Annotated in this window: 50 protein-coding genes and 1 pseudogene (1 of these 51 running past the window's edge); 26 read left to right on the top strand and 25 right to left on the bottom strand. The window is 38.7% G+C overall.

Annotated elements, in window-relative coordinates; genetic code table 11:
• Window positions 1–99: 99 nt before the first annotated feature.
• Window positions 100–633 (top strand): annotated as a pseudogene (locus FCS21_RS09515) (IS3 family transposase); the annotation flags it as partial.
• Window positions 634–636: 3 nt separating this feature from the next.
• Here the strand turns inward: FCS21_RS09515 and FCS21_RS09520 are convergent.
• From FCS21_RS09520 to FCS21_RS09530, 3 genes are all read right to left on the bottom strand, one after another.
• Window positions 637–954, bottom strand: a complete 318-nt coding sequence (locus FCS21_RS09520) for a hypothetical protein (RefSeq protein ID WP_138622774.1) — start codon at window positions 952–954, stop codon at window positions 637–639.
• A gap of 204 nt (window positions 955–1,158) precedes the next feature.
• Window positions 1,159–1,890 carry a single-stranded DNA-binding protein gene (gene ssb / locus FCS21_RS09525; protein ID WP_138622776.1) on the bottom strand — a complete coding sequence of 244 codons (732 nt, stop codon included), beginning with the start codon at window positions 1,888–1,890 and terminating at the stop codon, window positions 1,159–1,161.
• A gap of 304 nt (window positions 1,891–2,194) precedes the next feature.
• On the bottom strand, window positions 2,195–2,584 hold the full coding sequence (locus FCS21_RS09530; RefSeq protein ID WP_138622778.1) for an acyl-CoA thioesterase: 390 nt from the start codon (window positions 2,582–2,584) through the stop codon (window positions 2,195–2,197).
• Between the two features lie 305 nt (window positions 2,585–2,889).
• Here FCS21_RS09530 and FCS21_RS09535 point away from each other — a divergent pair, with 305 nt between their 5' ends.
• A complete protein-coding gene (locus FCS21_RS09535) occupies window positions 2,890–4,566 on the top strand; it encodes a hypothetical protein (protein WP_246047154.1) in 1,677 nt (558 codons plus the stop codon).
• A gap of 28 nt (window positions 4,567–4,594) precedes the next feature.
• Here the strand turns inward: FCS21_RS09535 and pssA are convergent, their stop codons facing one another.
• Complete coding sequence (gene pssA, locus FCS21_RS09540; RefSeq protein WP_138622782.1) at window positions 4,595–5,923, bottom strand: CDP-diacylglycerol--serine O-phosphatidyltransferase; 1,329 nt, start codon at window positions 5,921–5,923, stop codon at window positions 4,595–4,597.
• Between the two features lie 116 nt (window positions 5,924–6,039).
• Entirely contained in the window at window positions 6,040–8,082 is a 2,043-nt protein-coding gene (locus FCS21_RS09545; protein WP_138622784.1) for an oxidoreductase, read from the bottom strand.
• Between the two features lie 142 nt (window positions 8,083–8,224).
• Between FCS21_RS09545 and FCS21_RS09550 the strand changes: the two genes are divergently transcribed.
• Window positions 8,225–8,710, top strand: coding sequence for a GreA/GreB family elongation factor (locus FCS21_RS09550; RefSeq protein WP_138622786.1), 486 nt, complete (start codon window positions 8,225–8,227; stop codon window positions 8,708–8,710).
• 161 nt (window positions 8,711–8,871) lie between these two features.
• On the opposite strand, the gene FCS21_RS09555 is transcribed toward FCS21_RS09550, so the two are convergent.
• Complete coding sequence (locus FCS21_RS09555) at window positions 8,872–9,081, bottom strand: dodecin (RefSeq protein ID WP_138622788.1); 210 nt, start codon at window positions 9,079–9,081, stop codon at window positions 8,872–8,874.
• Window positions 9,082–9,228: 147 nt separating this feature from the next.
• Window positions 9,229–10,593 carry an MFS transporter gene (locus FCS21_RS09560; RefSeq protein WP_138622790.1) on the bottom strand — a complete coding sequence of 455 codons (1,365 nt, stop codon included), beginning with the start codon at window positions 10,591–10,593 and terminating at the stop codon, window positions 9,229–9,231.
• Between the two features lie 185 nt (window positions 10,594–10,778).
• On the opposite strand from FCS21_RS09560, the gene uvrA reads away from it, so the two are divergent.
• A complete protein-coding gene (gene uvrA, locus FCS21_RS09565; RefSeq protein WP_138622792.1) occupies window positions 10,779–13,610 on the top strand; it encodes an excinuclease ABC subunit UvrA in 2,832 nt (943 codons plus the stop codon).
• 271 nt (window positions 13,611–13,881) lie between these two features.
• Window positions 13,882–15,774: a propionyl-CoA synthetase gene (locus FCS21_RS09570; RefSeq protein ID WP_138623008.1), complete on the top strand. Its 1,893-nt coding sequence runs from the start codon at window positions 13,882–13,884 to the stop codon at window positions 15,772–15,774.
• A gap of 22 nt (window positions 15,775–15,796) precedes the next feature.
• Here FCS21_RS09570 and FCS21_RS09575 read toward each other — a convergent pair whose 3' ends face one another.
• A complete protein-coding gene (locus tag FCS21_RS09575; protein WP_246047165.1) occupies window positions 15,797–16,657 on the bottom strand; it encodes a pseudouridine synthase in 861 nt (286 codons plus the stop codon).
• Window positions 16,658–16,839: 182 nt separating this feature from the next.
• Here FCS21_RS09575 and FCS21_RS09580 point away from each other — a divergent pair, with 182 nt between their 5' ends.
• A complete protein-coding gene (locus FCS21_RS09580; RefSeq protein ID WP_138622796.1) occupies window positions 16,840–17,550 on the top strand; it encodes a glycerophosphodiester phosphodiesterase in 711 nt (236 codons plus the stop codon).
• A gap of 2 nt (window positions 17,551–17,552) precedes the next feature.
• Here the strand turns inward: FCS21_RS09580 and hutI are convergent, their stop codons facing one another.
• Window positions 17,553–18,809: an imidazolonepropionase gene (gene hutI / locus FCS21_RS09585; RefSeq protein WP_138622798.1), complete on the bottom strand. Its 1,257-nt coding sequence runs from the start codon at window positions 18,807–18,809 to the stop codon at window positions 17,553–17,555.
• 175 nt (window positions 18,810–18,984) lie between these two features.
• Between hutI and hutC the strand changes: the two genes are divergently transcribed.
• The 3 genes from hutC (at window position 18,985) to hutH (ending at window position 23,211) form a co-directional block, all read left to right on the top strand.
• The gene (hutC, locus tag FCS21_RS09590; protein ID WP_138622800.1) at window positions 18,985–19,782 is read left to right on the top strand and encodes a histidine utilization transcriptional repressor HutC; all 798 of its coding nucleotides are present in this window, start codon (window positions 18,985–18,987) and stop codon (window positions 19,780–19,782) included.
• 52 nt (window positions 19,783–19,834) lie between these two features.
• On the top strand, window positions 19,835–21,520 hold the full coding sequence (gene hutU / locus FCS21_RS09595; RefSeq protein WP_138622802.1) for a urocanate hydratase: 1,686 nt from the start codon (window positions 19,835–19,837) through the stop codon (window positions 21,518–21,520).
• Window positions 21,521–21,666: 146 nt separating this feature from the next.
• A complete protein-coding gene (gene hutH, locus FCS21_RS09600; protein WP_138622804.1) occupies window positions 21,667–23,211 on the top strand; it encodes a histidine ammonia-lyase in 1,545 nt (514 codons plus the stop codon).
• 434 nt (window positions 23,212–23,645) lie between these two features.
• Here hutH and FCS21_RS09605 read toward each other — a convergent pair whose 3' ends face one another.
• Together FCS21_RS09605 and FCS21_RS09610 are read right to left on the bottom strand one after the other, a co-directional pair.
• Window positions 23,646–24,578: a tRNA-dihydrouridine synthase gene (locus FCS21_RS09605; protein ID WP_138622805.1), complete on the bottom strand. Its 933-nt coding sequence runs from the start codon at window positions 24,576–24,578 to the stop codon at window positions 23,646–23,648.
• 471 nt (window positions 24,579–25,049) lie between these two features.
• Window positions 25,050–25,976: an NAD(P)-binding domain-containing protein gene (locus FCS21_RS09610; protein ID WP_246047156.1), complete on the bottom strand. Its 927-nt coding sequence runs from the start codon at window positions 25,974–25,976 to the stop codon at window positions 25,050–25,052.
• Window positions 25,977–26,240: 264 nt separating this feature from the next.
• Between FCS21_RS09610 and FCS21_RS09615 the strand changes: the two genes are divergently transcribed.
• Entirely contained in the window at window positions 26,241–27,032 is a 792-nt protein-coding gene (locus FCS21_RS09615) for a spermine/spermidine synthase domain-containing protein (protein ID WP_138622809.1), read from the top strand.
• A 128-nt stretch (window positions 27,033–27,160) separates the two neighbouring features.
• Here FCS21_RS09615 and fusA read toward each other — a convergent pair whose 3' ends face one another.
• On the bottom strand, window positions 27,161–29,263 hold the full coding sequence (gene fusA, locus FCS21_RS09620; protein WP_138622811.1) for an elongation factor G: 2,103 nt from the start codon (window positions 29,261–29,263) through the stop codon (window positions 27,161–27,163).
• Between the two features lie 535 nt (window positions 29,264–29,798).
• Between fusA and FCS21_RS09625 the strand changes: the two genes are divergently transcribed.
• From FCS21_RS09625 to rpsQ, 12 genes are all read left to right on the top strand, one after another.
• Window positions 29,799–31,268 carry a carbon starvation CstA family protein gene (locus FCS21_RS09625; protein WP_138622813.1) on the top strand — a complete coding sequence of 490 codons (1,470 nt, stop codon included), beginning with the start codon at window positions 29,799–29,801 and terminating at the stop codon, window positions 31,266–31,268.
• A 479-nt stretch (window positions 31,269–31,747) separates the two neighbouring features.
• A complete protein-coding gene (gene rpsJ, locus FCS21_RS09630; protein ID WP_011041723.1) occupies window positions 31,748–32,059 on the top strand; it encodes a 30S ribosomal protein S10 in 312 nt (103 codons plus the stop codon).
• Between the two features lie 13 nt (window positions 32,060–32,072).
• Complete coding sequence (rplC, locus tag FCS21_RS09635; protein ID WP_138622815.1) at window positions 32,073–32,711, top strand: 50S ribosomal protein L3; 639 nt, start codon at window positions 32,073–32,075, stop codon at window positions 32,709–32,711.
• Between the two features lie 16 nt (window positions 32,712–32,727).
• Window positions 32,728–33,333: a 50S ribosomal protein L4 gene (rplD, locus tag FCS21_RS09640; RefSeq protein ID WP_138622817.1), complete on the top strand. Its 606-nt coding sequence runs from the start codon at window positions 32,728–32,730 to the stop codon at window positions 33,331–33,333.
• Window positions 33,330–33,632 (top strand): 50S ribosomal protein L23, encoded by a 303-nt coding sequence (rplW, locus tag FCS21_RS09645; RefSeq protein WP_138622819.1) that lies wholly within the window; start codon window positions 33,330–33,332, stop codon window positions 33,630–33,632. Before rplD ends, rplW begins: the two co-directional genes overlap by 4 nt.
• 12 nt (window positions 33,633–33,644) lie before the next feature.
• Window positions 33,645–34,469, top strand: coding sequence for a 50S ribosomal protein L2 (gene rplB / locus FCS21_RS09650; protein ID WP_138622821.1), 825 nt, complete (start codon window positions 33,645–33,647; stop codon window positions 34,467–34,469).
• Window positions 34,470–34,563: 94 nt separating this feature from the next.
• Entirely contained in the window at window positions 34,564–34,839 is a 276-nt protein-coding gene (gene rpsS / locus FCS21_RS09655) for a 30S ribosomal protein S19 (RefSeq protein ID WP_011041718.1), read from the top strand.
• Window positions 34,840–34,850: 11 nt separating this feature from the next.
• Window positions 34,851–35,183 (top strand): 50S ribosomal protein L22, encoded by a 333-nt coding sequence (gene rplV / locus FCS21_RS09660; RefSeq protein WP_138622823.1) that lies wholly within the window; start codon window positions 34,851–34,853, stop codon window positions 35,181–35,183.
• A 12-nt stretch (window positions 35,184–35,195) separates the two neighbouring features.
• Window positions 35,196–35,891, top strand: a complete 696-nt coding sequence (gene rpsC / locus FCS21_RS09665; protein ID WP_138622825.1) for a 30S ribosomal protein S3 — start codon at window positions 35,196–35,198, stop codon at window positions 35,889–35,891.
• A gap of 11 nt (window positions 35,892–35,902) precedes the next feature.
• On the top strand, window positions 35,903–36,316 hold the full coding sequence (rplP, locus tag FCS21_RS09670) for a 50S ribosomal protein L16 (RefSeq protein WP_138622831.1): 414 nt from the start codon (window positions 35,903–35,905) through the stop codon (window positions 36,314–36,316).
• Window positions 36,316–36,507, top strand: coding sequence for a 50S ribosomal protein L29 (gene rpmC, locus FCS21_RS09675; RefSeq protein WP_033095427.1), 192 nt, complete (start codon window positions 36,316–36,318; stop codon window positions 36,505–36,507). The genes rplP and rpmC overlap by 1 nt, the downstream gene beginning before the upstream one ends.
• A complete protein-coding gene (gene rpsQ / locus FCS21_RS09680) occupies window positions 36,507–36,767 on the top strand; it encodes a 30S ribosomal protein S17 (protein ID WP_138622833.1) in 261 nt (86 codons plus the stop codon). Before rpmC ends, rpsQ begins: the two co-directional genes overlap by 1 nt.
• Window positions 36,768–37,433: 666 nt before the next feature.
• Here the strand turns inward: rpsQ and norR are convergent.
• Window positions 37,434–39,041 (bottom strand): nitric oxide reductase transcriptional regulator NorR, encoded by a 1,608-nt coding sequence (norR, locus tag FCS21_RS09685; protein WP_138622835.1) that lies wholly within the window; start codon window positions 39,039–39,041, stop codon window positions 37,434–37,436.
• A gap of 270 nt (window positions 39,042–39,311) precedes the next feature.
• On the opposite strand from norR, the gene hmpA reads away from it, so the two are divergent.
• Window positions 39,312–40,517: an NO-inducible flavohemoprotein gene (gene hmpA, locus FCS21_RS09690; RefSeq protein WP_138622837.1), complete on the top strand. Its 1,206-nt coding sequence runs from the start codon at window positions 39,312–39,314 to the stop codon at window positions 40,515–40,517.
• 119 nt (window positions 40,518–40,636) lie between these two features.
• Here the strand turns inward: hmpA and FCS21_RS09695 are convergent, their stop codons facing one another.
• The 3 genes from FCS21_RS09695 to FCS21_RS09705 form a co-directional block, all read right to left on the bottom strand.
• Window positions 40,637–42,286 carry a phosphoethanolamine transferase gene (locus FCS21_RS09695; protein ID WP_138622839.1) on the bottom strand — a complete coding sequence of 550 codons (1,650 nt, stop codon included), beginning with the start codon at window positions 42,284–42,286 and terminating at the stop codon, window positions 40,637–40,639.
• Between the two features lie 264 nt (window positions 42,287–42,550).
• Window positions 42,551–44,425: an LTA synthase family protein gene (locus tag FCS21_RS09700; protein ID WP_246047167.1), complete on the bottom strand. Its 1,875-nt coding sequence runs from the start codon at window positions 44,423–44,425 to the stop codon at window positions 42,551–42,553.
• Window positions 44,426–44,508: 83 nt separating this feature from the next.
• Complete coding sequence (locus FCS21_RS09705) at window positions 44,509–44,874, bottom strand: diacylglycerol kinase (RefSeq protein ID WP_138622842.1); 366 nt, start codon at window positions 44,872–44,874, stop codon at window positions 44,509–44,511.
• Window positions 44,875–45,164: 290 nt separating this feature from the next.
• Here FCS21_RS09705 and FCS21_RS09710 point away from each other — a divergent pair, with 290 nt between their 5' ends.
• Entirely contained in the window at window positions 45,165–45,839 is a 675-nt protein-coding gene (locus FCS21_RS09710; RefSeq protein WP_138622844.1) for a response regulator transcription factor, read from the top strand.
• Window positions 45,839–47,248, top strand: a complete 1,410-nt coding sequence (locus FCS21_RS09715) for a sensor histidine kinase (RefSeq protein ID WP_138622846.1) — start codon at window positions 45,839–45,841, stop codon at window positions 47,246–47,248. The genes FCS21_RS09710 and FCS21_RS09715 overlap by 1 nt, the downstream gene beginning before the upstream one ends.
• A gap of 24 nt (window positions 47,249–47,272) precedes the next feature.
• Here FCS21_RS09715 and FCS21_RS09720 read toward each other — a convergent pair whose 3' ends face one another.
• From FCS21_RS09720 to FCS21_RS09735, 4 genes are all read right to left on the bottom strand, one after another.
• On the bottom strand, window positions 47,273–48,397 hold the full coding sequence (locus FCS21_RS09720; RefSeq protein ID WP_138622848.1) for a metalloprotease: 1,125 nt from the start codon (window positions 48,395–48,397) through the stop codon (window positions 47,273–47,275).
• Between the two features lie 132 nt (window positions 48,398–48,529).
• On the bottom strand, window positions 48,530–49,573 hold the full coding sequence (gene curA, locus FCS21_RS09725; RefSeq protein ID WP_138622850.1) for an NADPH-dependent curcumin/dihydrocurcumin reductase: 1,044 nt from the start codon (window positions 49,571–49,573) through the stop codon (window positions 48,530–48,532).
• A gap of 35 nt (window positions 49,574–49,608) precedes the next feature.
• Window positions 49,609–50,796: an iron-containing alcohol dehydrogenase gene (locus tag FCS21_RS09730; RefSeq protein WP_138622852.1), complete on the bottom strand. Its 1,188-nt coding sequence runs from the start codon at window positions 50,794–50,796 to the stop codon at window positions 49,609–49,611.
• 65 nt (window positions 50,797–50,861) lie between these two features.
• Window positions 50,862–51,548 carry a type 1 glutamine amidotransferase domain-containing protein gene (locus FCS21_RS09735; RefSeq protein ID WP_138622854.1) on the bottom strand — a complete coding sequence of 229 codons (687 nt, stop codon included), beginning with the start codon at window positions 51,546–51,548 and terminating at the stop codon, window positions 50,862–50,864.
• A 162-nt stretch (window positions 51,549–51,710) separates the two neighbouring features.
• Between FCS21_RS09735 and FCS21_RS09740 the strand changes: the two genes are divergently transcribed.
• The gene (locus FCS21_RS09740) at window positions 51,711–52,619 is read left to right on the top strand and encodes a LysR family transcriptional regulator (protein WP_138622856.1); all 909 of its coding nucleotides are present in this window, start codon (window positions 51,711–51,713) and stop codon (window positions 52,617–52,619) included.
• 11 nt (window positions 52,620–52,630) lie between these two features.
• Here FCS21_RS09740 and FCS21_RS09745 read toward each other — a convergent pair whose 3' ends face one another.
• The 5 genes from FCS21_RS09745 to FCS21_RS09760 all read right to left on the bottom strand — a co-directional run.
• Window positions 52,631–53,683, bottom strand: coding sequence for a hypothetical protein (locus tag FCS21_RS09745; RefSeq protein WP_138622858.1), 1,053 nt, complete (start codon window positions 53,681–53,683; stop codon window positions 52,631–52,633).
• Between the two features lie 278 nt (window positions 53,684–53,961).
• A complete protein-coding gene (locus FCS21_RS17115) occupies window positions 53,962–54,090 on the bottom strand; it encodes a hypothetical protein (protein WP_281279963.1) in 129 nt (42 codons plus the stop codon).
• A gap of 139 nt (window positions 54,091–54,229) precedes the next feature.
• Window positions 54,230–55,546, bottom strand: a complete 1,317-nt coding sequence (locus FCS21_RS09750; RefSeq protein ID WP_138622860.1) for a sensor histidine kinase — start codon at window positions 55,544–55,546, stop codon at window positions 54,230–54,232.
• Complete coding sequence (locus FCS21_RS09755) at window positions 55,546–56,232, bottom strand: response regulator transcription factor (RefSeq protein WP_138622862.1); 687 nt, start codon at window positions 56,230–56,232, stop codon at window positions 55,546–55,548. The genes FCS21_RS09750 and FCS21_RS09755 overlap by 1 nt, the downstream gene beginning before the upstream one ends.
• A gap of 97 nt (window positions 56,233–56,329) precedes the next feature.
• Window positions 56,330–57,671 carry the 3' portion of an efflux RND transporter permease subunit gene (locus FCS21_RS09760; protein WP_187695298.1) on the bottom strand. It continues 1,775 nt past the right edge of the window, so only the last 1,342 of its 3,117 coding nucleotides appear in the window; the start codon falls outside the window, past its right edge; its stop codon occupies window positions 56,330–56,332.

Raw genomic sequence — 57,671 nt, forward strand, 5'->3', positions numbered from 1 at the left:
TGATGATCAGTTAAGTTAGTTTAAGAATGGCTCTACAAAATGGTAAATCAAGTGATCAAAGCTGATGAGAATCGGTGATCAAAGTCATGAGAATACGCACGCCAGTTTGCAGTATGTCAGCCGGATCAAGTTTGGTGCGGTGATATAACGTTTATTTGGACAGGGACTCGTTGGGCTTACCTGGCTGTTGTGATGGACTTATTTGCTCGAAAGTTAGTGGGTTGGGCAATGTCATATTCACCCGATACTAAGCTAGCAGCGAAAGCCTTATCAATGGCATTTGAGTCAAGAGGAAGACCCAAAGGCGTTATGTTCCATTCAGATCAAGGCAGTACCTATACGAGTAGAAATTATCGACAATTATTATGGCGTTATCAAATTGAACAAAGTATGAGTCGACGAGGCAATTGTTGGGATAATAGCCCGATGGAGCGATTCTTTAGAAGTTTAAAAACAGAATGGATACCAACAACGGGTTATCGCTCATTTATTGAAGCTGAAAGCTCAGTTGTTGACTACATCATTGGATATTACAGCAAAGTTAGACCTCACAGTTATAACGGAGGGTTAACACCGAATGAGTCAGAGAAAAGATACTGGCTTGAATACAAATCCGTGGCCAGTTTTACTTGACCACTACACAGCGCTTACAACAAGATTTTTAACAACTTTAGTATTTGAAAAATCTTTTCTAAGATGTGGAAGGAGACTGCCTGTCAATTCAGATTCAGTAAGGAATTTTCCTTCAGAAATCCTTTGGAAAATATCAATATTTTTATATTCCCATTCACAAACATACCCCAGAATTCTTAAATACTTATCTAAAGTCCCCCAACCTAAGCCCCTTTTTTTCATTATATATTCATTTTGGAGAATTAATGGCATGCCCATATCATCAACTAAACAAGGTAATCTTTCTCCGTCTTCATGTTTGATTATGATAGTTTTATACACTTTAGCTTTCCATTTTTAAATATTCCAAAACACAAAAGTTACTCTAATACATTGTTTGTTTTTTTTAAAGTACACGATGCGTTCTATTTTTAACTTATTTAAAGTTTACACTTTTATTTAATTAATAAAGACAAAACCCCTTGTTTTAAAACGAAAAAAGGCGAGCCTAAGCTCACCTTTCTTTACATTCTATAAATATTCCGGTCAGAACGGAATATCGTCATCAAAATCAATTGATGGTTCCTGTGGATTTACCTTAGGCGCTTGATTTTGCTGACCTTGATTTGCGAAACCACCTTGCTGTGCAGGTGATTGCTGCTGAGGAGCAAAACCGCCTTGATGTGCAGGTGCTTTTTGTTGGTGACTTTGGTTAGCAAAACCGCCTTGCTGCGCTGGTGCTTGCTGTTGACCTTGGTTAGCAAAACCGCCTTGATGTATAGGTGCTTGTTGCTGCCCTTGGTTAGCAAAACCGCCTTGCTGTGCGTGCTGCTGCCCTTGATTAGAGAAGCCACCTTGCTGCTGTCCTTGATTAGAGAAACCGCCTTGTTGCTGACCTTGGTTAGCAAAACCGCCGCCCTGCCCTTGCGATGGTTTACCATCTAGCATCTGCATGACACCGTTATAACCTTGAAGTACGATTTCAGTAGTGTATTGTTCTTGGCCTTGTTGATTGGTCCATTTACGTGTTTGTAAAGCACCTTCAAGATATACTTTTGAACCTTTTTTTAAGTATTCGCCAGCAATTTCAGCAAGTTTGCCAAACATAACAACACGATGCCATTCTGTTTTCTCTTTCTGCTCACCAGTTTGTTTATCTTTCCATGAGTCTGACGTTGCAACAGTAATGTTTGCTACTGCGCCGCCATTTGGCATAAAACGTACCTCAGGATCTTTGCCTAAGTTACCTACTATGATTACTTTATTTACACCCGCCATGAAGATATCCTATTAATTTGCGCTATTAAGACTTGCCCATTTCACCATCTAATGAAATAGAAAAAATGTCTGTCTTTGAAATTTAGTTTAAGAGACCAATTCTATAGTGAGCAGCGATCAAATTCGAGTGATATTTTGTTAAAAGTCTATTTATTTATTTTTCAAAATAGTTAAGTAAATAATATAAAAAATACAGCGTGCAACTAACAACAACCTTTTCCACTACTTAGTACGAGTACACTACTTTTTGCTTGTTACTCACTCAACTATTGTCACTCTCTCAACTTACAGACGCAACCTTTGACTAAATAAGGTGCTCTGTCAGTTTTACGCGAATATCATCAGCAATTTTTTTAGAGCGCTGTACTTTAAAATCAAAATTGACCATAGCAGTCGTGCCCGATACGCATTTTTCACCGTGTTGCCAAACTTCTTGATAGACATCAAACGAAGCACCACCAATACGACTAATAAATGTTTTTATTTCTATTTCTTCACCATAAAAAAGTTGCCCATGGTAAGACACTTCTATTTTAGCAATAATGAGTTGCCACTTTTTATGATCTAAATCAGGCGTAAAAAACTTAAAAACAGGCGTACGAGCACCTTCAAACCAAACCGGTATCTTGGTGTTATTTATGTGCCCTAATGCGTCGGTGTCACTAAAGAGCGGCATCATTTTTTCACTAAACATAGTTAACCCTTATACTTATTAAGAACTTAAATTTTATTAATATTCTTTAAAATTATCAGATAATGGTATCTTAACTGCTTTAGACATATTATAAATATAGAAATAATAAAAAATTTATCTTTAGCTTTACCGTACTTTATTTGTTGCGCTGGTTCTTATAGAGCAATACTTCAAAGTAACAGCTTAGCTTAGGAGTTATAACAATAATAAAACAATGCCGTGTTATCTCAGCCTTTTTACTAAAAATTGTACCTGTAACTTGGCGAAGTAATAGTGTCACTAAATCATTACTTGTCGCTAGCTTATTGTATATCGCTTTTTTTAGTAGTGTATCCGCGGCTGAACAAACTCAAAATACTGTAACGACAACCCACAAAGCAGTTAATAACCTTGTTGATGAAAAGTCGCACGAAGTAATGCCTGATGAGTCAACCAGTGAACAAGCACTCTGTGAGATAAAGCAGCCTACCATCACCTTCAAACCACAAACTATTTTTGATGAAAGTGAAGACGGTATTATTTTCTTGCATCGCTGGGCTAATGCCATTCATATTGATACCAAATTAATCACCTTAGAAAATGAAGCAACGTTTTTTATTAATAAGTGTACGAAAACTTTTGCCGATATGGCCGAGCTTGAGCGCCATTTACGCAGTAGAAGGTACCTAAGGGCGGCAAAGGTTACTCGTGATGATAATGAAGATATTACTGTTACCACCTGGGATAATTGGTCGCTTATGCCCACGATTAGCTTTGGTCGAAAGGGCGGGATTAATACCTACAGCTTTGGCATTAAAGAACGCAACTTACTGGGCTTAGGCATAGACACAGAAATTGAATCCTACAGTAACGCTCAGCGCTCTGGTTATAAGTTACACGCTAACATCCCTCTATTTCAAAAACAAAACACCTCGTTACAGTTAGGCTTTTCTGATAATGATGATGGTCAACAACGAAGTTTATTTTTACATAAAATGTTTGCTGGCTTTCATACCAAAACAGCATATGACATCGGCTTTAATGAAGAATCGCGTAACGATACATTGTTTCAAAATGGTAAAGACCACAGTATATTTGCACACGACATTAGTTTTAAAGAAGCCAGTTATGCTTGGTTAAATTTTAATAATGATTATAGTTTACTTAGGTACGCCGTCGGGGTAACACAAGCTAGAGATACGTTTTCCCCCCTGTCTATTGAAGAGAGTAACCAGTTAACCGGTCCGGTGTTAACCACTGTATTACCAGAAGATAGAGACATACTCTACCCATGGTTCGCTTTTGAATATTTACAAAAGGATTTTAAAGAATTAACAAACGTACACTTAATTACCCAAATAGAAGACTTTAACCATGGCTGGCACATTAATTCTAGCCTAGGTATAGCTAATGGTAGTAAAGAAGATTCGCCTTGGGCAATATGGAAGATGCGTATCAATAAAGGCTTTAATTTACATAACAATGCTTTATTGTTATTTGAATTAGCCTTGGCAAGCGACATTTATCAACAAAGAGCAAGTCGATTACTCGTTACCATGACCGGTGAATATTTTTATCAACTTAATTCAAACTGGGGCTTTTACTTAAGCAATGATAATGTTTTTAGCAAAAATCAGTATGTAGATAATCCGGTAACTATGGGGGGGAATACAGGTTTACGTGGTTTTCCTTTGCAATACCAGCATGGTCAAAATACCGTTAAAGTCACTTCAGAAATTAGATACTACCCTCATATTAATCTGTTTAAATTATTTGATTTAGCGGGTGTGGCATTTGCTGATGCCGGTAGAGCGTTAGGTCAATCGACTGTTGAGAATATAGAAGATGGCTGGTTAGGCTCTGTAGGGCTTGGCTTAAGGTTACATTCACCTCATTCAGGTGGTAACAATCCTATTATTCATATAGATTTTGCTTTTCCACAAAGTGATAATATAGAGATTAATCGCTTTGAGATAAGGGTACAGGCAAAAAAATCCTTTTAATGCCGTAGACGTTAGTGATGAAATCACTTTATAAGAAACGCTTTAACACTCTGTCTATTTGAGCTGCACGTATTTTTTTTAATAGTTTTTGTGGTTTTTCAGGGTAGTCTTCCACTGCTTCAATATCAGTAAAGTGTTTTACTTTGGTGGTATTGGCTAAAATCCCCCTTAATTCATCATCTGTTTTTGCTAAAAAATGCTTATTGGCATCATCAACAAGTAAGCCATTTTCTAAATCAAGCGCCCAAGCACGTGGGTTTAAATTGCTTCCGGTGATCAAGTGATAGCGATCATCAACGCGTAAACCTTTCAGGTGAAAACTATTGTCTTCGTCTTTCCACAGGTGGAAATTTAACAAACCTTGATCAATAAAGTTTTGGTAACGCTTAACAAAGCGCTTAAGCAACATTTCATAAACGTAAGGAATAATGCCAATAGCAGTAAAACGGTCATTGTTGCTAATAAAGAAATCATTAGCGGTTTTATCACCTACAACAATAGTGGTTTTCACGCCGCGCTTTAATGCTCTGATCACATCTCTAGCAAGCGAGTGAGGTAAATTAAAGTAAGGAGTGAACAACACAATATTATTATTTGCTTTTTGCACTAAACGACGCGTTGCTTTATTAAGCTCATTTTTACGTCGACCGAAGCCTACAAGTGGCGTAATGAAGACTTTATCACTAACAAGTTTTGACGGATTAAGACCTTGCGGTTGCGTCACGCTATAATGAGATTTTTTTAACTGCAACTTTAACGCCGCTAAGTTTTTCTTTTGCTCAAGTGCATCAGGTAATTCGGTTTGATTGAATAATGGTGCAAGCCCTGAATCAATAAAGTTGTCAATTAAGTAATCACAAAAACTGTCGGCTAAGATGGCGCTATTAATAGTGCAATAGCGATCTAAACGGTATCGCTCTGCCTGTTGTAAGTAAATATCATTAATGCTGGCACCGGTATAAAAAAGCTTGTCATCAAAGACCATACCTTTAAGGTGCAACACTCCAAAGACTTCTTTACGTTTTACCGCAACACCATAAATATTAAGTGTTTGAGGATATTCCTGCGCTAATTTCAAATACAGCGCACGGTTACCTAAGCTCGCTTTTTCTCCTATTAAACCACGTTTACCACGATTAAAGTCGACAAAAATATTAATTTCTATCTCTGGAAAATTAGCTTTCGCTTGATATAACGCGTGCAGAACTTCCCTACCCGCGTCATCATCTTGTAAATACAAGGCAGTAATAAAAATACGCTTGCGCGCACCTTTAATTAATAATAATAACTGCTGTTTATACTCTTTAGGCGTGGTAAAAAATTCAACATCACCGCCATCGACAATTATTTCGTGCACTATGTTTTATCTAAAAAAATATTAATTCACAACAGTATATCAATAGTTAACCGAATAAATATAGGTTTTTTATTCGGTTAACTGCCCTGCTTTTATCAGCTACGTACTAATTAAGCTTAAATTAACACAGCCAATTCAGCTGCTTGACGTATAGCACGTTTAGCATCTAGTTCTGAAGCAACATTAGCGCCACCGATAAGATGTACAGGTAAGCCGCCATCAATTAATGCTTGTTGCAAGTCTCGATTAGACTCTTGCCCTGCACAAATAATAATATTATCAACATCTAACGATTGCTCTTTACCATCAACCTCAATCACTAAGCCTTTATCAGTAATTGCTTTATAAGTTGCACCAGCAACCATGTTAACACCATGTTTAACTAAGTTAGCTCGATGAACCCAACCAGAGGTTTTACCCAAACCTTTACCCACTTTAGTGGTTTTACGCTGTAACAAGGTAATATTTCTTTGCGGTGTATGTTTGGGTATATCGTTTTTATTGAGTAATGCCCCATTTTGCAAATAATCTTTATCAACCCCCCAGTTTTTAAGCCACGCTTCTGGATCGTTAGTTAATGATTTTTCTGACAAGTAGGTTGCGACATCAAAGCCAATGCCACCAGCACCAATAATTGCAACATTCTTACCTACTTCAACTTTATCGCGCAGTACTTGTAAGTATGTCAGTACCTTTTTACTAGCAAAACCTTCCTCTAACCCTTCAATAGTAAGTTTTCTTGGTTTAATACCCGTCGCAAGTACCACCTCGTCAAAACCAGCCTTAATAAGTTTTTCTGCACTTTGCTCACTATTAAGGTGTACTTTAATATCATGTAAACTCAGTTGCTTGTTAAAGTAACGTAAGGTTTCAAAAAACTCCTCTTTACCTGGAATTTGTTTGGCGACATTGAACTGACCGCCTATTTCACTAATTTTATCAAATAGCTCAACCTGATGACCACGCTCTGCAGCATAAACACTAAAGGCTAACCCAGCAGGTCCTGCGCCAATTACCGCTAACTTTTTAGCTTTTTTAGCTTTTTCTAACACCAATTCCGTTTCATAACACGCCATTGGGTTAACTAAACAAGAAGCGCGTTTTTGTTCAAAAACATGGTCTAAACACGCTTGGTTACAACCAATACAGGTATTAATTTCATCAGATTTATTATCAGCGGCTTTATTAACAAAGTTAGCATCAGCAAGAAAAGGTCTTGCCATAGAAACCATATCCGCTTGTCCTGTTGCTAAGACTTGTTCAGCAACTTCAGGAGTATTAATGCGGTTAGTGGTGATTAATGGTAGAGAAACTTCTTGCTTCATTCGCTCAGTAATCCAAGTAAATGCGGCTCTTGGTACAGAGGTAACTATGGTAGGAACACGTGCTTCATGCCAACCAATGCCAGTATTAATAAGCGTAGCGCCAGCTTGCTCAACAGCTTTCGCCATCGTAACAACTTCTTGCCAAGTATTACCGCCTTCTACTAAATCCAACATAGATAACCGAAAAATGATAATAAATTTTTCGCCTACTTTAGCGCGTACTGCTTTGATAGTGTCAATGGCTAGGCGCATTCTATTTTCAATACTGCCGCCCCATTCATCGCTACGTTTGTTGGTTCTAACACAGGCGAATTGGTTAATTAAATAGCCTTCTGAGCCCATTATTTCTACGCCATCGTAACCTGCTTTAGCGGCTAACTTAGCTGAATAAGCATAATCTTTAATGGTAGATTTAATTTGTCTTACCGACATTGCTTTAGGGGTAAACGGTGAAATAGGTGATTTAACTTTACTTGGCGCGACACTAAACGGATGATAAGCATAACGACCAGTATGTAATAACTGTAAGCAAATTTTAGTAGGATATTTATGCACAGCATCGGTAACTTGTTTATGCTTTTTGGTTTGCCAAAAATGGCTTAACTCACTACCAAAAGGAGCAATTCTACCACGTAAGTTAGGACTGACACCGCCAGTAACAATCAAGCCAACACCACCTTTTGCTCTCGCTTGATAAAAAGCGGCTAGTTTAGCAAAGCCACCGCGCTCTTCTTCAAGACCGGTGTGCATTGATCCCATTAGGACACGGTTTGCTAATTGGGTAAAGCCAAGATCTAAAGGGGCTAATAAGTGTGGGTAGGCAGTTGTTGTCATAATTTTACTCTGCAATTGGTCGTACCAGTTAATGTATACTGATTAATTTACTGACATTTAGACAAAAATACAAGTTATACTCATTTGTTAAAGTTAAATGTAGTTCGTCTATTTAGACACCAATATAATAGATTAAAGATTTATGCCCAATAAAAAACAGTTAATAGCACTTATACTCGCTGAGCTTATCAAGAAACATCAACAAGCGATTGATGCGGCTAACGATGCCCATGCTGCAGCGGTTGATGATCAAAGCGTTGCTGAAACGCAATATGATACCTTAGCAATAGAAGCAAGTTATTTAGCTGAGGGGCAATCTAGGCGTGTGATTGAATTCCAGCATGCTATTGATGCTTACAAAAAGCTAAATACCGTTGAGTTTGATAGTGATGATGTTATTTCGCTAGGGGCTTTAGTGCAGTTATCGGCAGATTTAATGCGTAATAGTTGGTTTTTTATTGGTCCCGCAGCGGCTGGCTTTCGTTGTCAGTTAGGCCCAGAAAGTATTACCGTTATCACCCCTAAGTCTCCTATGGGTATGGCATTATTAGGTAAACAACAAGATGATGATATAACAGTGATGATTGGCAGTAATAAGCTCGAAGACTATATTGCTACGCTCAAATAACACCACTGCTATCTATTAAAAGGTTAAAAGCTTAGGCTAACTTCTGAGTTGTTCTAAACTGTTCTTAGCTATTCTGAACTGCTCAGTTTTATTTTGCTTGGTTTATTTGTTAGCTAAGACTTTTGTTTAATTTTTCAATGTAAGCTTTACCGAGTTAGTCCCTAAGCTACTTTAAAACCTACTTTCAACGTCACTTGGTAGTGACCAACAGCGCCGTTAACTATATGGCCTCTTGTTTCTATCACCTCAAACCAGTCCATATTCTTAACGGTTTTATTACACTCTGCTAGAGCACTTTCTATTGCTGCTTCAATACTCGTTGGCGATGAACCCACTATTTCAATTTTTTTGTAAGTATGATGTTCAGACATAATAATCTCCATTCGGTTAAGTAAAAAGTTACGTTGTACTGGCAACTTGGTATCACCATAACACTATTTACGTCGCTTTATCTAACACTAGTCTAGCTGATTTTTGATAGATTGCTTAACAAAAGCGAAGGTAATTAATGCTGATATTTAGCTTTTTAGTAAGGCTTTAATCGCCACTAAATCAACCACTTTATCATCAACTTTTAAATAAGCAACCGCTTCGGTGTGTACTAATGTTGCTTCAATAACCCCTGGCATATTAATTAACTGTTCAGCCATTTTTTCTGCTTGTGCTTCACTGGTAATATTAACGGCAAAACTAAAGCTTTTTGATTTCTTTAAAGGTTGCATACCAAAACTTAATAACAACCAAATAACCGTCACTAAGGCCATTGCTAAGAAAATAGTTTGCTCACCAAACTTACTCGCAATATAGCCGCCAACAATACCGCCAACAAAGGCCCCTAAAAATTGGCTACTTGAATAAATCCCCATCACACTACCTTTAACGCCTGCTGGTGCTATGCGCGAGAGAATTGATGGCATAGTCGCTTCTAAGTAGTTAAAAGCTGTGAAAAATAGCACTACAGATAGCACTAAACTCCAAAAGCCTAACGGTAATATCCACAGTAACGCTAGTGCCAATGCTAATAAAGTAATAGCTGCACTAAACATCGGTTTTTCTTGCTGTTTTTTAATGGCAAAAATCATAAAAGGCACCATCAAAAAGAAAGAGCCTAATAAAGCAGGTAAGTAGACTTGCCAATGATTTTCAAGCGATAAACCACTCGCGACAAACTGTTTAGGTAAGGTAACAAAACAGGCCGTAAGTGCCATATGAAGAATAAAAACGCCTCCGTTTAAACGTGATAATTGTGGATGGCGAATCAAACGGGAAATTTGATCCGGTAAAGCAACATTATCACCACGCGGCGCTTTATTGACTGAATTAGGTACCATAAATTGAATCAAGCCCATGGCGACAATAGTCAATACACCGGTGAACCAAAACAAGCCACTTAAGCCAAAAGCATCAGCAACTATTGGCCCTAAAATCATTGCAAAGGTAAATGATAAACCAATAAACATACCAATGGTCGCCATTACTTTCGGTCGCTGCTCTTCTCGACTTAAATCAGCAGCCAAAGCCAAAATAGCACTAGCAATAGCGCCCATACCTTGAATAGCTCGACCGAGGACAACCCCGTAAATAGTGTCAGACATTGCCGCGACTACGCTACCAATAAGAAAGACCACTAAACCTGCCAAAATAACCGGTTTTCGACCAAACTTATCTGACAAAATCCCCATAGGTATTTGTAACAAAGCCTGGGTAAGACCATAGGCTCCAATCGCTAAGCCTAACCAAATAGGGCTATAACCGGTAAGTTGTTCACCATAAATAGCGAATACCGGTAAGATCATAAATAAGCCTAACATGCGAACACCAAAGACACTGGCTAAGGAGAAGGCGGCTTTTTTCTCAATACGGTTTAAACCTGAAAGACTCATAACGTTGCTAAAACCTAAAATAGATAAAGAGGAGGGAGGAAAATCTTGGATAGTTTACCACGCAAATAAACACAAAAAAATCCCACAATGAAAACAAAATCTTGTCTCAGGGATCTGTTTTTATGCGCTAACTTTTATGACATACTAGACGTTTATATTTTATCGCTATTTGAGTTAAAAAACCTATGAAAAGTATTGAAATCAGAGGGGCTCGTACGCACAACCTCAAAGACTTTAATTTAACAATTCCCCGAGATAAACTGGTGGTAATTACGGGTCTTTCAGGTTCAGGAAAGTCCTCCCTCGCTTTCGATACACTTTATGCTGAAGGACAACGTCGTTATGTAGAGTCACTCTCGGCTTATGCTCGCCAATTTCTCTCGTTAATGGAAAAGCCTGATGTTGATCATATTGAAGGCTTATCGCCCGCTATTTCGATTGAACAAAAATCAACCTCACATAACCCGCGTTCAACCGTAGGCACCATTACTGAAATATATGATTATTTACGCTTATTGTACGCCCGAGTAGGTGAGCCACGTTGTCCTGAACATGGTCAAGCACTGGCTGCGCAAACTATTTCACAAATGGTTGATAAAGTTTTAGCTCTGGAAGAAGGCACTAAAGTGATGTTGCTTGCGCCTATTGTGCAAGACCGTAAAGGTGAGCATGTAAAATTACTTGATAACTTAGCCGCGCAAGGTTTTATTCGTGCCCGTATTGACGGTGAAGTGTGTGATTTATCTGATCCACCGTCGCTCGAGTTACAAAAAAAGCATACTATTGAAGTGGTGGTTGATCGCATCAAAGTACGTGACGATATTCAATTACGTTTATCAGAGTCTTTTGAAACCACTTTAGGTTTAACCTCTGGTACGGCCAAAGTCGCGTTTATGGATGAACCTGACAGAGAAGAATTAATTTTCTCAGCTAACTTTGCTTGTCCGCACTGTGGTTACAGTATGCAAGAGTTAGAGCCGCGTTTGTTTTCTTTTAATAATCCCGCAGGTGCTTGTCAAACCTGTGATGGTTTAGGTATTGAGCAATATTTTGATAGTGCTCGCGTGATTGCCAACGCAGAGTTAAGCCTTGCGGGTGGTGCTGTTCGTGGTTGGGACAAACGTAACTTTTATTACTTTCAAATGCTACAAGCCCTTGCTAGCCATTATAAATTTAATGTTGATAAACCGTTTAATAGCCTGTCAGCAAAAATACAAAAAATTGTCCTTTACGGCAGTGGCGAGCAAGACATTGAATTTAAGTATATGAACGATCGTGGTGATGTTGTGGTGCGCAAGCACCCGTTTGAAGGCATCGTAAATAATATGCAGCGTCGCTACAAAGAAACGGAATCAAACGCGGTACGAGATGAGTTAGGCAAATACCTTAATTCTCAACATTGCCCAGATTGTCATGGTAGTCGCTTACGTCTAGAGGCGCGTAATGTCTTTATTGAAGATACGCCACTGACCGTTGTTGCGGATTTTTCTATTAGTGATGCGCTTAACTTCTTCCAAGGGCTAACGCTTACTGGTCAAAGAAAGCAAGTGGCCGAAAAAATCTTAAAAGAAGTGAATGAACGCTTAGGCTTCCTAGTTAACGTCGGCCTTAATTACCTCAACTTATCACGTGGTGCAAACACACTATCTGGCGGTGAAGCGCAGCGAATTCGTCTTGCTAGTCAAATTGGTGCGGGTTTAGTCGGTGTTATGTACGTCTTAGATGAGCCTTCTATTGGTCTGCACCAACGTGATAATGAACGTTTACTGGGCACCTTGTTACACCTGCGTGATTTAGGCAATACTGTTATTGTTGTTGAGCATGATGAAGACGCTATTCGCGCCGCAGATTTTGTCGTTGATATTGGCCCTGGCGCCGGCGTACATGGTGGTGAAATTATCGCCCAAGGCACCGTTGATGACATACTCAACTGTAAAGAGTCGTTAACCGGAAAATACCTCTCTGGCGTTGAAAAAATTGAAATTCCTACGCAGCGTCACCCTTTTGATAAAAAAAGCGTCGTTACTCTCAAGGGCGCAAGTGGTAATAACTTAAAAAATGTTAATTTAGTTATTCCTACAGGCTTAATGACCTGTGTTACTGGTGTTTCAGGCTCAGGGAAATCAACCCTTATTAACGATACCTTGTATAAACTAGCACATATAGAACTTAATGGTGCCACGGTTGATGAACCCGCGCCGTATAAAAGTATAGAAGGCTTAGACTTGTTAGATAAGGTGATCGAAATTGATCAAAGCCCTATTGGTAGAACACCGCGCTCTAACCCAGCGACCTACACCGGTATATTTACCGCTATTCGCGACATATTTGCCGCCACGCAAGAGTCTCGTTCGCGTGGTTATAAATCAGGTCGCTTTAGCTTTAATGTTAAGGGGGGTCGCTGTGAAGCCTGTCAAGGCGATGGCATGATCAAGGTAGAAATGCACTTTTTGCCTGATGTTTATGTCCCTTGTGATGTTTGTAAGAGTAAGCGCTATAACCGTGAAACCTTAGAAGTGTTATACAAGGGTAAGAACATTCATCAAGTACTAGATATGACTATTGAAGATGCTTTTGACTTTTTCAAAGCGATACCGGCGATAAAGCGTAAGCTACAAACCTTAGTGGATGTCGGTTTAAGTTATATCAAGTTAGGGCAATCGGCGGTAACTCTTTCAGGTGGTGAAGCGCAGCGCGTAAAACTATCAAAAGAGTTATCAAAAAGAGATACCGGCAAGACCTTATATATTCTTGATGAACCAACCACAGGTTTGCATTTTCACGATATTAAACAGTTGCTCAACGTGATTCATCGACTGCGCGACCATGGTAATACTATTGTGGTGATTGAGCATAACTTAGATGTGGTTAAAACCGCTGATTGGGTTATTGATTTAGGCCCTGAAGGCGGTGCTGGTGGTGGTGAAATATTAGTCACGGGTACACCTGAACAAGTGGCTAAACATAAAACCTCACATACAGCTCGGTTTTTAAAACCTTTACTTGCTTTAAAGTAACACGGTTTATTTAACCCTATCCAAGCGCAATATTACTTATAAGTGATATTGCGCTTTTAAATAACAACGATTGCTTTGCTTATTCAATCATTTAGGCAACCACTTACCTCCTTCTCTCCCTTGTAGCAAGTGCGCTATCACTAACCGATATTTTACGTGATATTGTCATTCACCTATAAAAATGCTCAAATATTAGGCTAAAGTCTAATTGGTTAATTTTGTCGACAGTTCTACAGTGTGGGTATATAAAAAAACTGCTAAGGTCGATATGATGGAAAAACTAAAAGACTCAATAAAAATAGATGATTCAATTAAAAAATATTGGCAAGAACAAGCCCAGCAAGTCGCTTGGTATAAAAAGCCAGAAACTATATTGTCGACAAATAATGACTCTTGGTATGATTGGTATACTGATGGTGAGCTAAATTCTTGTTATTTAGCGTTAGATTATCATGTTGAACAAGGTCGTGGCGAACAAACCGCGCTTATCTATGATTCACCAGTAACCGGGCAAAAACAAAAATTTAGCTACAGTGAGCTCACTAGTTTAGTGGCAAAGTTTGCCGGTGTATTGCGTGATCAAGGGGTGAACAAAGGCGATCGAGTATTAATATACATGCCAATGATCCCACAAGCAGCTATTGCAATGTTAGCCTGTGCTCGCTTAGGCGCAATTCACTCGGTAGTCTTTGGTGGTTTTGCCGCCCATGAACTCGCTGTGCGTATTAATGATGCTGAGCCTACCATTATTATTGGTGCCAGTTGTGGTATTGAAATAGACAAGGTTATTCCCTATAAGCCCTTAATTGATGAAGCTATCGAAATAGCAACTCATAAACCACAACACTGTATCATTTACCAAAGAGAACAAGCGCAAGCAACCCTTATACCAAGCAGAGATCTTAACTGGCAAGCACAAATGGATATTGCGGTTGAAATACCACCGGTGTCCGTTAACAGTACCGATCCACTTTATATTTTATATACTTCAGGCACCACAGGTAAACCTAAAGGTGTGGTTAGAGATAATGGTGGTCATGCTGTTGCCATGCTTTATAGCATGAAGCATGTCTATGGTATGCACACAGGGGATGTTTTTTGGGCTGCTTCAGATGTAGGCTGGGTTGTTGGGCATTCATATATTATTTACGGCACCTTAATGGCTGGCTGTACTACGATAATGTATGAAGGAAAACCTATTAGAACACCTGATGCGGGCGCTTTTTGGCGTGTCTGCGCTGAGTATAAGGTTAATGCCTTATTTTCAGCACCAACGGCATTTCGTGCTATTGGCAAAGAAGATCCTAAAGGTGAGTTATTAAAAAATTACGATCTTTCTTCATTAAAACGTTTATATCTAGCAGGCGAACGTTTAGATCCCGCAACTTACTATTGGCTTAAAGACACCACACAATTACCAGTAATCGATCATTGGTGGCAAACAGAAACTGGTTGGCCCATTGCCAGCACCCCCTTAGATGACGGTCATGGTAATGTGGTAGCCACAAAAGCAGGCTCAGCTGGTTTTCCTATCAAAGGTTATGATGTACAGATTCTTGATGCCAGCGGTAAACAAGTTCCCGCAGGACAACAAGGTAGTGTGGCAATAAAACTACCGCTTCCTCCAGGCTGTTTAGCCACGGTTTATCGTGATCCACAGCGTTTAATATCAGGGTACTTATCAGATTTCCCTGGCTACTATACCTCAGGAGATGGTGGTTATATTGATGAAGCAGGCTATCTTTTTATCATGGGGCGTATTGACGATGTTATTAACGTTGCTGGTCATCGTTTATCAACCGGAGAAATGGAAGAAGTATTATCAAGTCACCCTGCGGTAGCAGAATGCGCCGTTGTTGGCATTGATGATTCATTAAAAGGGCAAGTCCCCTTAGGTTTAGTGGTAATAAAAAATGGTATTTCTGCCAGTGATGAAGAGCTTATTAGTGAGTTAAAACAAAGTATTCGCAATGATATTGGGGCAATAGCCTCATTAAAAAACTTAGTGATTATCGATAGATTACCCAAAACGCGATCTGGTAAAATCCTACGAAAAACATTAAGACAAATGATTGACGGAGAAGAAATTGATATTCCGTCAACCATAGAGGATATCCAAGTGATTACCGAGCTTTCAAGCCGATTGGTAAATATTAATAAATAACAATAATATTGACCAAAAATCGTTACTTTTGTGTTTTAAGACTGTTGTAAGGCCAGCAGTCTTGAGACTTCGCTGGTTTGACATCATTGGCTTTATTAACTTCCTTGACGTTCGTTAACTGAGTTAAGCGTTCACTCGTGGCTGCTTTAGTTTTAGCATTAGTGACCACTTGGGCAGTCAAATCGATAGTGTTATCAACACCTGTATTACTAACCTCTTGAGCCTGTCCCGTTTTACTTGAACCCTGCACTGCTTGATTAATTTCAGCCATTTCGCTGGTGGTTAAATTACGCCATTGCCCCGACTTTAAATTAGTTAGGTCGATGCTCATAATACGAATACGCTTTAATTGTGTTACTTCGTAATCAAGGTATTCACACATACGACGAATTTGGCGGTTAAGCCCTTGAGTCAGAATAATGCTAAACACAAAGCGACTTTTCATTTGAACAATACAAGGTTTAGTAATAGTACCTAAAATAGGTACGCCACGAGACATGCGGGTAATAAAGCGTTCGCTAATGGGTTTATCCACCGTAACAATATATTCTTTATCGTGGGCATTTTCAGCACGTAATATTTTATTAACAATATCGCCGTCACTCGTTAGAAATATCAAGCCTTCTGAAGGCTTGTCTAAACGACCAATAGGAAATATACGTTTTGTATGACCTACAGCGTCAATGATATTACCACGCACATGTTTTTCAGTAGTACAGGTAATGCCAATGGGTTTATTATAAGCAATGTAAATTCGATCAGATTTATCGCCACTAATAGGCGCTATATCATAGCCGTCTACCTTAACAATATCGCCCTCTAGCACCTTAGTACCCAGCTCTGGTATTTTATCATTGATAGTTACGCGGTTATTTTCTATCATTTTGTCAGCACTACGGCGCGAGCAAAAACCTGAATCACTAATGTATTTATTTAGACGTTTTGGAAAAGTTGATGTGGTCACTGTAATCGTTGCTCATTTTATTTTGTACATTCTCATTGAGCAGTATTATACTCAAAATCAACACTAATGTATTATACCAATACCATTAAATTTATATTGCTATGCTAATTTTTGCTCATCGTGGTGCTAGTGCCATTGCCCCAGAAAACACGCTACTTTCAATACAAACGGCTATTGACAGTAATGTCGACGGGATTGAAATTGATATTTTTGAAATTGATGGTCAATTGCTTGTTATTCATGATCGTTGGTTAGAGCGTACTACCTCGGGTTCAGGGCTACTTACTCAACATAGCTTTGCTGATTTGCGCCAGCTTGATGCCGGCAAAGGTCAGAAAATTCCAACGCTAGATGAAGTATTGGCTATTATGCCCAAGCATTGCCTACTCAATATTGAGCTCAAAGGCATTAATAATATTGAGCTACTGCTACAATGCATTGACCAGGGCGTATTAAAATACAACATAACCACTAAGCAGTTATTACTCTCTTCGTTTAATCATCATCAGTTGTATGCCATTACTCAACAACGCCCTGAATTAGCTATTGGCGCGTTAACCGCTTCGTTACCATTAACTTACGCCACCTTTGCTACTGCCCTTAATGCTTATTCAGTGCACATAAGTATTGATACTATTAGTAAGGATTTTGTCTTAGACGCCCATCAGCGTGGTTTACAAGTGTATGTCTATACTGTCGATAGACTTGAAGATATTTACCTACTGACAAGCCTCGGTGTTGATGGCATTTTCGCCAACAACCCAAAACAAGCGCGACTGTATATGGATAATATTCAAGCTGATATGACTTAATGCTATATTACTTTTTTACCTGCTTGATACAAGCTGGTTAGGGGGTTAACTCCAAATTGATAGCACAGCTCTGCCGGTTGTTCGATATTCCATAAGGCAATATCGGCATCATAACCAACTGCCAACTGCCCTTTACTGTCGTTTAATCTTAACGCTTTTGCGCCATAACAAGTAATACCTGCTAAGGCTTCACACGGCGTTAATTTAAATAAAGTACACGCCATATTAAGCATTAAATGAATATTATGAATAGGTGAGGTACCAGGGTTTGCATCGGTAGCTACCGCCATAGGCACTTTATGTTTGCGCAACAGCGCTATCGGTGGTATTTGCGTTTCACGTAAAAAATAAAAGGCGCCGGGCAAGAGTACCGCAGTCATACCAGATTTTTTCATGGCTTTAATGCCTGTTTCATCTAAAAACTCAATATGATCAGATGACAAGGCACCATAGCTAGCCGCTAACGCTGAGCCACCCAAATTTGATAACTGCTCGGCATGCACTTTAACAGGTAAGTTATGTGCTTGTGCCGCCTCAAAAACGCGCTGAGTTTGCTCAAGACTAAAGCCTATACCTTCACAAAAAACATCAACGGCATCGGCTAATTTTTCACTAACGACTTGCGGTAACATTTCATTGCAAACCACATCAAGGTAACCCTCGGCATCATCTTTATATTCTGTTGGTAAGGCATGCGCACCAAGAAAAGTACGTTTAATAGTAACCGGTAACTCTTTGGCTAATAGACCCGCCACTTTTAGCATTTTAATTTCGTTGATGGTATCTAAGCCATAGCCTGATTTAATTTCAATGGTGGTAACACCTTGTTGATGTAAAGCAGTTAACCGCGGTAAAGCACTGGCAAGTAACTCTTGCTCACTAGCTTTTCGCGTCGCCGAAACGGTTGAGACAATGCCCCCGCCTGCGCTAGCTATTTCTTCATAGCTTTTACCTTGTAAGCGCATTTCAAATTCGTTGGCGCGGTTACCACCATAAACTAAATGGGTATGGCAATCGATTAAGCCTGGGGTCAGCCATTGACCTTTACCATCGATAACCTCAAGGTTATCAAATAATAAGTCGAATGATGGGCTTGACAATGAAGCAGGTAAATCACTCTGCTTACCTAGCCAAACAATTTTACCGGCACTAATAGCTAAGGCTGCTTGCCTTATTTCACCATAGCTATGACTACCATCGGTCATCGTGGCTAGATTTACATTGATATAAAGCGTTTGCCAATGTTTATAATGTGTCATCTCGATGTCTACCTGTGAATAATTAATTATTAGTGGTTGCTTGGGAGTTGCTCGTTGGAATAAGTATAAAACTCTATCGTGAAAACAATCCATAATCAACTTGTATATACAAGGCTTGCCTTTGCGCTAAAGGTATGAGATCGTATTAGCAAGTTCAATCAAGCCAAATATCATCATGACTGCCAATTCAACTGTACCTGCTTTGGTCTGCGAAAGTAAAAGCCCTGTAAATAAAAAGCTTAGTAGCAAAGCGACTCAAACGAGTAAAAAAAACACACCTGCTAAGTATACTATTATCAAACAGTATATTTGTGAACATATCGAATCGGGTCAATGGCCGCAAAATGCAAAAGTACCTTCTGAGAACGAACTAACACAGCAGTTTTCAGTTAGTCGTATGACCGCAAGACGTGCTCTACAGGATTTAACCGAGCAAGGGATATTAGTGCGTTCACAAGGCGCTGGTACTTTTGTCGCTACCTTTAAATCCCAATCATCTTTGTTAAAAATAAGAAATATTAGTGATGAAATTAGTGAGCGTGGTCATCAACATCAGGCTGAACAATTACTATTAAGAGCCGTGGATGTTACTGAAGAGATAGCTATTTTACTGAATTTGAAAAACACTGAAAAAGTTTTTTATTCTGAAATTTTACATTATGAAAATAATGAAGCAATTCAGTTAGAGCAACGCTATGTTAATGCTAGTTTAGTGCCCGATTACTTATCACAAGACTTTACCCTTATTACCCCACACGAATATCTTTCAGCGGTAGCCCCCTTAACAGAAGCAACCCATGAAGTAGAAGCGATTTTAGCCAGCGATCACGTTTGCCAATTATTAGTTATTAACGCCAGTAAACCATGCTTACAAGTTAAGCGACGTACCTGGTCAAAGCAAGGCGTGGTTAGTGTTGCTACCTTAACATCACCCGGTGATAAATATCGTCTAGGCAGCCACCTTATATTTTAAAATTATTATTTTATAACATTCAATCTCAGTATTTCTATCATGAGGAAGCCCTATGACAACTCCCCTAGCATCACGTTTAGACACTGATCGTATTATTCGCGCTGATCGCGGCACTGAAATAACCACCAAGAGTTGGTTAACTGAAGCAGCAAAACGCATGTTGATGAATAATTTAGACCCCGATGTTGCCGAGCACCCACAGGCGTTAGTCGTTTATGGTGGCATAGGTCGCGCCGCACGTAACTGGGCATGTTACGACAAAATAATTGAGGTGCTAAACCGTCTTGAAAATGACGAAACCTTAATGGTGCAATCGGGTAAACCTGTTGGCGTATTTAAAACACACGAAAACGCACCGCGTGTATTAATTGCTAATTCGAATCTCGTGCCTAATTGGGCTAACTGGCAGCATTTTAACGAGTTAGATAAAAAAGGTTTAATGATGTACGGCCAAATGACGGCTGGTTCATGGATTTATATTGGCTCACAAGGTATTGTGCAAGGCACATACGAAACCTTTGTCGCCATGGCCAAACAACACTTTGATGGTAATGCACAAGGTAAGTGGGTACTTACCGGTGGTTTAGGTGGCATGGGAGGAGCGCAACCACTTGCAGCAACCATGGCTGGCTTTTCTGCATTAGTAGTTGAGTGTGATGAAACCCGTATCGATTTTCGAATAAAAACACGTTATGTCGATAAGAAAGCCACCTGCTTAGATGATGCATTGGCCATCATCAATCAAGCGACTGCACAAGGCCAAGCAATCTCAGTTGGCTTATTAGGTAATGCTGCTGATATTTTTCCTGAATTAGTTAAACGCGGTATTACCCCTGATGTAGTAACAGATCAAACCTCAGCACACGACCCGTTAAATGGTTACTTACCACAGGGGTGGACCATGGAACATGCTGCTACTATGCGCTTAAAAAATGAGGCGGCAGTGGTTAAGGCGGCTAAGCAATCAATGGCGATACAAGTTCAAGCGATGCTTGCATTACAAAAGATGGGCGCGGCGACCACAGATTACGGTAACAATATTCGTCAAATGGCTTTAGAAGAAGGGGTCACAAACGCTTTTGATTTTCCTGGTTTTGTCCCCGCTTATATTAGACCATTATTCTGTGAAGGTATTGGGCCATTTCGTTGGGTTGCCTTATCTGGCGATCCAGAAGATATTTATAAAACCGATGCTAAAGTTAAAGAGCTGATACCTGATAACCCACACTTACATAACTGGTTAGATATGGCGCGTGATCGTATCGCTTTTCAAGGATTACCTGCGCGTATTTGTTGGCTTGGCTTAAAAGACCGAGCACGTTTAGCCTTAGCCTTTAATGACATGGTGAAAACCGGCGAGCTTTCTGCGCCTGTAGTTATTGGTCGCGATCATTTAGATTCAGGCTCGGTCGCTTCACCAAACCGTGAAACTGAAAGCATGTTAGATGGCTCTGATGCTGTATCAGATTGGCCGTTACTCAACGCTTTATTATCAACTTCAGGTGGTGCAACTTGGGTTAGCATTCATCATGGCGGCGGCGTTGGTATGGGCTTTAGTCAACATTCTGGTGTAGTCATTGTCGCTGATGGCAGCGATGATGCAGCTAAACGTATTGGGCGAGTATTGTGGAATGATCCCGCCACAGGTGTGATGCGCCATGCCGACGCGGGGTACGATATCGCCATAAACTGTGCCAAAGAGCAGGGGCTAGATTTACCGATGATAGACGAAAAATAATACTCAATTTCAGGCTAATTTTAACCATAACGACATCGAAAGTACTCACTGACTAACGTCAGCTGCGTGCTTTCTCTTTGTTGTTGAGTAACCCCTGTTGAACTAAGCGCTATTCATTGAAAATTTATGATAGAGAGAAAATAAAAATGAACCACATCAAAGCATTAAAAATTCTTCCAGGAAAGCTAACGCTCGCGCAATTACGAGACGTAAGTCGTTATGACGGCATAAAATATAGTTTAGATGAAGCTGCATTTCCTGAAATCAACAACAGTGCTGAAGCGGTACAACAAGTCATAAAAGACAATCGTGTTGTTTACGGTATTAATACCGGTTTTGGTCTATTAGCCAGCACTCGTATTAAAACTGAAGAGTTAGAATTATTACAACGCTCTATCGTACTTTCTCATTCTGCTGGTTTTGGTGAGTACATGGAAGATGCGACCGTACGCCTAATGATGGTACTAAAAATAAACTCATTATCACGCGGTTTTTCAGGTATTCGTTTACACGTTATTCAAGCATTAATTACCTTATTGAACGCCGAAGTTTACCCCTGCGTGCCAAAAAAAGGGTCGGTCGGCGCCTCAGGTGATTTAGCACCCCTTGCTCATATGGTATTACCTTTATTGGGCGAAGGCGAAATGTCATATCAAGATAACATTATCCCTGCTACTCAAGGATTAAAAATTGCCGGACTTGAACCGGTAGTACTGGCGGCAAAAGAAGGTTTAGCTTTACTCAACGGGACACAAGCTTCCACGGCATTTGCGTTAGAAGGTTTATTTTATGCTGAGGATTTATATGCCGCAGGAACCGTCATCGGCGCTACCTCAGTAGAAGCCGCCATGGGATCACGTGCCCCCTTTGATCATAGAGTACACCTTGTTCGTGGGCAAAAAGGACAAATTGATGCCGCACGCGCATACCGTGAAATATTAACGGATAGTTCTGAAATAGCAACAGCGCACGTTAATTGTGACAAAGTACAAGACCCCTACTCACTACGTTGTCAGCCACAAGTGATGGGCGCTTGTTTAACACAAATTCGTCAAGCGGCAGAAGTATTACACGTTGAAGCTAATGGTGTAACAGACAACCCTTTAGTTTTTGCTAATGAAGGGGACTTCATCTCTGCCGGTAATTTTCATGCTGAGCCGGTGGCTATGGCGGCAGATAATTTAGCCTTAGCTATTGCTGAAATTGGCTCACTCTCTGAGCGTCGAATGGCATTATTAATTGATGCCAGTTTAAGTAAATTACCGCCATTTTTAGTGAATAATGGCGGTGTTAACTCTGGCTTTATGATTGCACAAGTTACCTCGGCTGCGTTAGCTTCAGAAAATAAAACCCTGGCTCACCCAGCCTCTGTTGATAGTTTACCGACATCAGCTAATCAAGAAGACCATGTATCAATGGCCTGTTTTGCTGGTCGTCGTTTAGCGGATATGGCCGAAAATACCAACGGCGTACTTGCTGTAGAGTATTTAGCTGCTGTACAAGGTTTAGATTTTAGAGCACCACTAAAGGGAGCAGCGCCTATTGAACAGGCGAAAGCGAAGTTACGTGAAACCGTGGCTTTTTATGATAAAGATCGCTACTTTGCGCCTGATATTGTCGAAGCGTCGGCGATCATCGCTGATGGTTATTTCAATGACTTTATGCCAGCGGGCTTATTACCTAGTTTATAAAACTACGTGCTTATGCACATGACTCAGGGGCGTAATCCCCGTAGTATTTTGTCGGCTGTGGCATGGATGCCACTTAGTAGCGAATGCAGGACGCATATTCTACTAGATCCCGCTTTTAAATCTATTCCTCTGTGAGCGCGTAGCGCCTCGGTACTCTCAGTGGTGATATCTGTGTATATCAATTGTATTTTGAGTTATTTAGCGCTTTAAAAACAAGAAAGTTTGAACCACCGAGTGCACCGAGGCTGCGCTCACAGAGAAGATATAAGACATTGAAAAATTAAAGTTTTCTAAAAAGTGATGGCTATTAGAACACAGGCTTCGAAGATAACGTATATAGCGAACACCTGAGTTAACTACATAAGTATGTGAAGCTATTTGTTCTCATTTTAGTGACTAACAACGAAAAAAAACGTAAATAAACTTACGTAAACTTACAGTAGTGCTCTAATAGCTTCAGCTGTTTTTAATCTTCTGACTTCGTCAAACAATAAGTCTGCTTGCTGGTAATAGCCCTTTAAATATTTAAGCCATTGTTTGATACGGTTACAATAATACTTACTCTTGTCACCGTCTGTTTCAAACTCTGTATAAGCGGATAATAAGGCTTGTACCTGTAACCACGGCATAACATCACTTTCTTGTTTTATCACTTGCCCTAAATTAGGGATAGTTAACGCACCGCGACCTACCATAATATCGTTACATCCGGAAACTTCGCGACACGTGATTGCATCAGCTAAATTCCACACTTCACCATTAGCAATAACAGGAATTGAGATTTCATTGTTTATTTTTGCAATCCAATGCCAATGCGCTGGTGGTTTATAGCCTTCTACCTTGGTACGAGCATGTACGGTAAGCTCGTTTGCACCTGCTGCTTCAACTGCTTGGGCATTTTCAATAGCTAGACTTTTATCTTCATAACCTAAACGAATCTTAGCACTAACAATGGTGTCATTAGGGACTGCTGCTTTTACCGCTTTGACAATTTGATAAAGATTCTCAGGATCTTTTAATAAAATAGCACCACCACGACTTTTATTGACCGTTTTAGACGGGCAACCAAAGTTTATATCAATACCATTTGAGCCAAGCTCAATCACTTTAGCGGCATTTTCAGCCATATACTCAGGGGATTGACCTAATAACTGTACACGAACCGGTGTACCCGCTTTAGTACAGCTACCGTAAGCACTGGCATCAATTAACTCTGGGCAGTATCGATAAAAAACACGATCGGGGAGTACTTGATCAATCACACGAATAAACTCGGTGACGCAAAGATCATAGCTACCTACTTGGGTAAGTAAGTCACGCATTCGGTAATCTAAAACGCCTTCCATTGGGGCCAATACAACACGCATTAGTATGAAGTGTCCTTATTAAAATGTTGTGTGGTTTTTAAGGCATTATTTTGGTGTGGCAATTGAATCACTTTACTGAAGCCAAAATATTTGCCGATACGGGTGAGAAAAACATAACAAAGCAGCGTTAAGCAAGCGACCATTACATGAATAATGAGTGTTTTAACTTGCAAACTTTGTTGCCAAAAAAATATCGGCCCCGTATATGTAACATAAAAGAGATTCAATATAGTGACGTGAGCCCATATCACTAAAAATAGTAACTTAGTTTGATGATGAGTAATAAAGTGTTGAGAGAATAAGTTCAAAAGTTAGCTCTTTAATAAATAACAGCGCTAGTATATCAAAAGCACTGATACCTGCTATAAGAATTACTTAACATAGTATTTAGAGCATTGTTTACGCAATACAGCCAAAGCGGCTCACCGAGAAGACATAGACCAAAAGACTAAGACAGGCAAATACAATAAACTAGTGACCTTGTTCAAGCCATGCCAATAAATCATCATAAACAAATGCATAATGTAATGCTTCTTGTGTTTTTTTACCTGAAACTATTTTAGAGTCAGTTTTTGATAAGCTATCTTTTTCTTCAAAACTAGGTGGGGGTAAATTCAAAGCGTTGGCTGCCGCTTGGTAATATTGCTTTTTAGTGACTTGTGTGGCGCTAACCCCATTAAAAATACCGCCATGAATATCACTTGCTAGCAACGAGAGAATAAGGCTAACAGCATCTTGTTGATGAATTAAATTAACCTGTGCTTGTGGGTTTTGTAGCATGCGACCATGTGATAAAAACTTGCCTGGATGGCGATTAGGACCAACTAAACCGGTTAATCGAAGAACAAAGCCCTTGTTACGACCTAAACCCGAGTGTCCATTAACATATAGCATATCAGCGTTACTTGCCTTAACAACCTGATCACTAGTAAAATTAAGTACTGTTTGCTCTGCTTGATTTAATACTGACACTTTATCCGCAGTTAGATCCAACACCATGCTTTCATCAACAAGCCCTGACAAGCCGTTATAAACAGCACTACTACTTAATAGAATAATTTTTTCAACTTTATTATTGTTTTTTGCTGCGGTAACTAACTGTGCGACTTTATCGGCGTAATCAACACGACCTTGCCTAAACTGTGGTGTAATAGCAATAACCAAGCATTGCTGCTTAAAGACCGGATGGTTATTTAGAGCTGTTTGCTGTGCAGGTAAAGATAATACAGCCGCATTAATACCTTGGTTAGTTAGCTGTTTGACATTATCAGTATTACTGCGTGTTGCGAGTACCGCTACACCTTGTTTTTTAAGGTGCTGCGCTAAAGGTGTGCCTAACCAACCACAACCGACAATGCCTACAGAGGTAAGCTGTTTCTTATTTTTGTTGCTTGTCATTACGTTACTCATTATTGCTTTATTAATGAAGAATTGCTTATTACTGCGTTACTTATAGCAGCACGACTTATTTTTATAATTAATGACCACATTAATGACAACTTTTATCGTCATAGTAAGGTGCTATTCTTTGTTGACGACTATGTTTCATTATAATTAATAAGGAGATAATAAACGCTACAGCTGTTTTTAATGACCTTAAGGCGCTCATTAGTTATCCTTACCTATATTTAATTTATTCGTCGTAACTTTAGGAGTTAGCTTATGCAGTTAGCAAAACATTTAGCCCAAGGGCGGTTAGTGTATTTAAGCCAACACCAAGATGCAATAACGGTGAGTGAAAACGATCATTATCGTTGGATGGCATTTAATGACGTAGTACAAAGTATTATGCGTAAACGTAAACCTTGGCAGTTAACTCTACCCCATCACATTGCGCTACTCTTACCCTTGTTGTTTTGTAAACCTAAACGCATTATTGAGTTAGGCTTAGGTGGCGGTAATCTGACCCGGTTTTTACGGCACTTATCACCGGATATTATGCTAACCACTGTCGATCATAGCCAAGAAGTTATCAACTATTTTGAGCAATATTTTAACCCTGACAAAGTCTGCTTTGATCTTATTTGCGCTGACGGTATGACATGGTTAGCACAACAACAAACCTGCAATATTGATTGGATTATTTGCGATGTTTATCACTCACAAGAGTTAGGTTTTGATTGTATTATTAAGCAACTAGAAGTGCTAACCAATAAAATAGATGCGCAGGCATGTTTATCAATCAACTTACCTGATATTAATGATCACGACATCAACTTGTGTTTAACGGTATTACAGCAGTTAACACCTAATCATCACATTACCTATTTTACTATTCCTAATTATCTGAATATTGTCATTCAACTTACCCCTAATCACTGGCAACTTCATCGATTAATAAAACGAAATAAACAATGTTATCTTCCTGGGTTGATATTACAGCGTTGGCGCGATTTTTGGCCTCATGGCATGCAACTGAATCACCTTAGAAAACCGTACAACCAGACATTATAGCTAGATAATATCTCTGTCTACTAGCACCCTAAAACCAAGACATACTTAATCTGCCCATCAACTCCAGGCAATAAAAAAGGATGCCGAGGCATCCTTTTTTTCAAAACAGTTAAGCGCTTAAAAAGTAATTACTTTCTAGCGGCATCTTTCGCTGCTTTTGCTGCTTTAACTTCAGCAATAACTTCTTCAGCCACGTTATTAGGACATGGTAAGTAGTGAGAGAATTCCATAGAGAATTGACCACGACCTGATGTCATTGTACGTAACGATCCGATGTAACCGAACATTTCTGAAAGAGGTACGTCTGCTTTAATGCGAACACCTGTAACACCTGCTTCTTGGTCTTTGATCATACCACGACGGCGGTTTAAATCACCAATAACATCACCAACGTGATCATCAGGAGTAAATACATCAACAGCCATGATAGGTTCAATTAACTGAGCACCAGCTTTTGGAATTGATTGACGGAAAGCACCACGAGCAGCAAGTTCAAATGCAACAGCAGATGAATCGACCGCATGGAAACCACCATCATATAATTCAATTTCAACATCTAATACAGGGAAGCCAGCAAGTACACCAGTCTCCATCATGCCTTTGAAACCTTTTTCAATAGCAGGGAAGAATTCTTTAGGTACGTTACCACCAACAACTACAGAGTTGAACACAAAACCTGAACCAGGTTCGCCGGGCTTGATACGGTAATCAATTTTACCGAATTGACCTGAACCACCAGATTGTTTCTTATGTGTGTAAGAATCTTCTATTTCTGAGGTAATTGTTTCACGGTAAGCAACTTGTGGTTTACCAACTTCTAAGTCAACACCGTAAGTACGCTTAAGGATATCTACTTTGATATCTAAGTGAAGCTCACCCATACCACGTAAAATTGTTTCGCCTGAGTCTTGGTCAGTTTCAACTTGGAAAGTAGGATCTTCTGCAACCATTTTACCAATAGCAACACCCATCTTTTCAGAACCACCTTTATCTTTAGGTGTTACAGAAATAGAGATTACTGGCGCAGGGAAAACCATGGCTTCTAACGTACATGGATCTTTAGGATCACATAGAGTGTGACCTGTTTGTACGTTTTTCATACCTACGATAGCTAAGATATCACCCGCTTGTGCTGAAGACAGCTCAGTACGGTCATCTGCTTGCATTTCAACCATACGGCCAACACGTTCAGTTTTGCCCGTGAATGAGTTAAGAATAGTATCACCTTTTTTCAACGTACCAGAATAGATACGGATAAAGGTAAGAGCACCAAAACGGTCATCCATGATTTTAAATGCTAACGCTTTAAATGTTGCATTAGTATCAACGATTGCAAATTTACCTGTTGGCTCACCTTCTTCATCAGTTAACGGTTGTGGGTTAACTTCAGTTGGTGAAGGTAAGTAGTCAACAACAGCATCTAGAACTAATTGCATGCCTTTGTTTTTAAATGCAGAACCACAATAAGTTGGGAAGAACATTAACTCTTTAGTACCTTTACGGATACATTCTTTAATTTGTTCTTCAGTCGGCGTAAGTTCGCCTTCTAAATATTCCATTAATAAATCTTCATCTGCTTCTAAAGCAGTTTCGATTAGTTGCTCACGGTATAACGCAGCATCATCAACCATATCCGCTGGAATATCAGTGATTTCGTAGTTTTCTGGTAAGCCAGTAGCATCCCAAACGTAAGCTTTTTGAGTTAATACATCGACAACACCAACGAAGTCATCTTCTTCACCAATTGGTAAAGTCATAATAAGTGGGTGAGCACCTAATACTTTTTTAACTTGATCAGTTACACGGAAAAAGTTAGCACCTAAACGGTCTAATTTATTTACAAAGATTAAACGAGCTACTTTAGAGTCGTTCGCGTAACGCCAGTTAGTTTCTGATTGTGGCTCAACACCACCAGAACCACAGAATACACCAACACCACCATCAAGAACTTTTAATGAACGGTAAACTTCTACTGTGAAATCAACGTGACCAGGAGTGTCAATTACGTTTAAACGATGTCCTTTCCATTCACAAGTAACCGCAGCAGACTGGATAGTAATACCGCGCTCAGCTTCTTGTTCCATGAAGTCAGTTGTAGACTCACCATCATGTGTTTCACCAGACTTATGAATTTTACCGGTTAGTTTAAGGATACGTTCAGTTGTTGTGGTTTTACCCGCATCAACGTGAGCGAAAATACCAATGTTTCTGTATTTAGCTAAATCTGCCATTAGATTACTCTACTTAGTTTGAGGTCTATCCCACTTCTTTCTTATTAGATGCCTATATAGTTAGCTATATAATCTACGTAAGTTAAAGCAGAACTTGTTGAAAATTTGCGCGCGAGTATATCATTAACCAAAGAAGAACCATAGAAAATTGAAAAAAAATATGAAATAAATTACTAAAGACGGTCACTTCCTAAAAAAATATATACCGTAAAAAAGACTCAACCATATTTTTTCTGCTTATATATAGGAGTTAATGACTTTGAATATAAAAAGCCATTAAAAGAAGCAAAAACACGATAAAAAACAATAGCACTACCTGTTCGTCAATCGAGTGACTATACTCAACCAATATGGCTAACTCCATATTGGTTAAGCAAACATTAAGACCGCTAATGACAATATAAATATATAGGATATCGAATAGCTATATTTGATGCATTTTGTTTGTTTAAAATGTGAATGAAGTGCTAAGCTAGCCGCCTAGTAAATTAATCCGTTTGGTATCATTCCACCTTATTATAGGGCACCACTTATTATGATTATCTTTTTTATATGTATTACGCTATTAATTTTGGGGTATAAATTTTATAGCCCCTTTGTTGAAAAGCAAGCTGGGATTGATCACTCAGTCAAAACACCGCAAGTGCGCTTTGATGAAGGCGTTGACTATGTCGCCATTCATCCAGTAAAAGCGTTTCTTATACAGTTTTTAAACATCGCTGGTGTTGGCCCTATTTTTGGACCAATACTCGGTGCTATATATGGCCCAATAGCCTTAGTGTGGATTGTACTGGGTAACATCCTTGGTGGTGCAGTACATGATTACTTTTCTGGCGTAATGAGTATCAAAGAAGATGGTAAAAGCTTGCCCGAAATAGCAGGTCATTACTTTAACCTTTTCTACAAGAGTATCATGCTCGTATTTACCGCCATGCTACTGTTTTTTGTTGGTGTAGTATTTATTATGAGCCCTGCCGGCTTACTCGGTAATTTAAGTTACTTTGAGGGCACCTTTCTTGAAGGCAACACTTTTTGGGTATTTTTAATCTTAGGTTACTACTTCTTAGCAACGTTATTACCTATCGATAAAATTATTACTAAGCTTTACCCTATTTTTGGTTTATTAATGATAGTAATGACGACGCTAATCGCTATATCATTATTATTTAATGCACCACATTTACCAGTAATGGGCGATTTTCTCGGTTACTTCGACCATGATCATTTCAACCATGACTTCTTAAAACCTAATCCAGATGGCGCACCTGTTTGGCCTTTACTCTTTGTTACCATTACTTGTGGTGCCATTAGTGGTTTTCACTCAACTCAGGCGCCAATCATGGCCCGTTGTTTAACTAATGAAAAATATGTACGTCCTGTTTATTATGGCGCTATGATGTCTGAAGGTATTGTCGGTTGTGTTTGGGCATTAGCGGGTATCGCTGCTTTCCCTGAAGGTTATGCTGGTCTTAAAGCCATGTTAGATTTAGGTGGTCCAGGATTAGTGGTTAATCATATTGCTACCAGTTACCTAGGTGCTTTAGGTGGTATTATGGCGATTATTGCCGTAGCAATATTCCCTATTACTTCAGGTGATACCGCGTTTAGATCATTACGATTAACGATAGTCGATGCCTTTAATATCCCACAAAGTATGCGTAACCGTATTTTATTAGCGGTACCAATTTTAGTGGTCGCATATTTCATGACAAAAATAGACTTCTCATTAATTTGGCGCTACTTTGCGTTCTCAAATATGTTGTTATCAACGAGTGTGCTGTGGTTAGCAACTAAGTACTTGTTTGATCGCGGTACCTTCCACTGGGTAGTAAGTATTCCTGCCATAATAGGCACCAGTGTTACTGTATCTTACATAATGACTGCGGGAATTGGTTTTAATCTACCTTCTCATTACAGCCAATATATTGGTATAGTCACTGCAATAGCATTATTGATACTAGTCGTTTTATTCCACGTAAAACGCAAAGTACCGGCTAAAAATTAGCAGTACCTTATATAGTAGCGTTAACGAAAACGTTGACGCTTACTTGAGCCTAAACCAAATGGATTAATTGATTAATCCATTTGGTATTAAAAAGCACTGCTATTTTATCACAATAAATAAAGCAGTGCTTTTTATTACTCCTAAGTTTGCTAGAAAAACCTCCACAAGCTATATCCCCACTACCCAGCAAAGATATTGACCGCTAAAAAGTAAATAGCCTAAAATAAACTTGCGCTAAACGGACTTTCTTGTATAATACGCGCTCACATTCAATGATGTTGAGTGTGCCTGTTACAAAACCTACCTAAGGTTATAAACCTAAAGTAAACCTGTAGCACTAAATAAATGATACATAATTCATTTATTTCACAGCAGCTCTAATTTTGAGTTGAATGTTTATTAGTTAATACACCCCCTTCCAGCACACAAGGAAGCAGAGGGATGTATTTTTTTGTTCTTTTAAAAGGGGATTTGTCTTCATGTCAAATCAAAGAATCCGCATTCGTTTGAAAGCGTTCGATCATCGTTTGATTGATCAATCTACAGCAGAAATCGTTGATACTGCTAAACGTACTGGCGCACAGGTTCGTGGTCCAATTCCACTTCCTACTCGCAAAGAACGTTACACTATCTTGACTTCTCCACACGTTAACAAAGATGCGCGTGATCAGTATGAAATTCGTACTCATAAACGCATGATTGATATCGTTGAGCCAACTGAAAAGACTGTAGACGCATTAATGCGTTTAGATCTTGCAGCTGGTGTTGATGTTCAAATCAGCTTGGGCTAAGGGGAGCTTTAACATGACTATAGGTCTAGTTGGACGTAAAGTGGGTATGACTCGTATCTTCACAGAAGATGGTGTTTCTACTCCTGTTACGGTTATTGAAGTTGAAGCAAACCGTGTTGCTCAAGTTAAAACAGTAGACAACGATGGTTATTCAGCACTACAAGTTACTACGGGCAAGCGTAAAGCAAGCCGTGTAACTAAACCAGCTGCTGGACATTTCGCAAAAGCTGGAATTGAAGCAGGCCGTGGCTTGTGGGAATTCCGTTTAAACGAAAATGAAGGTAGTGACATCGAAGCTGGCAGTGAAATCACTGTTTCATTATTCAATGACACAAAATTAGTAGACGTTACTGGTACGTCTAAAGGTAAAGGTTTCCAAGGCGGTATTAAGCGCTGGAACTTTACTATGCAAAATGCAACGCATGGTGTTTCTTTAGCACATCGTTCTAACGGTTCGTTAGGTCAATGTCAAACTCCAGGTCGTGTATTTAAAGGCAAAAAAATGTCTGGTCACATGGGTGCTGTGCGTTGTACTACACAAAACCTTGAATTGGTTCGCGTTGATGCAGAACGTAACTTGTTGCTTGTTAAAGGCGCAGTTCCGGGTGCTATCAATGGCAACGTAATCATCAAACCAGCTGTTAAAGCTTAGTCCAGGAGATTTTGTGATGGAATTATCATTAAAAGACGCATCAGGTGCTCTTGAAGTATCTGAAGCAACTTTTGGACGTGAGTTTAACGAAGCGTTAGTACATCAAGTAGTAGTTGCTTACGCAGCTGGTGCTCGTCAAGGTACTCGTGCTCAGAAAACTCGCTCAGAAGTTAGTGGCGGTGGTGCAAAACCATGGCGTCAAAAAGGTACTGGCCGTGCACGTGCTGGTACTACTCGTGGTCCAATTTGGCGTTCAGGTGGCGTAACATTCGCTGCAAAACCTCAAGACCACAGTCAAAAAGTTAACCGTAAAATGTACCGAGGTGCTATCGCTAGCATCCTATCTGAACTAGTTCGTCAAGAACGTTTAGTAGTAGTGAACGATTTTTCGGTAGAAACTCCTAAAACTAAAGACTTAGTTGCTAAGTTAAAAGGTTTAGAGCTTAAAGACGTATTGATTGTAACAAAAGAAGTTGACGAGAACTTATTCTTATCAGCACGCAACTTATACAAAGTTGACGTTCGTGACGTTGCAGCAATCGACCCAGTTAGCTTAGTTGGTTTCGAAAAAGTGTTAATCACTGCTGATGCTGTTAAAGAAATTGAGGGGATACTAGCATGATAAACGAAGAACGTTTGTTAAAAGTGCTTTTAGCACCAAATATTTCTGAAAAAGCAACTACCGCTGCTGAAGCAAACAACACTGTTGTTTTCAAAGTAGCTACAGATGCAACTAAAGCTGAAGTTAAAGCTGCTGTTGAGAAACTTTTCGAAGTATCTGTTGTAAGTGTTAATACACTTAATGTTAAGGGTAAAGAGAAACGTACAGGTGCTCGCACTGGTCGTCGTAACGACTGGAAAAAAGCATATGTAACTCTTAGCGAAGGTAGTGAAATCGACTTCGTTGGCGCGGAATCATAGGAGCAGCTAAAAATGGCTATAGTAAAATGTAAACCTACTTCTCCGGGTCGTCGTCACCTAGTTAAAGTGGTAAACAAAGAACTTCATAAAGGTAAGCCTTATGCACCACTATTAGACACTATGTCTAAATCAGGTGGTCGTAACAATAATGGTCGTATTACTGTTCGTCATATTGGCGGCGGTCATAAGCAACATTACCGTATTGTCGATTTCAAACGTCTTAAAGATGGCATTCCAGCTAAAGTTGAGCGTTTAGAATATGATCCAAACCGTAGTGCTAACATTGCGTTAGTATTATATGCCGATGGTGAACGTCGTTACATATTAGCCCCTAAAGGCTTATCAGCTGGTGATACTATCCAGTCTGGTGTAGACGCTCCAATCAAACCTGGTAATACAATGCCACTACGTAACATACCTCTTGGTAGTGTTATTCACGCAATCGAACTTAAGCCTGGCAAAGGTGCTCAAATAGCACGTGCAGCTGGTACTTACGCACAATTAGTTGCGAAAGACGGTGCTTACGTTACTTTACGTCTTCGCTCTGGCGAAATGCGTAAAATCGAAACAGATTGTCGTGCTACGTTAGGTGAAATCGGCAATTCTGAACACATGCTTCGCTCTTTGGGTAAAGCTGGTGCTTCAAGATGGCGCGGTGTTCGCCCAACGGTTCGTGGTGTTGCTATGAACCCGGTAGATCACCCACACGGTGGTGGTGAAGGTAAAACATCTGGCGGTCGTCACCCGGTATCCCCTTGGGGCGTACCAACTAAGGGTTACAAGACTCGTTCGAACAAGCGTACTGATAAGTTTATCGTACGTCGTCGTACTAAGTAATTTAGTACATTTAATTAATATTCTGATTGCTGAACTTAGTTCATTTTTACATAAACTAAGTTCACATGAAGAATTATATATATAAGGATTCACCATGCCACGTTCCCTCAAGAAAGGTCCATTTATTGACCTACACTTGTTGACGAAGGTAGAGAAAGCGGTGGAAAGCGGGAATAAAAAGCCAATTAAAACTTGGTCCCGTCGTTCAATGATCATTCCAACAATGATCGGATTGACCATCGCTGTCCATAATGGCCGTCAACACGTTCCTGTATTTGTAACCGAAGAAATGATCGGTCACAAATTAGGAGAATTTGCACCAACTCGTACTTATCGCGGTCATGTCGCTGATAAGAAAGCTAAGAAGTAAGGGGAAGTTACATGCAAGCTATTGCTATACATAAATTTGCCCGCGGTTCTGCTCAAAAGGCGCGTTTAGTTGCGGATCAAATCCGTGGCGTTAATGTAGAGAAAGCACTTGAAATTTTAACTTTCAGCAACAAATCAGCTGCTGTTTTAGTTAAAAAAGTACTTAACTCTGCTATCGCAAATGCCGAGCATAACGAAGGTGCAGATATTGATGAATTATTCGTTAAAACTATTTTAGTTGACGATGGTCCAACAATGAAACGTATTATGCCACGCGCGAAAGGCCGAGCCGATCGCATCATCAAGCGCACTAGTCACATCACTGTGATTGTGTCTGATACTTAGGAGTATATTAGTATGGGTCAAAAAGTTAATCCTACCGGTATTCGCTTAGGTATCACGAAACCTTTCGCGTCTACTTGGTTTGCAAGCAACAAAGATTTTGCTAGCAACTTAGACGGCGACCATAAGGTTCGCGAATTTTTAAAAGAAAAGCTTCAACGTGCATCACTTTCTAAAGTGGTAATTGAACGTCCAGCTAAATCTATCCGCGTAACAATTCACACGGCTCGTCCAGGTGTTGTTATCGGTAAGAAAGGCGAAGATGTTGAGAAATTACGTTTAGCTGTTTCTAAAATTGCTGGTGTTCCTGCTCAAATCAACATCGCTGAAGTACGTAAGCCAGAAATGGATGCGCAGCTTGTTGCAGACAGCATTGCTAGTCAATTAGAACGTCGTGTTATGTTCCGTCGCGCTATGAAGCGTGCCGTACAAAACACTATGCGTTTAGGCGCTAAAGGCATCAAAGTACAAGTTAGTGGTCGTTTAGGCGGCGCTGATATCGCACGTGCAGAATGGTATCGTGAAGGTCGTGTACCTTTACATACATTACGTGCTGATATTGACTACGCAATTGCGCGTGGTAACACTACTTACGGTGTTATTGGTATCAAAGTTTGGATCTTTAAAGGCGAAATTATTGGCAACATGCCATTACAAGCAGAGCAACCAGCTGCTAAGCCTAAAAGAAAGAACAACCGTAAAGCCAAGTAGAGGAATAGGTAATGTTACAACCAAAACGTACTAAATTCCGCAAGCAATTTAAACTGCGCAACCGTGGTCTTGCTCACGTAGGTAGTTCAGTTAGCTTCGGTACTTTCGGTTTGAAATCAATGGAACGTGGTCGTATGACTGCACGCCAAATTGAAGCCGGTCGTCGTGCCATGACTCGTCATGTGAAACGTCAAGGTAAAATCTGGATACGCGTATTCCCTGACAAACCTATTACTAAAAAACCTCTTGAGGTTCGTATGGGTAAAGGTAAGGGTTCAGTAGAATATTGGGTTTGCCAAATTCTTCCTGGTCGTGTTCTTTATGAAATGGAAGGTGTTTCTGAAGAAGTAGCACGTGAAGCTTTTGCTTTAGCTGCCTCTAAACTTCCATTCAAAACTTCCTTTGTAACTAGGACGGCACTGTAATGAAAGTTAGTGAACTTAAAGCAAAAAGCATTGAAGAGCTAAATGCTGAATTACTAGAACTTCTTCGCGAGCAGTTTAACTACCGCATGCAAGCAAGTACTGGTCAATTAGCACAAACTCATTTGCTAAGAACTGTACGTCGCAATATTGCACGTGTTAAGACTATCATCACTGAAAAGGCAGGTAAGTAATGAGCGAAGTTAAAATCCGCACACTACAAGGCGTTGTTGTCAGTAACAAGATGGATAAGTCTATCGTTGTAATGATCGAACGTCGTGTTAAGCACCCTATATACGGTAAGTACATGACGCGTTCAACTAAGTTGAAAGCGCATGATGAAGCTAACGTATGTAACGAAGGTGACTTAGTAACTATTACTGAAGTTGCGCCAATTTCTAAGTCTAAGAACTGGAAATTAGTTGACGTAATTACAAAAGCTAACGTTTTATAAATTTATTTTTATAACACATTAACTTAATAGTTAATAAAAACCCTTAACATTTATTTGTTAAGGGTTTTTTTTTTATGAGTCGCTAGTGGAGTAGTAATTGCCAATAATAATACTGCGCCAATTTCTAAGTCTGCTCATAAAGATAAGTGAAAATTAGTTGACGTCATTACAAAAGCTAACGTTTTATAAATTTATTTTTATAACACATTAACTTAATAGTTAATAAAAACCCTTAACATTTATTTGTTAAGGTTTTTTTTTGATGAGTCGCTAGTGGAGTAGTAATTGCCAATAATAATACTGCGCCAATTTCTAAGTCTGCTCATAAAGATAAGTGAAAATTAGTTGACGTCATTACAAAAGCTAACGTTTTATAAATTTATTTTTATAACACATTAACTTAATAGTTAATAAAAACCCTTAACATTTATTTGTTAAGGTTTTTTTTTGATGAGTCACTAGTGGAGTAGTAATTGCCAATAATAATACTGCGCCAATTTCTAAGTCTGCTCATAAAGATAAGTGAAAATTAGTTGACGTCATTACAAAAGCTAACGTTTTATAAATTTATTTTTATAACACATTAACTTAATAGTTAATTCAGTGCTGATTGAATAATACCAAGTTGCGTCAACGATTACACCTGAGCCAAGATAGCCTCTTACTTCAAATAACTGACTTGACTACTTTAATATTTAACCGCTTGGCTATACGGTTTAAATTAGCTCTATCGGTTGATAATCGTCTCGCTGCTGCCGCCCAATTACCACCCTCTTCTTTAAGCACTTGGCTAATGAGTTGCTTTTGAAAGCTTTCTATCGCAACTTTTAAAGACTGCGTTGGTTGCTGTGCTAATGCTTGTACTGAAGCTGACGATACTAGTGTAAATTTTTCATCCGTTATATTAAGTACTGACTCTGCCTCAAAACCAATAACCTTAAGGGTTCCACAATCAACTTTATCAATAGATATGATCGCTTTGTCACGTTGCCGAGCACGTGCTTTTAACGTTGCACGGCTAACAACGTGTTCTAATTCACGCACATTACCTGGCCAGTTATACTGGCTTAAATGAGCAATCGCTGACTCGGTAATTTTTAACTGGGTAATGCCTAGCTTACGTCGCGTTTGCTCCACAAAATAGCCTGCTAGCAGCTGTACATCACCCACTCTCTCATACAGTCTTGGCACCCTAATAGGATAAACACTTAAACGATGATATAAGTCGGCACGAAAACGCCCTTCACCGACCTCCTCTTTTAAGTCTCTGTTGGTCGCAGCGACAATACGCACATCAACCTCTTCAACGTCGTCTTGTCCAACTGGCTGTATCTCATTACTTTGTATAGCGCGTAAAATTTTGCTTTGTGAAGCAAGTGGCAATTCACCTATCTCATCTAAAAATAAAGTACCGCCATTAGCCAGAGAAAACTTACCAGGTCTATTTTTATCTGCACCTGTAAAAGCCCCTTTTACATGACCAAAAAGTTCACTTTCAATTAGGTTTTCAGGTAAAGCCGCACAATTAACATAAACCATAGGACCATGGTGGCGCAGTGATTTATGATGTAATGTTCGAGCAACTAGCTCTTTACCAACACCTGTTTCACCATAAATTAAAATATTAAAATCAGAGCAAGCAACAATGTCTAATTCTTGCTTGAGCTGCAACATAATAGGGCTTTCACCAATAAGCTCGCCACCGTCACGCTTCCACGCCTCCTCTGTTAACTCTGCAACTACACGTTGTGAATGATCAGCCCTATTTTCAAGTTGATCTAACAAAAAAGCGGTATTTAGCGTCGCCGCCGCAATAGCTGAAATAACTTCCAGCGTACGTGCTTCAATATTCTCAAAAACATGAGGCGTTAAACTATCAATCGTTAATAAACCTAATAACTTATCCTCATAATAAAGTGGTAACCCCATACAAGAATGCACCGATAAATCCCCGGCGTGAGCAGTGACTAAGCCATCATAGGGATCAGGTAAAGGTGAATTAGCCGCAAAACGAATGGGCGATTTTGACTGGCAAATAGCCAAAAATCTGGGGTGATCGTCAACATAAAATCGACGACCTAGGGTATCTCTACTTAGCCCTTGTAAAGCGATAGGCTTAAGGACGTCACCATGAAAAGACAATAAGACTACCGCATCACACGTAATAGTTTTTCTAATCGTATCAAGTAACCTATTTAATCTATCTTTAGTGTTTAAGCTAGTCGCTAAATCAAGCGCCAGTTCGATAACAGCCGTAGATGATATTTTGTTCATTAACAATCCAATTCAGCAGGGTAAGTAAATCGTATTTTTACGAAAAGCAAAGTAACACGCCTGTGTCTTTATGACTACACAAAAACCGAGTCTATATGACTACAACATAGATTAAAAAACGTTAAATAAAGACTAAACCTTTGAATATTAAATAATAAAAAAACATGGTACTGACTTTGCAATTTCTTACATTACTATTGATAGCAAATCATATAAATACAACTATCAAGGTGTAACACCACTTCATTTCTGTTTACTTTAGGAGTAATCATGTTAACTGATAAGCACATCGACATTATAAAAAGTACTATTCCCCTATTAGAAAATGCAGGCCCCGCGTTAACCAGTCACTTTTATCAGCGACTATTTACTCATAATCCTGAGTTACAAGACATCTTTAATATGGCTAATCAACACTCCGGCAGACAACAAGTCGCGTTATTTGAAGCCATAGCCGCCTACGCTAAAAATATCGACAACTTAGTAGTACTGACAAGTGCTGTTGAGCGTATTGCGCAAAAACATACTAGTTTCAATATTAAAGCGCCGCATTACGCTGTTGTTGGACATCATCTTATTGAAACACTGCGTGAATTAGCAAGCGATGCTTTTACCGCTGACGTTGAAGAAGCTTGGACTAATGCTTACCAGTTTTTAGCACAAATATTTATTAACCGTGAAGCTGAGCTATACCAAGAGCGCGCTAACAGCATAGGTGGGTGGAAAGACTCAAGAGCATTTACGGTAATTAATAAAAAAGCTGAATCTACACTAGTGACCAGTTTTACTTTTGCACCTGTTGATAACAAGCCGGTGATAGGCTTTAAGCCTGGCCAATATTTAGGTATTGAAGTGTCTGATCCGACAAAGGAATTTAAAGAAATTCGTCAATATTCTTTATCTGACAAAGCCAATAATAAAACCTATAGAATTTCAGTGAAGCGTGAAGCTAATAACGTTGCTGGTAAAGTGCATAATGGCATAGTATCAACTTATTTACATGACAAGGTTCAAGTAGGAGATGAAATTAACTTATATGCGCCAGCAGGTGATTTTTTCTTTGTTGACCGTCAAGCACCTGTGGTACTGCTTTCTGCTGGTGTCGGTATCACACCTATGCAGTCAATGTTAGAAACGTTGGCACAACAAGGGTATAACAATTCTGTGCATTATTTACATGCTTGTGAAAACAGCGAGCAGCATTCTTTTTCAGTAAAAACAGCCCACCTGATTAGTGAAAATAACTGGCAGCAAGATATTTGGTATCGTGATGACGTTACTGGAAACCCAGCTACAACAGGTGTTCATCAAGGTTTGATGGACTTAACTAAGATAGCGTTACCTATTGAACAAGGTAATTTTTATCTTTGTGGTCCTATTGCTTTTATGCAATTTGCTAAACAGCAATTATTGAATTTAGGCGTGATTGCTAACAATATTCACTATGAAGTTTTTGGCCCTCATACCGAGTTATAATTTTTAGGTCACACCATTTAAACAATTATTAATACAAAAAAAGAAGGCAGTTTTATTACTGACTTCTTTTTTAAAACGTTAACATATTTTAAAGCCCGGCAAGCGGATATTAACAAAATTTAGTTAGTATTATTAACCAATAAATGCTCGCTATTACATTGCTGAAATATATCAAGGTTAGGGTTATAGGCTGTTGATTGAACTTCCGTGAGTCCTAAAATACTGTGAAAAACATTATCGTGTGAGAAGTTTTGGTTCGCTAAATCATGTAAACACTGTCGATTAGCTTTATCTTCATTACTGCTCCAATATAACATCGGTATATGTGTTTGTTGACTCGGTGCAAGGGCATAAGGAAAACCGTGTAAATAAAGCCCGTTCTCACCCAGTGATTCACCATGATCAGACACGTAAAGCATCGATGTTTCTACTGCCTCTAATGACGATAGCCTGTTTATCATTTTAGCTAATACGTAATCGCTGTAAGCAATGGTATTATCGTAGGTATTAATAACCTGCTCTTGGGTACAATTTTGTATATCACTGCGTTGACAGTCAGGTAAGAATTTTGCGAACTTCTCCGGATATCGACGGTAATAAGTGGGTCCATGAGAGCCTATTAAGTGTAAAACTATCAAGGTAGTTTGATGCGTTAAATGATTTAATTTCTCGGTTAGCGGCGATAGCAGCACTTCATCAAAACAATAGTCACCATCACATAACTCATGTGTTTTCGACTTATCCATATTGATAGTGGTAACGCGTTTACAAGCGCCCTTACAACCCTCGTTATTATCTAACCAAAGTACATCAACGTTAGCTAGCTTCACTATATCCAATAAATTTTGTTGATTTGAAGCTAGTTGCTTATCATAGTCATGTCGACCTAAAGCAGAAAACATACAAGGTACAGAAACAGCAGTGGCAGTACCACAAGATGACATATTTTTAAAAGAAATAGGGTTATAAGCACGGGTAAATTGATTAGTCGCTTTATCATAACCATTAAGGGAGAAGCTTTCAGCACGCGCGGTTTCACCAACAACCATCAAGATAACTCGCTTCCCCTCATCATCCTGCGTTAATAAACTAGGTGCATTATCTAATACGGTAAACTTTACTGAAGCAGTAAAGTAATTATTACGAATAAATTTATAACTACTGACAACACTCTTCAATGGCGTGATATAGGCACTTAACTCTCTGTTATTTCGCCCCACCGACGCATAGTCACCATAAAAGAAAAAAGCGATACCCACCAATGACAATGTTGATACAGACAATAGTTTTACTCGTTGCCACGACTCAGCTTTACAGGTGTTATAAACAATATTCACTTTGTATAAATACATTAGTGGTATAACCGATAATGCGATAACAATAAAAAAAGCGTTACTATTTAGGTACGAAAAGGCTTCTGAGCTACTGGTTTCAATCGTGTTTTCGATCATGCCATAATCAAAAACAATGCCATAAGACAAAGTAGCGTAAGTCATTAATGCTGACATCATGGTAAAAAATATCAACGCCGGCTTTAATAGGTATTTAACTGAAAAAAAGGAGAAAAATATCATCAATACATTGAGTAATAGCACAGGAACACTCAATAAAAAAAACAGGTTGTAATCATCTAGCAACAACACCGCATGATAGGTTTTATATAAAAAAGATAAATTAAAAACAAGAACAAAATAGCTACTCACAATAAAAATAACTTTATTGGCCGTTACTTTATCGATAAAAGCAGTTTGCAAGGAAGAATATGACATAAATAACTCACTATAGGGCTGTTATTTATAGTGTGTTCTTTGATACTTAAGAATAGCTTAATACAAACTTAATTATCACTTAAGCAATTAATATATAATTTTTTATCTGAGTTAATAAACATTTAATTTTATTAACTCAGATAAAAAAAGCTCAATACATTTAACCTGTATTGAGCTTTTATAACAATAAATAAAATAGACTTATACTGTTATTGATAATGCTTTATTTGGAATAATATTTAATCGCCAACGTTAAAAAAACGCCTAATGGTATTGACTTGTTTCGTATAAATAACTGCCTAACAAGGCGTGTGCTTTAGCGCGCTTTGCTAGCGCATCGTTACTTAGCTCATTGTCATTGTTACGTATAATTAACGCCAGCTTGTCAGGTTGTAAAAACGTTTTATCATCTAAAGTCATAAAAACAAAATTCTTATCATATTGCATCATTGCCCGCTGCTTGGATTTAGGTATAACTTGCGTTAAATCATAACCTATCATTGGGTGATTACCACTAAGCCCAGCCAACGATAATAGCGTTGGACCCATATCAATTTGACTCGCTAATCGCGTATCTTGTTTAGCGGCGATACCTTTACCAATAATAAGTGCTGGAATATGAAAATGCTCAATTGGTACAAGCTCTGCGCCCCCAACTCTTGAATCATGATCGGCAATAATCACAAAAATAGTATTATTCCAGTAATCGGCTTGCTTAGCTTTTTTGAAAAACTGACCTAAAGCATAATCAGCATATTTAGCGGCATTATTACGCGTATTTTTAGTCTCATCATAAAGACTAATTTTATTATCAGGAAAGTCATAAGGAGAGTGATTAGAGCTGGTAAACACTAAACTAAAAAAAGGCCGCTCCTGTTGGTTTAATAAAGCAAACTCTCGGTGAGCCTGATTATATAAATCTTCATCAGATGCTCCCCACGACCCTTCAAAGTCAACCTGATCAAATTTAGGCAAATCAACAATATCAGTAAAACCATTACCTAAGAAAAAACTTTTCATATTATCAAAGTGACTTTCACCACCATAAATAAATTGAGTTTGATAATTTTTTGATTTTAAAAATTGTGCGATGGTAAAAAAATTTTGTTGAGACTTACCTAATTTAACAACAGAGCGTGAGGTTGTAGGAGGAAAACCAGTAATAACGGCTTCAATCCCTCTAACTGAACGTGTTCCTGTGGCGTACAAGTTAGTAAAATTCCACCCCTGAGCCATTAAGGTATCTAACTCGGGTGAAATAGGTAAACCCCCTAAGAAATTAACATAACGTGCTCCTAAACTTTCTTGCAGTAAAATGACAATATTTTTAGGTTTACCTTGATAACTTGCTTGATGATAAGTTTGTGTCGGTACTGCACTGTTTTTATAAAGATCTGGCGATATAATACTAGCCGACTGTATTTCACTGAAGATATTTTCTGCGGACATTTTTCCATAAAAACTCTCACTGCCCTTTTCTAATTGCATTTGTTTTAGGGCAAAAGCAGTGGAATAAAAAGAATTTAAGCTTAAGTCATTAAGTAAATGGTCGGTTGAAAAGGACATCATCGCAGGATTAATAGGTCGATGACTTAGCGTGCCTCTAGCCCCTAAAAAACACAATAATAATAACAAAAAGCAAACAACTGCTAACGTTTTTTTAGCGAGTAAAATGCTGTTAATCCAAGATTTACGAAATAATAACGTTGAGAATTTATAGCTAATGAATAATGCGAGTAAACAAGTGGCTATTTCAATTTTATAACCTGAAAATAGCATTGAAAAAACTTCTTTTGGATAAATTAAATACTCAATAAATAAACGATTAGGTCTTAAATCATATTCTAAAATAAAAGTGGGAGTGATGACTTCAAAAAAAATAACACCGAGTAATGCGACTGTCAGCCAAAAAAATAAGATGGGTTTTAAATACTTCATCCCCTTGCTCGTTAATAATGACAGAGTAACTAATAACAAAGGGAAGATCATGACATAACAAAGGGTTGATATGTCAATGCGCAGCCCATTAATCAAAATGGTTAACCAGGCATCATTCATTAAAGTTCTTTCAGACTGCCATAAGACCAATGCTAAGCGGCTAAAAGATAAAACAAATAACATAACGAGATAAAAGCTCATTAATGCCGATAATGCGCCTAAAGGTACTTTTAATGGTGTAGATAATTGCCTCGCACTACTATTTTCATAAGGCTGAGCGGCGGTTATATTGTCCATAACACAACCACCCATGTCGCTAGCGCAATCAATAAACTAAATAAAACCGCTAAAGAGCCTAAATCTTTTGCTAAACCAGACAAGGGGTGATGCTCTAACCCAATACGGTCAACCGTCGCTTCAATAGCGGTATTAACAATTTCTACAATTAATACAATACCAAGCACACTAATTAACAAAAGCTGCTCTAGTGCGCTAACATTGAGAAAAAAACTGAACATTATCAGTAATAAACTAATAATAAATTCTTGCTTAAAGGCAGCCTCATTATTGATTAACCAAATAAACCCTTTACCACTATTTAGTAAGGCAAAATAAACGCGCTTAAGTCCTTTGTGCTTTGCTATTTTCATTGAATACTCATTAACTACTTTGATATATGAGTAAATTAACAAAGCAATCTTAAGTAATACTTAGACAAAACTTAAGTTTTACTGAGCATGGGCTAAATAGACTTGATATGAAAACTAATAGGCTGCAGCAATAAGGTAAAGCGCTTAAAAACATAGTCAATATTAAGCAAATCTTAAGTGTTTAGTGGTAAATTGACTATGCGCATAGTTACACGAATAATTACGCGCACATGAAGAAAGTAACGATAAACGTTACTAAAATTTTACTGACACTTATTACGGTTAACGCTATGAATATTTTATTAGTTGAAGACTCAATTAAATTACGGCGCAGTTTGCGTATTGGCTTAACCGGCGCAGGCTTTACTGTTGATGAGACAGGTGATGGAGCAGAAGCTTTATCAATGGCAATATCTGAAGATTACGACATTATTATTCTAGATTTAATGCTACCGAGTGTCGATGGCATGGAAATATTAAAGACCCTTCGTCGCTTAAAAAAGCAAAGTAAAGTACTTATTTTATCTGCAAAAGATCAGGTTAATGACCGTATTGAGGGTTTATTAAACGGCGCAGATGACTACATGACCAAACCATTTTCATTCGATGAATTACATGCCAGGCTTATTACCTTAACTCGCCGAGGTGGCTTAACGGTTGAAGACGATTGTATTATGCTTAATGGTTACTGCATTGATTTACAATTAAAACGCTTTTTATTTAATGCTGCTGAAGTAGAGCTAACACCAACAGAATATAAAATAATTGAGTGTTTGTTTGTTAATAAAAATAGAGTGGTCAGTATAGAAAAAATAAGTGAGTTTATTGTCGGTCGCTACGATGCGATTGCTAAAAACTCACTTGAAGCGCATTTATCATCAATTCGGAAAAAAGTAAAATCGTTAAGTGAACCACTGCCCATTAAAAACAAACGTGGTTTTGGTTATATTGCAGCGGAACGCTAATGCCATCAATAAAGTCATCCTTAGTGAAACAATTAACGTTAATCATTTCACTTATTTTATTTCTCGTATTACTGTTTTTAGATCTCAGTGTTGACACTTATGTTGAAAAACAATTTCAAAACTCCTTAATACAAGAAGGTAAAACACTGGTTAATTTAATTAAGGTCGATAATGGCAAAGTGTCATTAAGTACTCACAAAGAATTAATGAAAGCGTTTCAACCACAAGATCAAGCAAAGTACTTTCAACTCTGGGCTAACAATACCATCATTGAAAAATCAGCGTCGTTATCTCCCTACCCTGATTTTAAAATACCTGAAGTTAAGCTCATCAGTAATGAATATTTAATTAAAAACATTACCTTACCCGATGGCAAATCTGGTCATATTTTTATTTATAATGTGGGTGATGCTAAAAAATATCATACTGATTATCAAGGTGATATTTATTTAAGCTTAACCAAGATCAGTGAAAGTTTAGAAAGCATCCTGATATTAATTGATGTTGTTTTTTTACTTACCGCTATTGCTACCGCGTTTTTTATCCGTTACTTGGTCAATAAAATAGTCAGTAAAGGATTAAAACCCATTGATAATCTTAATCAGCAAATTAGAGAAATTAATTTGAATGATGAAAATGAACGCTTTAACATTAGTGCGCCACCTGAAGAAATAAAAACCATTATTGATGAGTTAAACCTGTTTTTAACGGTAAATCGCTCATTATTACAATCAGAGCAACGTTTGACTTCTGATATAGCACATGAATTGAAAACGCCTATTTCAGAGCTAATAAGTGTTACCGAAATAGCCATTAAATATCCTCAAAATGAAGAAGTATTAGCCACCTTTAAAGATGATGTTATTTCAATTTCAATGCGGATGAATAATATTGTTAAGTCGCTACTCATGTTTAATAAAACCAGTAATAAAGACTTTGTTTTAGTGACGACTGAAATAGATCTTATTGCTGAAATTCAGTCGTTGATTGTAAGGCTTCCCCATACCCGTAACGATAGTAGAGCCCGTATTAGTCTACAAAGCCCTGAAATATTATTAATACAAAGTGATTCATTTTGCATTGAAGCTATTTTGACTAACTTAATAAACAATGCCCTATATTACAGCCCTAAAAGTACGGTTGTTGATATAGAAGTTAAGACGACTAAAAACATAACGACCTTATCAATTAGTAATCAATTGTCGGTAATAATGAGTGACGATGATCTCAATAGTATGTTTAAACCCTTATGGCAAAAAGATAAATCAAGAACATCAGAGCAGCACTTTGGCTTAGGTTTATCCATTGTAAAGCGCCTATGTGATCAGATGAATATTAACATTTCAGTGCAGTTAAGCTCTGCAAGTGTGATTGAATTTACCCTGACATTTATTGATAAAGGCCTCTAAAAAGGCCTTATACCAATGGGAGAATTAGCTAGCTAGTATTTTAAGAGGCAGTGACAAAGCACCGTTATCGGTTTGACCAACAAACCAAATAATAGCACTTAAGCCGCCTACGGTAATGACATACCACAAGGCGGAAACAATTTGTGCATAACGATTAAGTGGCAATAAATCACTTAAATGGCGACGCTTGTATTCAAAAAATATTTCGATACTGCCAATAGCTAATAAAAAGCCTAACAGCGCTAAACCAAAGTGATAACTGACATAAACACCTAACGCGGCGCCTAATACACAGGCAACTAACCCCACTTTAGAGTTAATTGAAAAGGCGATACTTTTCAATACATGACCACCGTCTAACGGTAATACGGGTAGCATGTTAAATAAATTAAGTAGGGCGTTAAATACCGCCAATCCTGCCAATACTTCTATATCAGTAAGCCAATACCCCACCAAACAAACGAGCGATAATATCAGGCCGAAAAAAGGTCCCATGATGGAAATAACAATATCTTGCCAACGGGTATTAATTTTATCATCGCTCAGCGCTAAACCGCCAACAAAGGGGATAAGATAAATGCCCTTTGTTTTTAAACCAAAATATTTCATCGCTTTAATATGACCATACTCATGAAAAACCAAACAAAGTATAAGCGCAATGGCAAATTCAATAGAAAATAACCAGCTATAAGCCGCTAAACTACCCGCCGCAAATAATACTTTAATCACCTTAGCACTTTTTAATAACTTTAAGCCAAGACCCGCCATACCAATGAAACTAAATTTCATTGCTTGTTTTTCGCCCGGAATTATTTGGCGTTGCTCTATATCTTTTTCATTGAGGGTATTTTCATGTAGTAGCTGTTCGTTAACGAAAAGCTTAAATTGCAGGTCAAAGGGTTGCCATTGTAATGAACCATTGAGTTCAACGTGTAACTCGCTCTGTTCACTTTGGCCTGTTTGCTCAGTTTCTTGCTCAGTTCTTAGCGAAAATTTATGGCTAAATTGTTGATAAGGAGAGTCGTCACTATTTGCATTAGCATCAATTTGTGAGACACATTGCTCACCCCAAAAAAGTTGTTGCCAACCTGCCATTGAGCCTTCTAACCGTAGTGTTTTACCTAAACATTCTATTTCTAATAATTGCACTTAACTCAACCTAACTAAAATAATATAAAAAATAAACCTTGCCCGATTATCGCTATATTTAGCGAGGCGGCAAGGTTTATTGAAGATAATTATATAGGCTGAGTTAAACTAAACGTTAAATAAAGTATTAAGTTAAGCAATATTGTCTGGTCCAACACGCACAACTAACTTACCAAAGTTTTCGCCTTGCAATAAGCCAATAAAAGCACTGACCGAGTTTTCGAGCCCTTCAACTCTGTGCTCTTTGTGTTGTATCTCGCCAGCCATTAACCATTTTACCATTTGCTCGCTAAACTCTGGATAACGATGACCATAATCATCAAAGACAATAAAACCCTGCATTTTAATGCGCTTCACTAATAACAAACCCATTAGTGAAGATAATCTATCAGGGCCACTAGGTAAGTCGGTTGCATTATACTGAGAAATTAAGCCACATAAGGGCACACGTGCGCAGCTATTAAGTAAAGGCATAACCGCGTCAAAGACCTTACCGCCAACATTTTCAAAATACACATCAATGCCTGATGAGCACACTGCTGCTAATTGCTCTGCTAAGTCATCACTTTTATGATCTAAACAATAATCAAAACCTAACGTTTCAACCGCATAGTTACACTTAGTTTCGCCGCCTGCAATACCAACGACTTTACAGCCTTTTAATTTGGCTATTTGACCAACTAAGCTACCTACAGCGCCCGTTGCCGCAGCAACAACCACGGTTTCCCCTGCTTTAGGCTGACCAATATCCAGTAAGCCCATATAAGCGGTTAAGCCTGGCATACCTAATACACCTAATGCTTGGGATGGCTTAGCCATGTTTTTATCAAGTTTAAGTAATTCACTGCCATTGATCACGCTGTAATCTTGCCAGCCACCAAAAGCAACAACCCAGTCACCTGCTACATAATCACTGTGGTTTGACTCTTCTACGCGACAAACACTCCCACCAACCATAACGCCATTGATAGCAACAGGGTCAGCATAAGATTTAGCATCACTCATGCGCCCACGCATGTATGGGTCAAGTGACAAAAAAACCGTACGCAGTAATACTTCACCGGCTTTAGGTGTCGGTTTTTCACTGGTGATAAAGTTAAAGTTTTCAGCGGTTGGAGCACCAAAAGGTCTTGATGCTAACACTACTTGACGATTGATATTGGTTGTTTGCGTCATGTTTATTCCTAATTTATCTTTTGTTTAGAGACCGCTTACAAAGCTTGCGTTAAAATTTCACGACTAATTGCTAAGCTAATATCGCCCTGCTCACCTAATGCCGTCATACCGTGTTGCTCTAAGCGTTCAACCAATAAATCAATATCTTTACTACCAAGGTCAATATCAGATAAACGGGTAGGTACTTGCATTTTTTCGAAAAACTCTTCAGTTAAACGAATAGCTTGATCGATACGCGTATCATCATCACCTTCAGTTACTTGCCAAACACGTGATGCATACTGTAATAATTTCTCACGTTTTTGCTCACGTCTTACTTTCATTAACGCAGGTAATACAATCGATAAGGTTCGCGCGTGATCGATACCAAAAGCGCCTGTCAATTCATGACCAATAATATGCGTTGACCAATCTTGTGGTACGCCTGCACCAATAAGACCATTTAACGCCATCGTTGCCGACCACATGATATTCGCTCTAACCTCTAAATCATCTTTAGTGTCAGCAGCTAAGGCTTTCGGACCTTCTTCAATCAAGGTTTGTAACAAGCCTTCACTAAAGCGGTCTTGTACTTTGCCATTAACACTGTAAGTTAAATACTGCTCGATAATATGAATAAAAGCATCAACAACACCATTACCAATTTGACGATCAGACAAGGTTAACGTCACCGTTGGATCTAGCACAGCAAATAACGGACGAACCAAATTACTAGAAAAAGATAGCTTAGTACCGTCTCGCGTTACTACTGAGTTGCCATTACTTTCAGAGCCTGTTGCTGGTAAGGTTAATACCGCGCCAATCGGTAATGCTTTTGTTACCGGTTGCTGCTTAGCAAGAATATCCCAAGGATCACTTTCTCCAGAGCCATCTTCGTTATTAGCATCACCTTGATAGAGTGCTGCCGCTGCAATAAATTTAACGCCATCAACAACAGAGCCACCGCCAACAGCAAGTAAGTAATCAATATTTTCCGCTTTAATAATATCTTGTGCTTTCATTAACGTGTCATAGCTTGGGTTTGGCTCTATACCTGAAAATTCAAACCAAGTATGCTCTTTAAGGGCATCGGTCACTTGTTGATAAACACCATTACTTTTAATTGAACCGCCACCGTAAACTAATAACACTCTGGCGTTTAATGGGATTTCTGTTGAAATAGCTTGAATTTGACCTTCACCAAAATGAATACTAGTCGGGTTTTTAAAATTAAAATTTAACATGTTGAATCCTGTATTATTCTTCAATAAATGAGTTACTTCTCTACCATTGAGCGTCTCAATGGCGTTTATGCAGCAAGATGTGCTAGCAATTTTTCAGCCGCTAATGCTGAACTTGCTGGATTTTGACCGGTAATAATAAGACCATCTTGCACAGCAAACGCATGCCAGTCTTGTGCTTTTTGATAGTCGCCACCGCGTTTAATTAACTCGTCTTCAAGTAAAAAAGGAACTACGTCGGTTAACTGTACCGCTTCTTCTTCGCTGTTAGTGAAACCTGTTACCGCTTTACCTTTAATGGCAAATTCACCCGATGCTTGTTTAACATTTAATAAAGCAGCGCTCGCGTGACAAACCGCAGCAACGGCTTTACCTGCATTAAGAAAGCTTTCAATCAAGCTAATTGAATCGCTATTATCAGTAAGATCCCATAATGGACCATGACCACCTGGATAGAATACTGCATCAAAATCTGCTTGCTTGAGCGTAGATAATTTTACTGTGCTGGCAATATTAGCTTGTGCAATCTCATCGCCGTCATAACGTTCGGTAGCCGCCGTTTGAAAGTCTTCCAAAGTACTGGTTGGATCAATCGGTGCTTGACCACCTTTTGGTGTCGCTAAAGTAACTTCAACACCAGCATCGATAAAGGCATAATAAGGTGCTGCAAATTCTTCTACCCAAAAACCCGTTTTGTTACCGGTATTACCAAGCTCATCGTGTGAAGTAAGTACCATCAATATTTTTTTAGTCATTATCATTCATCCATTTATCTATGTAGGTAAGTATAAGTGTGTTTTAATTTTCTATGCAGAGAGTATATGCCTATCAACCAAAATGAACAATGCAGATAAAACTGACAACATTGTATTAAAAATTGATACAATACTGAAAAGAAAAGTTATAGCAGGTTTACGATGGATATTTCATTTGAACAACTCAAGAGCATGGTTGTTTTTGCTCAGGTTATTGAGCAAGGCAGTTTAAGTGGCGCTGCAAAGCACTTAGGGCTTTCTCGAGCAGTCGTCAGTTACCACTTAAAAAAACTTGAAGCGCAACTTGAGGTAAAACTGCTCAACCGATCAACGCGATCTATTAACCTAACTGAAGCTGGTCAGGCTTATTATGAGCGCTGTCGGGTTATTGCTGAACAAGCCAGTGCCGCTAATCAACAAATTGAAAATTTTAAAAATGAGCCTATCGGCTTACTCAAAATCACCTGTCCGGTAAATATCGGCTTACAAACCGTAGTACCAGCCCTGAATGAGTTTAAGAAGATTTATCCTAAAATAGCGCTGGATGTCATGCTAACGGATGAGGTGGTTAACATTATGAAAGAAGGTATAGATTTAGCTATTCGTGGGGCACCATTACCTGACTCAGGCTTACAAGCCAGTAAGTTAGCTACTTTACAAACTTGTCTTTGCGGATCTCCTGAGTATTTTTTACAACACGGACGTCCTAAAAAACCAGCAGATTTAAGTCATCATCAATGGGTCATTTACAAGTTAACGTCTGGCGTAGTAAGCCTTACCAAAGGCAGTCGTTCATTTAGCGTTAACACTAAAGGTAGTATTAGCACCAACAATGCCGCCGCGCGAACAGCTTTTGTAGAAGCGGGACATGGCTTAGCACGTATTCCTGTTTATGATGCCTTACCTAAAATAAAAGCGGGTACGTTAGCCAGAGTATTAGCAGATTATACACTGAGCGATATTAATGTTTATGGGGTATTTCCACCTGGGACAGCGGATTCTAAAAAACTGCGTTTATTACTTAATTTTTTAAAGGAGTATTTCACCACTCAAACAACAATAGCTCATTAATGGTTAGCGCTTCACCGATAGTTAGGCAACATGCCTTCAATACCACTAAAAGTGTTAACTAAGCCTTTAATGCGCTCTGAAAAGACACTTTCATTTAAGTGCGGCACGCGCGTTAAGTCTACTTGATAATTTTCGTGTCGCCAGTGTTTTTCAAAATCTGATTCGGCTAACGACTTATGAAGTTTACGGGTATCAGCTGATATTTTGGCAATCGCTTTGATATCATTTTCCTGACTAAAACGTGCAACTTGTGAAAAGGTAAAATGCTCGTCAACGTGCCGGTCGCTTAAGCGAATCAATTCAGCAATGAGTTGATAACATAACTCGTTAAAGGTCAGCTTGCTTAACACTAATACTAATAATGGTTGTTGCTGCATCTCAGGTAACTGTGTCGTTTTACCCGCTAAAACATCGACTTCAAGTAACCAATATTTATCATGTCTGTTTTCTATATTGGCAATACTAAAGGTAGTATGATCATAACAAACGTTATCAAGCTCTACTTGCAATTGTTGCCACGACTTACTTGGCTCTTGCTTTTGTAGCTGCTGATAACTGTTAGTGAGCATAGCCATATCATGATGGCTGTTAAAAGGTGTGGTCACTTTATCAAAAGCGGTTAAGCGAAATAATTCTCTGACTTCATGCTCTCTGGCTTTTTTTAAAGCAAGAAAAGCCGTTTGTACAATTTCAGAACTCGGTAGCTTAGGCTCAACACGCCATTTACGACCGTAAACAATTTTCATTGTTTCCTCTTTAACCTCAGCTTCATTGACTTGTGTCTTATGCTGAATGTCATCAATATTCGCCATACCATAGCTATTATCGGCATAGTTATCCAAGCCGATAATACCAATTTGTAGGTAAATACCTTGGTTATCTTCAGAAACAAAAATAGGGTATCGATCGCAATAATCCAATTTTAGAATCAGCTCTTCGACACTCGCTAGCGTGTGTTGATATTTAAGATAATGTTGCGGTACACAAAAACGGCCATCTTCTAGACGTGCTTGTGGTGCATTTTCAACAGCATATTCGCCGTTTAATAATTGAATTTTGTTCATATCTACTATTACGTTTAACAATTAATTTTGGTTCACATTAATAAATAATTAACTGATGACAAGAAGTCGCTTTCTGGCGCTAACTATATAGTTATATTTTGAGTAACTAAATAGCGGATAATAAAATAATTTACCAGCATAAGGAATAGCTAAACGTTGACTATATACCAAGACCATTAAATTATTGTTTGTTGAGTATGTACCTAGCAAAGTGACTATTTTGGTAGGTACTTACCTTTAAAGTGAAGAGCCTTTAAAGTGAAGTGTCTGAAAAGAAATTACTTAGGCAAATGGTCAATCACACAGTTGCTACAACTAAATAACAACCATAAGCAGCAAGCGATTACACCAATAGCAAATTGCAACATGTCTAAATTATCAATCAAGGCATCAGGACGTAATGCCAAGAGCCTACCTTCAATAAAAAACACCGAGTATAGAGGCAATCATGGGGCAATAATCACCAAAGATATTAATGTGCTTGTTTTGCCTACTAACGGTTGTCCAACTGTCACAGTAAATATTCCAAGGTATTATTAACTAACGCTATGTTGTGCTTGTCTGAAAAGTAACGCTAACGTTTTTCCCACCACAAATATCTGTAGTACAATATTGCCATTGATATTGCTTAATAATCCGCTCAGTTAAACTTAAGCCTAAGCCAAAACCTAAATTATCATCAGCAAAGATATCTTCGCCGTTGTCATCTGAGTTGTTTTGATTGACGATAGTAAGCTGACAGCTCACTTGCTTTATGGTCACCTGTCCTTGCGTAGTATGCTGAAAAGCATTTCGTATTAAATTTGAAATGATAATTCGACAAACACTTTCTGGCAGGTTGACCAAATTTCGATCGGTTTCAATTGATACAGAGATAACTTTATCTACCGTTAAATACTTTAATTCATCAGCAAGTTGCTCGATAAGTACGCCTAATTGAAATTCTCGGGCAATTAACTCTTTACCTTCACTACGGTTTAACCATAATAGCGTTTCGGTTAAATCGGTCATATTTAAGGTCGCCCGTAAAACCCTCGCTAATACCAACAATTGTTTTTCGCTCGGCGCATCACTTTCTATTAATTTTTTTAACAACTCGACATTAGAGCGCGATGTGGCAATTGGCGTGCGTAACTCATGACTGGCGTAACCTAAAAACTTTTTCTCTCTGACTAAACTATCTTGAACCGAGTGTAAACTATTGCTAATGAGCGCCGCCAAGGTATTTAATTCTCGATAATGAAAATCAGGCATCGGCTTTAATAACTCTGTATTATCTAATTTTTTTGCCCACTGTTTTAATCGTATTACTGGTAAGGTCACTTGTCGCATAACAAACCATAAAATAATAGAAAATAATGTGATAACGCCTGAGGCGGTAAAAGCAATAATAGTAAAGTGATTTACGTCGGTAATCCCCTGAAAGCTAAGGTTATTTTTTGAAGCAACCAACGTAACATAATGTATCTCATCATTTTTTATGATCTTCATAATAAACGAAGCGGTTTTCGGTGGAGTAAATAACGACAGCTCAACAAAATACTTATACAGTTGATTTAACTGTAACTCATCAGCAGTAAATTGTTGTCGTAATATTGCTGGCACTTTCTGCCAGTCTTTTACCAAAGTATAAGTTACCGTCCGCGCTGTATTTTTATTGTCATCGCCTGGTGTGCTAACAAAAGTAAATGTTTTCTCACCTTGCTGCTGCTGAGCAAAAGCGAACATCCCATTGCGCGTCCCCATGTCCATGCCAGCAATAAAGTATTTACTGCTTAACACCGACAATCCCCAGATTATAGCGATACCACTAAGTAACATGGATAATAAAACAAAAAGCCTAATACTCGGCGTTATTTTCATTACTCGTGCATGTCCTTAATCGCAAAGCCAATACCCGGTATGGTATGAATAAGTTTTTTAGTGGTAGCGCCGTCAACCTGTTTACGTAAGTTAAAAATATGCACCTTCAAAGTATTACTATCGGGTTGTTCATCTCCCCAAATTCTTTGCATGATCTTTTCTCGAGATACCGGTTCAGGACTAGCACGCATTAATAGCTCTACTATTTTAAAGCCAATAGGTGATACGTTTAATAATTGATTATTACGCAATACTTGTTTTTTCTTTATATCGAGCACCAAATCCGCTACCGATAATTGTGATACTTGCCCGCTACGACGTTTTGCTAATACTTTCGCTCTAACAATTAATTCTTCCATGGCAAAGGGCTTAACTAAGTAGTCATCTGCCCCTTTAGAAAAACCAATAAGCTTATCATCAAGCGTATCGCGCGCAGTTAACATTAACACGGGAATATCTACTCCACTTTCACGTAACTGCTCACACACCTCTAAGCCACTTATTTTAGGTAGGTTTAAGTCTAAAATAATAACGTCATAAGGATTATTGTTGATTAACGCTAACCCTGACGCACCGTTAGCGCCATGGTCACATTGAATACCTTCAAGCTCAAGGTAATCAATTACCGCAGCAGCTAAATCAAGGTTATCTTCTATTAAAATAAAACATAACTTATCTGATTTCATTATTCTCTCTTTTTAACTTATCTTGGCGTAACGTAAGAACGATATTAACTAATATCGTTAGTTAATATCGTTAGTTAATATCGTAAACTAAACATCGCTAACTAAGCATGCCTTTATTGCCATCTTTTTTTTGGAAAAACTTCATTATTAATACAAAGAATAAAGGTGCGAAATAGATAACTAATATAGTGGCTGCTATCATGCCGCCCATTACTGAGGTCCCAATAGCATTACGGGCATTAGCGCCTGCACCAGTACTGATAACCAAAGGTAATACCCCTAAAGCAAACGCTAAAGAAGTCATAATAATGGGTCGTAAGCGCATTTCACACGCTTGAACACTAGCATCAATTAAACTCATGCCTTTTTCCATTAATTCTTTAGCAAATTCAACAATTAAAATAGCATTCTTAGACGCCAAACCTACGGTAGTTAATAAACCAACTTGGAAATAAACATCGTTTTCCATACCTCTAAACATAATTGCTAATACGGCACCTAACACCCCTAATGGCACGACCAAAATAATCGCCATCGGTATCGTCCAGCTGTTATATAGCGCTGCTAAACATAAGAAAACCATTAACAATGAAATAGCATATAAAATCGGTGCTTGCCCGCCAGATTCCAATTCTTGATAAGACATACCTGTCCAGCTGACTTGAATACTACTTGATAATTCAGCGGCTAGTTTGTCTACTTCAGCCATGGCGTCACCCGTACTATAACCTGGCGCTGCCTCACCTAATATTTCAACCGCTGAGTTGCCATTATAGCGCACTAATTGTGGCGAGCCTTTACCCCAGTGTGTTGAGCTAAATGCTGATAACGGCACCATTTCATTGTTATTATTTCTAACAAACCACAGGTTAAGATCTTCAGGAGTCATTCTATATTCAGCGTCAGATTGAATATATACTTTTTTAGAACGGCCTCTATCAATAAAGTCATTAACATAAGAAGAGCCCCAAGCTATTGACAATGTTTGATTAATATCGGCTATCTCAAGTCCTAATACTTTGGCTTTCTCATAATCTATATCAAGAAAAAACTGCGCGTTATCTTCTAAGCCATTGGGGCGCACTTTTTGTAGAATAGGACTTTGCGCCATTTTACCTAATAGTTGGTTACGCAGTGCAATGAGTTGATCATGACCAATATTACCGACATCTTGCAAGTAAAAATCAAACCCCGTTGCTTGACCTAACTCTCGAATAGGCGGGGTATTGAACGCAAAAACAGCGGCTTTTTTATAGCTCGAGAAGTGTGCCATCGCCCGTGCAATAATTGAGTCAACATCAGTCCCTGCTGCGGTTCGCTCTGACCAGTCTTTTAAGCCAATAAATGCCATCGCGGCATTTTGACCTCTACCGGCAAAATTAAAACCAGAGATGGTAAACGTAGTATCAACCGTGTCTGTTTCTTGTTGTTGAAAATAA

The organism is Colwellia ponticola (assembly GCF_005885605.1).
Lineage (GTDB): Bacteria > Pseudomonadota > Gammaproteobacteria > Enterobacterales > Alteromonadaceae > Colwellia > Colwellia ponticola.

Coding starts and splice junctions, on each gene's coding strand:
- ssb (WP_138622776.1), bottom strand. CDS start 1,890: ATGGCGGGTGTAAATAAAGTAATCATAGTAGGTAACTTAGGCAAAGAT.
- FCS21_RS09530 (WP_138622778.1), bottom strand. CDS start 2,584: ATGTTTAGTGAAAAAATGATGCCGCTCTTTAGTGACACCGACGCATTA.
- FCS21_RS09545 (WP_138622784.1), bottom strand. CDS start 8,082: ATGACAACAACTGCCTACCCACACTTATTAGCCCCTTTAGATCTTGGC.
- FCS21_RS09550 (WP_138622786.1), top strand. CDS start 8,225: ATGCCCAATAAAAAACAGTTAATAGCACTTATACTCGCTGAGCTTATC.
- FCS21_RS09555 (WP_138622788.1), bottom strand. CDS start 9,081: ATGTCTGAACATCATACTTACAAAAAAATTGAAATAGTGGGTTCATCG.
- FCS21_RS09560 (WP_138622790.1), bottom strand. CDS start 10,593: ATGAGTCTTTCAGGTTTAAACCGTATTGAGAAAAAAGCCGCCTTCTCC.
- uvrA (WP_138622792.1), top strand. CDS start 10,779: ATGAAAAGTATTGAAATCAGAGGGGCTCGTACGCACAACCTCAAAGAC.
- FCS21_RS09570 (WP_138623008.1), top strand. CDS start 13,882: ATGGAAAAACTAAAAGACTCAATAAAAATAGATGATTCAATTAAAAAA.
- FCS21_RS09575 (WP_246047165.1), bottom strand. CDS start 16,657: ATGATAGAAAATAACCGCGTAACTATCAATGATAAAATACCAGAGCTG.
- FCS21_RS09580 (WP_138622796.1), top strand. CDS start 16,840: ATGCTAATTTTTGCTCATCGTGGTGCTAGTGCCATTGCCCCAGAAAAC.
- hutI (WP_138622798.1), bottom strand. CDS start 18,809: ATGACACATTATAAACATTGGCAAACGCTTTATATCAATGTAAATCTA.
- hutC (WP_138622800.1), top strand. CDS start 18,985: ATGACTGCCAATTCAACTGTACCTGCTTTGGTCTGCGAAAGTAAAAGC.
- hutU (WP_138622802.1), top strand. CDS start 19,835: ATGACAACTCCCCTAGCATCACGTTTAGACACTGATCGTATTATTCGC.
- hutH (WP_138622804.1), top strand. CDS start 21,667: ATGAACCACATCAAAGCATTAAAAATTCTTCCAGGAAAGCTAACGCTC.
- FCS21_RS09605 (WP_138622805.1), bottom strand. CDS start 24,578: ATGCGTGTTGTATTGGCCCCAATGGAAGGCGTTTTAGATTACCGAATG.
- FCS21_RS09610 (WP_246047156.1), bottom strand. CDS start 25,976: ATGACAAGCAACAAAAATAAGAAACAGCTTACCTCTGTAGGCATTGTC.
- FCS21_RS09615 (WP_138622809.1), top strand. CDS start 26,241: ATGCAGTTAGCAAAACATTTAGCCCAAGGGCGGTTAGTGTATTTAAGC.
- fusA (WP_138622811.1), bottom strand. CDS start 29,263: ATGGCAGATTTAGCTAAATACAGAAACATTGGTATTTTCGCTCACGTT.
- FCS21_RS09625 (WP_138622813.1), top strand. CDS start 29,799: ATGATTATCTTTTTTATATGTATTACGCTATTAATTTTGGGGTATAAA.
- rpsJ (WP_011041723.1), top strand. CDS start 31,748: ATGTCAAATCAAAGAATCCGCATTCGTTTGAAAGCGTTCGATCATCGT.
- rplC (WP_138622815.1), top strand. CDS start 32,073: ATGACTATAGGTCTAGTTGGACGTAAAGTGGGTATGACTCGTATCTTC.
- rplD (WP_138622817.1), top strand. CDS start 32,728: ATGGAATTATCATTAAAAGACGCATCAGGTGCTCTTGAAGTATCTGAA.
- rplW (WP_138622819.1), top strand. CDS start 33,330: ATGATAAACGAAGAACGTTTGTTAAAAGTGCTTTTAGCACCAAATATT.
- rplB (WP_138622821.1), top strand. CDS start 33,645: ATGGCTATAGTAAAATGTAAACCTACTTCTCCGGGTCGTCGTCACCTA.
- rpsS (WP_011041718.1), top strand. CDS start 34,564: ATGCCACGTTCCCTCAAGAAAGGTCCATTTATTGACCTACACTTGTTG.
- rplV (WP_138622823.1), top strand. CDS start 34,851: ATGCAAGCTATTGCTATACATAAATTTGCCCGCGGTTCTGCTCAAAAG.
- rpsC (WP_138622825.1), top strand. CDS start 35,196: ATGGGTCAAAAAGTTAATCCTACCGGTATTCGCTTAGGTATCACGAAA.
- rplP (WP_138622831.1), top strand. CDS start 35,903: ATGTTACAACCAAAACGTACTAAATTCCGCAAGCAATTTAAACTGCGC.
- rpmC (WP_033095427.1), top strand. CDS start 36,316: ATGAAAGTTAGTGAACTTAAAGCAAAAAGCATTGAAGAGCTAAATGCT.
- rpsQ (WP_138622833.1), top strand. CDS start 36,507: ATGAGCGAAGTTAAAATCCGCACACTACAAGGCGTTGTTGTCAGTAAC.
- norR (WP_138622835.1), bottom strand. CDS start 39,041: ATGAACAAAATATCATCTACGGCTGTTATCGAACTGGCGCTTGATTTA.
- hmpA (WP_138622837.1), top strand. CDS start 39,312: ATGTTAACTGATAAGCACATCGACATTATAAAAAGTACTATTCCCCTA.
- FCS21_RS09695 (WP_138622839.1), bottom strand. CDS start 42,286: ATGTCATATTCTTCCTTGCAAACTGCTTTTATCGATAAAGTAACGGCC.
- FCS21_RS09700 (WP_246047167.1), bottom strand. CDS start 44,425: ATGAGCTTTTATCTCGTTATGTTATTTGTTTTATCTTTTAGCCGCTTA.
- FCS21_RS09705 (WP_138622842.1), bottom strand. CDS start 44,874: ATGAAAATAGCAAAGCACAAAGGACTTAAGCGCGTTTATTTTGCCTTA.
- FCS21_RS09710 (WP_138622844.1), top strand. CDS start 45,165: ATGAATATTTTATTAGTTGAAGACTCAATTAAATTACGGCGCAGTTTG.
- FCS21_RS09715 (WP_138622846.1), top strand. CDS start 45,839: ATGCCATCAATAAAGTCATCCTTAGTGAAACAATTAACGTTAATCATT.
- curA (WP_138622850.1), bottom strand. CDS start 49,573: ATGACGCAAACAACCAATATCAATCGTCAAGTAGTGTTAGCATCAAGA.
- FCS21_RS09730 (WP_138622852.1), bottom strand. CDS start 50,796: ATGTTAAATTTTAATTTTAAAAACCCGACTAGTATTCATTTTGGTGAA.
- FCS21_RS09735 (WP_138622854.1), bottom strand. CDS start 51,548: ATGACTAAAAAAATATTGATGGTACTTACTTCACACGATGAGCTTGGT.
- FCS21_RS09740 (WP_138622856.1), top strand. CDS start 51,711: ATGGATATTTCATTTGAACAACTCAAGAGCATGGTTGTTTTTGCTCAG.
- FCS21_RS09745 (WP_138622858.1), bottom strand. CDS start 53,683: ATGAACAAAATTCAATTATTAAACGGCGAATATGCTGTTGAAAATGCA.
- FCS21_RS09750 (WP_138622860.1), bottom strand. CDS start 55,546: ATGAAAATAACGCCGAGTATTAGGCTTTTTGTTTTATTATCCATGTTA.
- FCS21_RS09755 (WP_138622862.1), bottom strand. CDS start 56,232: ATGAAATCAGATAAGTTATGTTTTATTTTAATAGAAGATAACCTTGAT.